Here is a 44,114-nt window from a genome sequence, read left to right as displayed (position 1 = left end):
AACGACACGTACACTCTTTTGTTAACGATCGCCTGCTTTTAGTCTAAACTCCAGTTATTAAGAAAAACACAAATTAATCCAAGATATTATCATCTAATCTAAAATATAAAATTTCAGATAATAAAGTATTATCAATTGAAAAATGTTAATTATAGATTCAAAAAGCAAAGTTTTTATTCTGACAGTAGCAGCCAATGACTAAGATTGCAGTCACTTTTCTAGCAAGGCTCTAGCTTAGAAGCCGACGACCCTGCGAGAAGGCAAGGAACTAGCTACAGCAGACTTATCTTTGTGCAAACTAAAAGCCTACCTGACTTGAGAGTGCTGTTAATGGATAGCTAGGGTTTAGCTCGTGCTGAGTTAGGAGTTATATCATGTCCGCCTAATTAGTTATAATTCGCGCATCTGTGCAAAAACCAGGAAATCCTCTTTCTCCCAGCAAGAACTGCGGTCTTAATGATAAGTCTTTAACCGGACACGATATTATTTTCCCCAGTCCCTCATGACTGCTACTTTGGATTTACTTGATAAATAATTTATTAAATCGGCACGAAAAAATAATTTTTCTTAAAATAGAGAAAGATTACCTAATTTTGGTTGTGACAATATCTACTCAAATATTACCACTGGTTAAAGAGCCAGAACGACTAGAAAACCGTCTAGCCGAAATTCCACCGGAACCGGGGGTTTATTTCATGCGGGACAGGAGCGATCGCATTATCTATATAGGTAAATCGCGTAAGTTGCGATCGCGTGTCCGTTCCTATTTCCGGGATGGCTACAACAAGACTGAACGTATCGCCACGATGGTCAAGTTGGTGACAGAAATTGAATTCATCGTCACTGATACTGAAGCCGAAGCTTTAGCGCTAGAAGCCAATTTGATCAAGCAGCACCAGCCATACTTTAACGTGTTGCTCAAAGATGATAAAAAATATCCCTATCTCTGCATTACTTGGTCAGAAGATTATCCGCGAATTTTTATTACCCGTAAACGCCAATTCGGTAAAGAAAAGGATAAATTTTACGGGCCTTATACTGATGCTGGTTTATTACGAGAAATTGTCCGCATCTGCAAGCGCATTTTTCCCCAGCGACAACGACCCCAACCACTTTTTAAAGACCGCCCTTGCTTGAATTTTGATTTAGGGCGTTGTCCTGGTGTGTGTCAACAGATGATTTCACCAGAAGAATATCGCAAAATTGTCCAAAAAATAGCGATGGTTTTTCAAGGTCGAACCCAGGAACTGATTGATATTTTGACCCAACAGATGAACGCAGCCGCTGAGAACTTGAATTTTGAGTCAGCGGCACGGATTCGCGATCAAATTTCTGGGTTAAAGTCGCTGACAGCTGACCAGAAAGTTTCCTTACCAGATGATACTGTTTCGCGGGATGCGATCGCACTGGCAGCCGACGAACAGCACGCCTGCATTCAACTATTCCAGATTCGCGCTGGGCAATTGGTAGGACGTTTAGCCTTTGTGGCGGATGCTCACGCGGAACCAGGAGCGATTTTACAACGAGCTTTGGAGGAACATTACCAAACTGCTGATTCCGTAGAAATCCCTTTAGAGATTTTGGTACAGCATGATTTACCAGATGCTGAGATATTGGCAGATGTCTTAACTCAACGTAAAGGCAAAAAAGTTACAATACTGACTCCTTTGCGCCAAACTAAAGCAGAATTAATTGAGATGGTAGAGCGAAATGCTCAGTATGAATTGCAAAGAATGCAAAAATTTGGCGATCGCAATCACCAAGCAATGCAAGATTTAGCCACCATTCTCGATTTACCAGATGTACCTCACCGCATCGAAGGTTATGACATTTCCCACATTCAAGGGTCAAATGCTGTAGCTTCGCAAGTCGTGTTTATCGACGGATTACCCGCAAAACAGCACTATCGCCACTACAAAATTAAAAATCCCACGGTGACAGCAGGACATTCAGATGATTTTGCTAGTCTTGCTGAAGTCATCCAGCGGCGGTTCCGTAAATATGCGGAAGATCAGCAATTAACACGTTTGGGTAATCCTGACTGGCCTGATTTAATCATGATCGATGGTGGTAAAGGTCAGTTATCATCAGTTGTCGCTGTCTTGCAAGAAATGAATTTATTAGAAGACTTGCGAGTGGTAAGTTTAGCAAAGCAGCGAGAAGAGATTTTTTTACCAGGAGAATCTAAACCCTTAACAACTGATGCAGAACAACCAGGGGTACAGCTGTTACGGCGGCTGCGGGATGAAGCGCATCGGTTTGCAGTCAGTTTCCATCGTCAACAGCGTAGTGAGAAATTGAAGCGATCGCGTTTAGATGAAATTCCTGGCTTAGGACATCATCGACAAAAGCAGCTACTAGGGCATTTTCGCTCAGTTGATTATATTCGCCAAGCGACAACCCCACAACTTGCCGAGGTTCCAGGAATCGGGCCGCGTTTGGCTCAAGAAATTTACGATTATTTTCATCCTGCTTGAGGAGATTAGTAGTCTGTCAAATTTCAATTTATGTATGAATAAACAAGTTTGTAGTAAGAGCTAAAGTCCTTACTACACACACTTAAAACTAGCTTGAAAAAGTATTAGTTCCACTCTCGCAGAGGATTCTGTTAAGTTTGTCTGCGAGAATTTAAGATGTGTATATACCGTAAATTTACGGGATCTCGTAACTATATCTCGTAACTATGGTAATTTTGATTAAATTTTCACACCAGAATTCCACCTCATAAATCTTGCCAGCAAAAATTAACTAATCCTTAAGATAACTATTTTGTTACTAAATATACAGTATTTTCTGTAGTTTAACTTTTGAATACAAGAACGGCTATTTTTTGTATCTGTCCAAGATGACTATAAATAAGCCTCTCTCAAAGCATTCGTCATAGGGATCAGTAAATATCTAAGCGTCATTTAATTAAAAAAGAATTTATGTACCTAAAGTAAGAGGGTAAAATCACTTAAATTATAGGATAGTATAGAGAGAAATCGAAGTTTTTTCAAATCTGAAATTTTGTTTAAAATAATTAGCCAATATTAAAGTCGTTTGTTAAGTTGGGTCAAACCAAAATCTTTTCTACTTTAACTGGCAGTTTTCTAAAATAAAAAATAAATTACAACCAGGGGTTTTAAAATGCAGACAGTACAAAAAATTTACTGCCCAAATTGCGGCAGCCAAGCAGAACGTTATTATATTTCTGATAGTCAATTAACTCGAACACAATGCTCTAGTTGTGACTACTTGATGATTAGTTGCACTCGCACTGGCAAAGTAATTGAGGCTTATGCACCAGGAATTTATGCACAGCGCTAAATAATAAAAATCAAAAAAAATTAGAGAATATATTCTCTAATTTCTAATAATAAATTTACTTGTCATAAATTTTCAAGACTTTACAGATTATTCTGTTGTCTGAGTTGTTGCTGTCGGATCTGTTCTTGTAACCTAAATTGTTGCTGTTGTCTAATTTGTTGATCTTGTCTAAGTTGTTGCTGTTGTATTCTCAGTTGTTGCTGTTGTGAAAAGTCCTGCTGTTGTAGTCTTGTTCCTTCCTGTTGTAGTCTCAATTGTTGCTGACGCAACATTTCTTGCCGTTGTCGTGTAAATTCTTGTTGTTGGATTATCTGTTGTTGTTGTAGTTGTTGTGGTTGTTGAAAATTTTGCTGTAGCCATGTTTCGTTCATTCGTTCTTGTGTTTGCTGATTTTGCTGTTCTTGTTGTTGTCTGATTCTTTCTTGAAGCGAATCTTGTGTCTGGGGATTCGTCCGAATTATTTGTTGGGGATTTGTCCGAATTATTTGTTGGGGATTCGTCTGAATTATTTGTGCAGATGCAGGAAAATTAATCGATAAAGCTTTGGCAAGCACAATCAATGGTAGCCATACTTTAACCAACGATAAGCGATTCAACATATAATTATTTCCTCAATTGTTATAGGTTGGGTTGAGCGATCGCTAAACCCTTAAAATGTCAACAGAATTTCCCTATATATCAATATAGGGGCTTGCAATAGTTAACTGAAGCTAATGTCTTATTTACCGTTATGGGCTTACGCGATACTTACGGCTGACTACGCCAACATTCTTCAGTCGACGACGTGTTCTAAATATTAGTGCGTTGGGAATAGCTTTCTAAATCAAGGTTATATCCAGTGCATTCTCTTGATTTTTCATAAAACTCTTGCTTCTTAGATATTCATCTTAATTAAATTATATATTTAAATTTTTTACATGATTTGCCGAATTCCCGTAAATCTACCTGCGGTAGGTAAGTTAACAAAGGGATCTCAAGCGGTTTTACGCCAGAGATAAACAGAGATGTATCTGAAGACATATCTCTGTTTATCTGCGGTTTGATATTCATTCATAGAATTGATTGCAACAAGTTTAATTTTTACTTGCTCTTAGTTGCCCGCAAGCAGCATCGGCTTCTAAACCACGGGAATAACGGACACTCACAGCAGTATTTTGTTGCTTAAGAACGTTGACAAATGCTTGAATGCGATCGCGATTAGGGCGTTTGTAGTCTACTTCTTGGATAGGATTATAAGGAATCAAATTCACATGACTTTGGAATCCTCGCAAGCATTTTGAAAGTTCTAATGCGTGTTCTGGTAAATCGTTAACACCAGCGAGGAGGATGTACTCAAAGGTAACTCGACGCCCAGTGATTTCTACATATTCTCGACATTCAGCCAGTAAATCTTCTAGAGGATAGGCGCGGGCGCTAGGGATGAGTTTTTCTCGTAGTGCTTGGTTGGGTGCGTGGAGACTTACAGCCAAAGTGATTTGCAAATTATTTTGCGCGAACTGACGGATGCGATCGCGAATCCCCACTGTAGAAACTGTAAGCGATCGCTGCCCAATACCGACATCTTGATTCAGGGATTTTAGGGCTGCTAAGACATTCTCAGTATTCAACAACGGTTCGCCTAGCCCCATAAACACCACATTGCTAACCCGTTGTTGAAAATCTTCTTGCACAGTCAACACCTGATCGACAATTTCATGCCGTGCTAGATTGCGTTTGTAGCCTCCCTTACCAGTAGCGCAGAAATCACACGCCATTGGGCAACCCACCTGAGTAGAGACGCAAACTGTCAAACGGGCTTTTGGGCCTTCTCCCCTTTCTGCAAAGGTGGGGATACCAACAGTTTCAATAATCTGTCCGTCTGTTAATCGTAAAAGATATTTCACTGTACCATCGGGAGCCTCAGAGCGGTAATGTAAAATTGAGCGCCCAATGGGAACTTCTGCTACTTCTTTGCGCCATTGCTTGGAGAAGACAGAAATATCAGCTAGCGATCGCACCCCTTTGTCATAGATCCATTCATGCAGTTGCTTTCCTCTGTAAGCAGGTTGTCCTTGTTGCTGCACCCAAGTGCTTAACTCCGCCAGAGAAGCGCCTAGAAGGGGAGGAATTAATTCTGATTTTTCTGAGTTGAAGTCAACCTGAGATACAAGAGGCGTAGCAGACATAAAAAAATCGCGAGTTGATGTTGGATCTCTATCCTACACCTGCTAGATCGAGTTAGTCTTGACCAAAGAAAACAAGAAATTAACCAAAAGTTGTGCTGTTCCAGCCCCACATTGCACCCTTTGCGTCTGCAAACTCTATATAAATTCGATTTTTCGGCACGCCTAGAGTTTGGTTAATCTGCTGGCAAAAGTCTTGACTCATTGCTGCGGTTTGCTCTGGCTTCATCGTGCCAACGCTCTTAATTTCAATGTAGCAAACTGGGTCTGTATTCCCTGCAAAAGTCATCGAAATTCCTGGTTCAAAAGCAGTCATTACATAAGATTCTGGTTTTCCCAAATGTTTCGCTAACTTGGCTGAGAGGTTTAAAAGCATTGACTCAATTTCAGCTTTTTGAGGAGCAGATGCAGAAGTTTGCACTTTAATTAAAGGCATAGTACCGAATTGGAATTTTGAATTTTATTACACTGTTAAGTTTACCGAAACGCAGAGTAAATGAGGGAATGGGGCTACAAGGGAGATGAGGAAAATAACCCATGCCCAATGCCCAATGCCCCACTATTTAGTAATGAGATGAGCGAAATAGGTGATTATGTTCAGGATGATATAAACGCGATCGCCCTTTTGCTGTCGAGGCTGTCGAGAGGGCTGGACTGATTATATAAAGTGTAGTGCGAATTAGTTTTTCTTGATGAGTGCAGTCTGCCATTTGATTTAGGGGGACAACCCTGATTTTTTCATCGGGCCATCCGATGCGAAAGCAAATCGCAATGAGAGTTTCGGCTGGATAGTGTTCGAGTAGTTTAGCTTGGGCATTTTCGACATGACGCGCACTTAAATACAGGCAGAGGCTAGCCTGATGTGCTGCGAGAGTAGCTAATTCTTCGGCGGCGGGGACTTCTGTACGTCCACTGATGCGTGTCAAGATAATGGTTTGAACTAAACCGGGTACAGTCAGTTCTACTTTGAGTTTGGCAGCAGCAGCTTGAAAGGCGCTGATCCCAGGTATGATTTCAAAAGGAATATTTGCCTCTGCCAAGAGGTGCATTTGCTCGTGGATAGCGCTGTAGAGACTAGGATCGCCAGAATGGAGACGGACTACAGATTTGTGCTGCGATCGCACTCTATCGATCATAATTGGCAAAATCTCTTCTAAAGTCTGATTCGCAGTTCTAATTATCTCGGCATCTTTTCGGCAAAGTTCTAAAATTTCTTCAGGTACTAAAGAATCAGCAAATAAAATTACATCAGCAACAGCCAGTAATTTCTGCGCCTTCACCGTTAATAAATCAGGATCTCCAGGGCCAGCTCCGACAATATACACAGATGGGTCTATGGCATACAGTGTTTTTTTATAGCTTAGGTCTTCTGTACATTCACTTTGAAAAGAACCCACGACAATCCCTCAAAAAATTTTTTTGATATTTTCTCAGTATCTTTCCGGATTCCCCCTCTTTCCCTAGTAGAGAGTAATGGTAGATGCACCCTGGTTAAGCCCTAGAGAATACTCTGGGGCATTTTTTATTTTTTAGTCATTGGGAATTGAGCATAGGGCATAGTTATTCTCCTTGTCCCCTTGTCCCCTTGTCCCCTTGTCCCCCATTTCCTTTAGCAGTAGGAACTACATCGGGTAAAGGGCGTTTGAGTAAGTAAAGCCAAGCTAATCCAACTAATCCCAATAAAATTCCTAGACTACTGACTACTTGCGCCATCCGTAATGGCCCCAGCATCAAGCTATCAGTGCGAAAGCCTTCAATCCATAAGCGTCCTAAGCTATAGGCTGGCCAGTAAATGAGAAACAGTGTGCCTACCTTCAGACGCGGCTTACCGGATAAAGACCGGAAAAATAACGTTATTAGTAGCGTAAACACCATTAAATCCCATAGAGATTCGTAGAGGAAGGTGGGATGAAAGTAATCGAAACTAACATACTCTAAAGGACGATGGTCTGGTGGAATATACAGCTTCCAGGGTAAATCAGTCGGATCGCCAAAAGCTTCAGAATTAAAGAAATTGCCCCAACGTCCGATCGCCTGCCCTAAAATCAGCGAAGGTGCTACTAAATCTGCCAGTTGCCAGAAAGAAACCTGCTTGATTTTGGCAAAGATTAACGCAGCCACAACGCCACCAAGAATCGCTCCATGAATGGCAATACCCCCTTCCCAAATCGCAAAAATTTTTTCTGGAGTTGGAGCATATTTTGACCACTCAAAAAAAACGTAATATAGCCGTGCGCCAGGAATTGCCCCAATCAACAACCAAAAGAACAAATCGCCTAGCAACTCAGGATTAACATTGCGCCGCTTTGCCAAATTCTGGGAAAGGATGACGCCAATTAAAACTGCTGTGGCAATCAACAAGCCGTACCAACGAATACTTAGTGGCCCTATTTTCACCAGAATCGGTCCTGGAGAAGTAAATTGAAACGCCAAGGGCAAAGTGGGAAAATCCAGTGCCATGAAAAATTACCTAGAAAAGTTCGTTAACTACCCGCGCACTTTGCTAAGTACGGAGTTTCTTGTGTCTCGAATACTGTAACTACACTTAAATCTTCCACAACATTGTGGGGACGTAGGTAAAAATCCAGTATTCATATTTAGGAGTCTAGTGGAGTGTGGTAGAAATAACTATGCAGTCAACAATAATGTAAAGGCTTATGCTATAAGCTTTCTTTCCTTCTGCCTCCTGCCTCCAGCAAGAACTGCCTTCTGCCTTCTTGCACTAGTTCCTAACGCTTAGTTGAGCATAACTTGTACCACTAAAACAATTGAGTTTACCATCATTACCGAGAGCGCAAGATGGTAGATTTGAGTAAGTTACACAAAATGATTTCAATATAATCACCTAAACAACTTTGATATATTTAAAATTGTGATTGCTATTTATCCTGGTAGCTTCGACCCCATTACTTTGGGACACCTCGATCTCATCGGGCGCGGTAGTCGGCTGTTTGAGCGGGTGATTGTCGCTGTACTACGGAACCCTAACAAGATGCCACTTTTTAGTGTGGAGCAACGGCTAGATCAAATCCGTCTTTCTACAGAACATTTACCTAATGTAAAAGTAGACAGCTTTGATGGTCTTACTGTCAATTATGCTCAAATGCAACAAGCACAAGTTTTGATCCGGGGTTTACGGGCTGTGTCAGATTTTGAAGTGGAACTGCAAATGGCTCACACCAACAAAACTCTTTCTACCCAAATAGAAACAGTTTTTCTCGCAACCTCAAATGAGTATAGTTTTTTAAGTAGTAGTGTGGTAAAAGAGATTGCAAGGTTTGGTGGCTCTATCGATCATCTCGTTCCCCCACACATTGCCCTAGATATATACCAATGCTACAATCAGAAATCTCCAATGTTGAACCCAATCTCAACGGAAGCAATCCCCCCCCTCAAGAATATCTCGGTGGAGAGGGAAGCATAGATATTCAGCAGGAACTCAACCGCCTAGAGGAAATGGTTCTCTCTAGTCTCAGGATTCCGCTAACGGGACGCACACTCATAGATGAGGAAAAGTTGCTAGATCAGCTTGATTACATCCGGCTGGCTTTACCATCACTTTTTCAAGAAGCAGCAGCAGTTCTTGACCAAAAGAACGAAATTCTGCTGGAAGCGGAAGAGTATGGACAGCAGGTTGTTGAGGCTGCACAAGCAAAAAGAGCGCAAATTTTAGCTGAAAGCGATATTATTCACCAGGCGGAACAAGAAGCTGAACGATTGCGGCGACAAGTGCAACAAGAGTGTGAGGGAATAATGCAAGAAACCCTCGCCGAGATTGACCGCAAGCGGTATGCTTGTCAGCAAGAGTTAGAGCTAATGCGACAAAATGCGATCGCTCAAGCTCAAGAAATTGAAGATGGTGCTGATGCTTATGCCGATGGCATTTTGGGAAATATCGAGCAGGATCTCAAAGATATGTTGCGAATTATCACCAATGGACGGCAACAATTGCAAATTGATAACCTCACCCAGCGTAATTCACCTCCTAGCAAAAAACGATAAAGGCTCTAATAAGAGATGATGAAAAATTATAAGTTGGGTTTTAAGCAATAGTGAAACCCAACTATTTTTATTAGGGAAGTTTTTTGGGAAATCTACCGAGAAATAGATTTAAATTTGTGGATTGTAATTAAACAGGACCTCTAATAAATGATTACTTTCGCTCAAGTTAATTTTGGATTAAATTTAGCTGGTTTAATTGGAATTATTTATTTTCTTTTGGCAGTTATTTACTTTATTTTAACAGTAGTTTGGCTTGTCCAACGTGGAACTAGGCTTACAGGTTGGGCTTTAGCCCTTTACATTATTCAAGTGATATTTACACCAATTATAATGTTAATATGCGGAGTAATCTTGTTTTTTCAAGGTTGGCGTTTAGATCCAATTCTTCAGTTTGAGCAATTTTTATCGTTGCTTTTAATTATTTATTTCGCTATTAAAGATATTGTAATTAATGCCGTTTACAGAGATAGATAATTTTATAATTTTTTGGTAGAGACGTGAACTGTGCGTCTCTACCAAAAATAAATATTTATACAGAAGAAAACTACAAAGTGTAAGTAAAATCTTCCACCAACATACCAGGAACTAAACTACCTCCAAGTTGGCGACTTTCATAAGTACCTACTTCGGGAATGAATTCTTGAAAAGTAGTCAAATCTATTAGATTTTCTCCCCAGAAGCGATAGAGACTTTCATCAAAACGTAAGTTTTCAATGGGTGCGATAATTTCTCCGTTTTCTACCCAAAAACAAGCATAACGAGTCATACCTGTGATTCTACCAGTGTGGCGATCGCTCCAATTCAAGTAATGCAAATTTGATAAATATAATCCTGTATCCAATCTCGGAAGAATCTGCTCAAATATTAAATTTCCGGGACTGATTTCTGGCGCGCGCAGAGTCTCTGAACCATTAGCGCCGTTGGCAATTTTTTGATATTCCTTAGCAGTGCGAGAATTCACCAGAGTATTTACCAAATATCCTTTTTCTATTACAGGTAACTCTGGTGCTGCCATTTCTCCCAATTCATTAAATCGCGGTACTAATCCGCGCTGAAAGTTTTCTTTCAAACTAAATGCCGTCGAAAGTTGTTTTTCTTGACGCGATAAAGCAGCTAAAGCACTGTTCCCTTGTTGAATATCAGCTTCGCTTACTGCTCCCCAAGAAAGCATTACTAATAAATCTGCAACAGCAGCAGGTGCAAAATAAGTTTTGTATTGTCCTCGTGGTAATTCTTTAATTGGACGAGCTAGCAATTCAAGTTGCTTTTTAGCTTCGCTGATTTTGGTTATATAAGCAGATTCATCCCAATCACTTCCGGCAAATGTGCCCTTAACTGCTTGCTCAGAGGTAGAAAATAAAGAATAATCTAAACTAAAAGAATCAGTAGCAAACCAGTGTTTTTGACCACTGGAATCACCATAACCTTTAATTACTATTCCTCCAGCATATATACCAGTAAAATCTAATTCAGTAACTTGTTCTAATACACTTGTTACTACTGCTTCCTCTGGTAATAAATTTCCAGAATGTATTTCCCGGCTGGTATTATTGCCTGATGGTAAAACTAGATATGGATCGATGGGTAATAAAATCAGTTCGTCGCGTAGTTCCTGCAAAGCAGGATATGCTAATTGCCAGTCTAACTCCCAATTTCCAGTAAAGGGAAACTGCCTAATACTGCTGCGTTGATCTGCCATCAGAGTCAGTTCTATCCAACCATCAGCAACACAACCAGTTTGTCGCACTTTCGCATGGTTGAAACGAGTAAATTGACTTCTTTCACTACTAAGTCTCACAGTGAATTGTTCATTTTCAGCTTTTTTAATCAGCAGACTTTCAATCAGTCGATTAAAACTGACTTCTAATGCAGATAATTCCTCAATTTTCATAGAAATTAAATATCAATAGGGAATAAAGAGGGGGAAAAAGTTAAACCAATTCGCAATTCGCAATGGGCTACGCCCCGCTGCGCTAACGCAATTACGTTTTGTGACGTGGATTTAGACCTCGACACAAAACCTGCTGCCTGTAGAGACAGGGGACTTGAACCCCCACCACTTGTTAAAAGTTATGAGTTGAAGAAATTGTTAACTTCTAACTCCTAACTTCTAACTGCTGTATTTGCACTTTTTCAACTTCCTCCACCAAAAACTTCGACATTAGCAAATACACAAACAGGTGAACCGTGTCCTACCGAAATGGCCTGATTTGGTTCTCCTTTACCACAATAAGGAGTACCATACATTTGCCAGTTTGTTGCATCTCCTACTTGGATTAAGCTATGCCAAAATTCTGGTGTTGTGGCGCGATAGTTAGGATTACGAAGGGTTTTGGTGAGTTTGCCGTTTTCAATTAATTTAGCGTACTCGCAACCAAATTGGAATTTGTAGCGGCGATCGTCAATTGACCAAGAACGGTTAGATTCCATGTAAACGCCGTGTTCTATCCCGCCAATAATGTCTTCAAAAGTGCCGTTTAAAGGCTCTAAATTCAAGTTTGCCATACGATCGATCGCTGGTCGATTCCATGAGCAAGCACGGGCACAAGCAACTCCTGATACACCTGCTCTTGCTTGACTTTCCAGACTGCCTAAACCCCGTTGAAGTACTCCTTCTTTAACCAAGTATTCCTTTGTTGCTACAGCACCCGTATCATCAAAGCCATAGCTAGAAAATTCACCAGGCACGGTAGGATCAAAGGTAATGTTCATCAACGGCGAACCATATACTAGGTTGCCAAAATCACTTTTATTAACAAAGCTGCCCCCAGCATAGTTACGCTCATCTCCCAAAATTCGGTCAATTTCTAGGGGATGCCCAACACTTTCATGGATTTGCAGCATCATTTGGTCTGAGGCTAAAACTAAATTGGTACGGGTGGTTGGGCATTCCTCTGCTGTCAAAAGTTCTACTGCTTGTTCGCCTATTTGCTGCACCCGAAGCCATAAGTTTTCTTGTTTTAATAGTTCGAGTCCGCCTTGGTAACAGTTTGCTTGCGAACCGTTATTGCTGCGCTGTTGTACAACCGCTCCATCTTGGGCAGTAGCTCCGTAATTTGTGCCTATAGATAGTATTTTTTGATAGACTTCTGAGCCATTGCTGCTAATAAACCAAGATTCTCGCTCAGTTGTGCTAGCACTGGCTATGGTTTGCACAATCTTGTCATCAACTTTGAGTGTTTGGCAAATACGAACCAGTAAATCGTTGATTTCTCCTGGACTCAGAGCATCCAATGGCTCAATAAATGGAGATTTATATTCACCAACGACTTTAGGACGCTCACTTTCACGGAAGGGATGTATCCACCATTCACTGGCTGCTAGTGCCTGTTTATAGGCTATTTGGGCAGCGGCTTCTAGAGAAGACAATTCTAGAGAGTTAGTAGCTGCATAACCCAGACAGCCATTGACTAAAACTTCCAGCATGGCTCCAACAGTGAAGGATTTGCCATTTAGTTGGGGTAAGGCGTCACGGACTAAACGGGTAGTAGAAGTTTCCTTTACGGCTCTAATACCGATCCAATCTGCGGGAATATCGAAACTAGCGATCGCTTTTTTGAGTTCAGACCACATAAAGAATGGGGAATAAAGAATGGGAAATGGGGAATGGGGAATTTTCTACCTACTCCCCATTCTCCTCTAATTCCGGTGCCAGCGTGTGCCATCACGGCTATCAATTAGCGTAATACCTTCTGCTTGGAGTTCATCACGAATGCGATCGCTTTCGGCAAAATTCTTGGCAATACGTGCTTCTTGCCTTTGCTGAATTTTCACTTCAATTTCTGCATCGCTAAAACCATTACTTGTTTGAGTTTCCGCTTCTATCTCGGCTTCTAAACCCAAAACTCCAGCTAAGGTAACGAGTGTTTGCCATTGACGCTGTAACTCATCTGCTGATGTTTCGGTTTTCCCTTCATGCACAAGAATATTTCCCTCACGGCGCAGTTCTTTGGCTAATTCAAACAGCACTGTTAACCCACCAGGAAAATTAAAGTCGTTATTTACGGTTTCTTGAAAGCGTTCAATATAGGGATTGGGTACTGGGTATTGGGTACTGGGTATTGATATATTCCCAGTCCCTAGTCCCCAGTCCCCAGTCCCTAAATCCCAGCCTAGTAATTTCCCGTATTGGTAGCCGAAGAGTAAACCTTCTTTAATGGTGTGCCAACCGTTAGTTGCTGCGGCGATCGCTTCGTCGGTAAAATCAATTGGTGTACGATATTGAGCGGTCAACACGAACAACCGTACTGCCATCGGGTCAACGCCTCGATCCAGTAAGTCTCTAATAGTGGTAAAGTTGCCCAAAGATTTGGACATTTTTTCACCATCTACTTTCACCATGCCGTTATGCAACCAATAACGCGCTAAAGGTTTTCCGGTTACAGCCTCAGATTGGGCAATTTCGTTTTCGTGATGGGGAAAAATTAAGTCAGCACCACCAGCATGAATATCTATGGTATCACCCAAGCGATCGCGCACCATTGCCGAGCATTCTATATGCCACCCCGGACGACCTGCGCCCCACGGTGATTCCCAAGCAGGTTCTCCTGGTCTTGCTGCTTTCCACAAAGCAAAATCAAAGGGGTCTTTCTTTTTTTGGTATTCTGGATCTTCTACGTTAACGCGATCGCTTTTGCCAGCTTGCATATCCTCTAACTTGCGTCCCGAAAGTTTGCCATATTCAGAAAACTGCCGCACTGGATAATACACATCACCATCAGCAGGGTAAGCAAAACCTTTATTTTCCAACTCATGAATTAACCGCAAAATGCCATTCATCGTGTGAGTAGCACGGGGATATTCATCGGCTTCTTTGATTCCCAATCGCGCCATATCCTCAAAATATGCTTTGATAAAGCGATCGGCTACAGCTTCCATTGAAGAATGTTCAGCACAGGCTCGATTGAGAATCTTGTCATCAATATCAGTAAAATTTTGGATATATCGCACTTCATAACCGATAAACTGGAGGTATCGGCGTACTACGTCCCAAACGATGCAAGCTCTAGCATGACCCAAATGGCAGTAATCGTACACCGTCACGCCGCAGTAATACATCTTAACCTTGCCTGTTTCGACTGTTTCAAACGGTTCTTGACGACGGGTGAGGGTATTGTAAAGGGTTAGGGTCATAACAGAGTAATGCTGAAATAGGGAGATACGTAATAATAGGGTAAGGCAGCTGGGATGACAGTCCAGCATCCCTATGCTAGTGTTTTCTGGACTATCTGCGCTACATTACTATTTTTTGACTATTTGATAACAGCGCTATGCAATCAGCAGTTACACCCGAATCTTCGGCAATGGATACGCCCAAACAAGGAATGCCAGTAACAATTATTACGGGTTTTCTCGGTAGTGGCAAGACGACTTTACTTAATCATATCCTCAACAACCAACAGGGGTTAAAAACCGCTGTTCTCGTAAATGAATTTGGCGAAATTGGCATCGATAACGAGCTAATTGTTTCCACTGGTGAGAACATGGTGGAGCTAAATAATGGTTGTATCTGCTGCACTATTAATAATGATTTAGTAGATGCAGTTTACAAAGTTTTAGAACGCCAAGAACATCTAGATTATCTAGTAGTGGAAACAACTGGATTGGCAGATCCGCTACCAGTAGCTTTAACATTTCTGGGTACAGAATTGCGGGATTTAACTCGCTTAGATTCGATTATTACCGTGGTAGACGCGGCTAATTACAGCCTAGATTTATTTAACTCTGAGGCAGCATACAGCCAAATTGCTTATGGCGATGTCATTGTGCTGAACAAGGCAGATTTGGTTGATGAAGCCACTTTGAACGAGTTAGAAAGAAAAATTAACGAAGTCAAGGAAGGAGCAAGGATTATCCGCGCTACGCGATCGCAAGTGCCACTTCCTTTAATTCTGAGTGTTGGTCTGTTTGAGTCAGATAAATATTTTGACACAGTGGTGGATGAACACGACCATCACGATCATCACGACCATGACCATGACCATGACCATGACCACTCAACATGCGGTCACGATCATCACGACCATGACCACGACCATCACGATCATCACCATCATTCTGACCATTTAGAAAATGATGGTTTTACTTCCATCTCTTTCCAAAGTGACAAGCCTTTTTCTATTAGGAAGTTTCAGTATTTCTTAGATAACCAGCTACCCTCAAATATCTTCCGAGCCAAGGGGATTATGTGGTTTGATGAAAGCCCGAAGCGTCATATTTTCCACCTTTGCGGTAAACGCTTCACCTTGGATGATGATGAATGGAAAGGCCAACTGAAAAACCAGTTAGTACTGATTGGTCAAAATTTGGATCGTGAGACTTTAATTAGTCAACTCGAAAAATGCATTTGTCTACCTTCAACCTCTCGCGGTAAAGGGTTTGGCAAATAAAAGTTAGAAGTTAGAAACTTACTACTCGTTCCCAGGTTCCACCTGGGAATGCATTCTCAATGGCTCCGCCATCAATTTTGAGCAATGGAAAATCGTTGTTTTTAGTTTTTATATATTGCTCTAAAATCAAAACGTTGATAAATGTTCTGATTAAAATGCGCGTTGTTATCCAGCGAGTTAAATCATCTCAAGTTACAGTGAATGATGAAATTGTCGGTAAAATTGGGCAGGGGCTAAATTTGCTCGTAGGTATTGCTAATACCGATACTGATGCTGAAATCGACTGGATGGTGCGTAAATGTTTAGAATTGCGGCTTTTTCCTGACGAAGGAGGAGACGACCGATGGCAAAAATCTATACAAGACATTGGTGGTGATTTGTTAGTAGTCAGTCAGTTTACCCTTTATGGTGACTGTCGTAAAGGTCGCCGTCCTTCTTTTGACCGTTCAGCGCCTCCCCAATCGGCAGAAGATTTGTATAATTGTTTTGTTAGTAAGTTAAGAGCTAGCGGGTTGCAGGTAGAAACAGGTAAATTTGGTGCAATGATGCAAGTTATCATCGAAAACGATGGCCCCGTAACTTTGTTACTTGAAAAAGAAGCAATTTAAGTATATACACTAAAAAGTGAATCACAGTAGCTTCTAGACTGTGGTGTTCTAATTGATGAGAGAATATTAAATTAACCATCAGCAAAGTTTAAATTCATTCATCATGGCGAAAATCCAGTTTTCTAGAGGTCTTGACGAAGAGGTAACTCCAGATGTGCGCTTGACGCGATCGCGTACTGGGGATAGTGGTACAGCGACGTTTACTTTTACGAATCCGAAAATTTTAGATCAAGGTACTACCGAAGATATTACCGGAATGTACTTAATTGACGAAGAAGGCGAGATAATTACCCGTGAAGTTAAAGCTAAATTTATTAACGGGAAACCGGAAGAATTAGAAGCATTTTATGTAATGAAATCTGCCCAAGAATGGGATCGCTTTATGCGCTTCATGGAGCGGTATGCTGAAGAAAACGATCTGGGACTGAGTAAAAATGAGTCATAGGGCTTAGGGCTTAGGGCATAGGGCATCGGTAATTGTCATGTTCAATGAATGCGCCATTTACCATGCCCAATTATCCATTATTAAAAGTTCATGAGTGACATATAATGCCACAACCCCATCCAGACTTGCCTGGAGTTTTAGTAACTTGTGCTGTGGTTACTGTCAGCGATACACGCACTTTGGAAACAGACAAAAGTGGCCAGCTAATTCAGCAGTTACTCCTTGGTGCAAACCATGCTGTAGGAGCCTACACGATTATCAAAGATGAACCAACACAAATTCAAGGGCAGATAGAAAATCTGGGCAAAAGCTCAAATTTGGATGCTGTAATTTTTAATGGTGGTACAGGTATTGCACCAAGAGATACCACCTATGATGCTATTGAGAAGTTACTAGAGAAAACTTTGCCGGGATTTGGTGAGTTATTTCGTTTTTTAAGTTATCAAGAAATTGGTTCACGGGCGATCGCTTCTCGTGCCGTTGCTGGTGTTTATCAAGATAAATTAATCTTCTCGCTTCCTGGTTCTAGTAATGCTGTGCGACTGGCGATGGAAAAACTGATTTTACCCGAACTCACTCACTTGGTAAGTCAGGTTGCTAAGGGGGTAACATGAGCAGCCGTTCAAAAAGTTACCATGATAACTTTTGTAAAACTAAGCCATGAGGCACTGAAATCATCCTTTATCTACTTACATATTGAGGCTACCCAGAATTATAGTCAAACGAATGAAATATTAATACCAGATCAGTAATGGAACCTATTTACTGGAATTGCATAATTGCTCATAGCATTACTGCATTTTCATACTTTGGTATACCCATAGTAATAGGGGTTTTCTTTGGCAAAACTAAGGCAACTATCCCTCCTAAGTTTTGGCTAGCCTTTTTCTTATCGGGTGGATTCGTACTATTTTGCGGATTTCATCACTTTCTGGCAATCTTTGAGCCATATATGGCAGTTTCCCTGCTGCATTTAGGCGTACTTGATGTAATGGCGTTTATTTCTTTATCTGCTTTACTCTACCTAATGCCAACCGCTTATCAAATTGTAGAGGCGATCGCTAGATATCAAGAAGATACCCGCGAACTGCAACGTAGCCAGCAGATGCAACGGCTATTCCTAGATCGGGGCCCCTTTGCAGCATATATCAAAGATGAGCAATCTAGACTGCTTTACTACAACCAGGAAATACAGTCTAGATTTTCTATAAATTCACAAGAATGGTTGGGAAAAACTGATAGTGAATTCTTGCCAGATCCAGAAGAGGGACGGCAGGTTATGGAGAACGATCGAGTTGTTTTGAAGACTCTACGTCCTTTGAAGCTAATTGAAGAGGTAAAAGTATCTGGTAACAATCAGCCGTGCTATTGGCTATCGTTTAAGTTTCCGTTTAGCGATTACGCAACGGGCGCTTACCGTATCGGTGGGATCAGTATTGATATTACAGAATCTATAGAAGCACAGCGATCGCTAACTGACTTAAATCGGCAGCTAAAAGAAAAAACACTGGAATTGGAAGCAAAAAAACGAGAACTTATATATCTCTCAGATATGGCGGATATGCTTTATTCCTGTGAGTCTGAAGATGAGGTCTATCAAGTAGTAGCTTTAACCTGTTCCAAGCTGTTTCCTACAATGAGTGGTTGTATCTGTATAATTGCTAATTCCAAGAATTATGTTCAAATTAATAGGATTTGGGGAGATGAAATAAGCAGTAAAGAAATATTTTCACTATCTGATTGTTGGGCATTGCGGAGAGGAAAATTCAACCTTTTATCGTCTCGGAATTCAGGATTAATTTGTAGTCACTTAATACAGCCAGTTAGCGGCGCACATTTGTGCGTTCCATTGTTTGGACAAGGCGAAATAGTTGGGATTTTACACCTCGACGCACTTGATGAAATCAGTCCAGAAGATCGACAAACTTCTGAGATTATTGCTAGAACATTAGGCATTGCACTGAATAATTTATCGATCAAACAACGTCTAACCCATGAAAACTTGCGGGATGGGATGACTCAACTATTCAATCAAAGCTATATGGAAAGCATAACGGAACAAAGGCTAGCTGAAGCTGAACGATTGGGACAACCTCTTAGTATTATTTTTCTTGATATCGATAACTTCAAATCTTACAATTCGCGCTATGGACACGTGACTGCCAACATTGTTCTCCAGGGATTAGCACAGTTACTGTTAAAATCTATTCGCTCCTTTGACATTGCTTGCAGATGGGGTGGTGAAGAATTTGTAATTGTCATGCCTAATATGACACTGGAAACGCTCAGAAAGCGAGTAGAACAATTAAGGCTAGATATTGAACAAATGCAATTGAAGGACGGCGATCGGCTCCTCGAAAGCATCACCGCTTCTTTTGGAATAGCTGTATCAGAACCAGGGATTACGGTTAAGGATTTTCTAAATCGGGCGAATCAAGCGATGCTTGAGGCAAAGCGAACAGGGAAGAATCGAGTTAGGGAATATGTAAATACTTATAATTGAAGAATAAAAAATTTAGAATACCTCAAGCAGTCAAACAATTTGAGATTTGAGATTTGAGATTTGAGATTTGAGATTTTACATTAGACTTCTTGCAGAAGTCGGGAAAAGGGGGAAAGGTTTGTTATTTTCCCTTTCCCACCTCTTGCAAAAGTTCTTTTTGCAAGAGGTCTATTGACTCTATGACTATCCTTTGCGCTTCAGTTGCCATAGAAATCAGAAACTTATAAATTTACTCTATAAAAAAACAACTCCCTGAAGATATGGGAGTTGTTTTTTATATTCAAGCAGTTTTTAAAACATTTAGAATGGAGCGATCGCTAAACAAATAGTAGCCAAAATAGCAGCGATTATATAAAATACTCCAACTACTTGTAATTCTGACCAGCCAGTAAGTTCTAAATGATGGTGTAAAGGTGCCATTTTGAAGAGACGTTTACCTTTGCCATCGGGGCCCTTCGTGGCTTTGTAATAACTTACCTGTGCCATCACCGAAAGGGTTTCTACAAAGAAGATACCACTGAGAATAAACAGACCTACTAAGGTGTTTGTTAATAGTGCTACAGCAGCTAAAGCTCCTCCCAGTGCCAGGGAACCAGTATCTCCCATGAAAACGCGGGCTGGGTTGCGATTATGGGCTAAGAAACCTAAACACCCGCCACTTAAAGCAGCACAGAAAACCATCAATCCTGGTGCTGTTGGGGCGACTAAAGCACCTAAAGCCAAAAGTGCGATCGCAACTGTTCCTGCTGCCAAGCCATCAATACCATCTGTTAAATTAGTCGCATTACTTTCTGCAACTAGTACAAAACCTGCTAAAGGCCAAAATAGGAATCCTAAGGGTAGTGTGAAGCTCACCCAAGGCAAAGCAATATTTGTAATATTAGAAGGTTGATTAAACATCAGCCATAGACAAAACATAGCCGCAAAACTCACCTGCAAAGCCAGTTTTGTTTGTGGAGATATACCTTTATTTGATTTCCGGCGCAGAATTTGCCAATCGTCGAGCCAGCCAATCAATCCATAGCTGATTGTCAAAGCCGAAACTGCAAGCACCTCTTTAGAAAAGTTAGACAATATGCAGGCAAGCAACACAGATACAGGTATAAAAAATATACCGCCCATTGTGGGAGTGCCTGCCTTTTTGAGATGAGCTTGAGGCCCATCTTCACGAATTATTTGTCCAGTTTTAAGTGCTTGAAGTAAAGGTATTACCCAATAGCCCACCAAACCTGAACCCAACGCACACAACAGTAATGGCAGGGTTAACGACATACTTTGCCAAGGTAGCCGATTGGCCATCGAATCCAAGAAAAATGCTGTTGTACCTAACCCTACGGCTAATAAAGAGGCTAGAGCGATTCCAGAAATGTTTAATCCTTGCTCAGGAGATAATTTAGCGTCCACAGAAGTTTCCCTTCACTCCACACTTATAAAATTGAATAACAGTAACTAGGGATACTACCAAGTCCCTAGCCTGAAAAGGCTAATTTTCAGCGATTCCTATATCATCATCGTCATCATCATCGAGGTCGTAGCCAATTCCATCATCTACACCCATTAGGGAGTCTATTCCTTCTTCGTCAGCTTGAAAATCCGGTTCGTGAACGTCACGGGCGATGATGCGACCGTTGTTTTGTAACCAGTCCAACAAAGAGGACTCTGGCTTTAGGGGGATGACATCGGCTCGTTGGTTACGGGCTGCTTCACGTAATGGAGAGTTCAACATATCGAGTCAGGACAAGAAAAGGTTTACGTAAGTTGACATTTAGAGTCTATCACTTGGCACGGATTAATTTAGTTATCTTTTCAACCCTTTAGTTGATAAATCCGCATTCAGATAGAAATTTTTTTATTTAATAAGCATAAGGCTTAAGTCAAGCGATTCTTAGTAATTTTTATGGCTCTACATATATGTCATTAATATCTTGTTTATGCTGATGGAAAGTGAGTGATTTTTGAGGTAACAGGCGATGATGGCAAAAGCGGCTCTTATGGATGCGATCGCACTTACTAATCGCGGTCTAGTGGCGACCGAAGAACAGAAACAGGCTATCTTAATCGCGATCGCCAATTTAGAAGACTTTAATCCTACACCGCGTCCGGTGGAAGCTAGTAATTTGCTAGATGGCAATTGGCGATTACTATACACCAATAGCAAGGCTCTTTTAAACTTAGATCGTCTACCCTTATGTAAACTGGGTCAAATATATCAGTATATCCGGGTAGAGACTACCAGTGTTTACAACATAGCTGAGATTTATGGCTTACCTTATTTAGAAGGATTAGTCAGCGTTGCTGCTAAATTTGAGCCAGTTTCAGGTCGGCGTGTCCAAGTGAAATTTGAACGTTCTATTATCGGCTTACAACGTTTAATAGAATACAATTCTCCGGTAACTTTTATCCAACAAATTGAAGCAGGTAGAAAATTTCCCGGAATTGATATTCCCATAAAGAGTGACAAACAGCAAGGCTGGTTAGATATCACTTATATAGATAATGACCTACGGATCGGCAGAGGTAATGAGGGAAGTGTGTTTGTCTTAACTAAAACATAAGCTTTTACAAAATAGCTATTTGCGAATGAAGGTACACTAAAACGTCTACCTTGTCAAGTGGGGTTTAATACCTTTTCCAATTTTGGATGTGGTATGTAACTGGGGAGCAGGGGGAGACAAGGGGACAAGGGGACAAGGGGACAAGTCTTTTCCTTTTTTCTTGTCTACCTTGTCTCTTCCCCATGCCCCATGCCCCATGCCCAATGCCCAATGCCCCATACCCCATGCCCAATTCAGACAAATAACTTAACAAAGACTCTTGCTGCGACCTTGAGGTTGTAGAGTGAAATCAATTAGCCCTCTAGATTGGCGATTGATAACTAAAAGGGAAAATAATCATGGTTCAACGTGGTTCTAAAGTACGTATTCTCCGCCCTGAATCCTACTGGTTTCAGGATCTAGGAACTGTGGCTTCCATCGACCAAAGCGGCATCAAATACCCTGTAATTGTCCGCTTTGAAAAGGTCAATTACTCTGGTATCAATACCAACAACTTTGCCCAGGATGAATTAGTCGAGGTTGAAGCACCAAAGGCTAAAGCACCGAAAAAATAGCTGCAAAGCTACAAGGGAGTTGTTTGATGCGATGATGAAGGGTAGTCTTAAAGTCTGAAGTATGAAGTCTGAAAATTTCAGTTCATTCATTCTTTGTCCTAGCCTACCCTAATCTATGAGAGCCGCCCTGCGGGTATTTACGGTTTCTTTTGGGTAGTAATACGAGCCATCTACGGCTATGTAAGTTACTACCCCATCTTTTCTTCCTCGATCCCTCAAATAAATCACAATTGCCTGCTTAACTCAGCTTGAATGCCCGAACTGCCTGAAGTTGAAACAGTCCGAAGGGGTCTAAATCAATTGACCCTCAACCAAGAAATCACGGGAGGAGATGTGTTGCTCGATCGCACCATCGCCTACCCGTTTTCTGTTGGTGAGTTTGTTAATGGAATTAAAAATAATGCGATTGCTACTTGGCATCGTCGCGGTAAATATCTCCTCGCCGAACTCTCCTCGTCTTCCGGCTGGCTAGGAGTTCATCTGCGAATGACTGGTCAACTATTATGGCTGGATAGAGATGAACCATTACACAAGCACACGCGAGTTAGATTATTCTTTGGGGATCGACAAGAATTACGCTTTGTTGACCAGCGAACCTTCGGTAAAATATGGTGGGTTCCGCCTGGTGTTGCTGTAGAAAGCATTATCACTGGTTTGGCAAAACTGGCAGCAGATCCATTTTCACCCGAATTTACTGTTGAATATCTAGCAAACAAACTCCAAAACCGCCGCCGTCCGATTAAGACTGCGCTACTAGATCAATCGGTGGTGGCGGGATTAGGTAACATCTATGCTGATGAAGCATTATTTAAGAGTGGGATTTTACCTGAAACCTTGTGTATAAATTTGCAGCTAAAGCAAATTGAACGTTTGCGAACCGCCATCATTCAAGTGTTAGAAACTAGCATTGAGGCTGGTGGTACGACATTTAGTAATTTCTTAAATGTTAAAGGTACTAACGGCAATTATGGTGGTGTAGCCTGGGTTTATAACCGCGCTGGAGAACCCTGTCGAGTTTGTGGTACAGCAATTCAACGGATCAGGTTAGCTGGGCGATCTAGTCATTTTTGCTCCGAGTGTCAAACGTTGCGGGGAGTCATGAGACGCGATTAATTGCGTCTGTACAAGAGTTAGGAATTTTAACTCGAAACTCTTTTAAAATGCAGGTGAAAGACGTTACAAATTTGAGAGAGGAACTCATGGCAGTCAAAAAAGGAGATATGGTTCGCGCTGTGCGCGAAAAACTAGAAAACAGCCTGGAGGCTAAAGCCAGTGATGCTCGCTTTCCTTCTTATTTGTTTGAAAGCAAGGGCGAAATTGTCGATATCAAAGGTGATTACGCCTTGATTAAGTTTGGGAAAGTGCCAACACCTAATATTTGGTTACGTGTGGATCAACTCGAAGAATTTAAATAAGTAACAAGAATTCAGGAGTCAGAAGTCAGAATTCGGCATTTATTCTGACTCCTGAATTTTTGCTGAGAAAAATCGCATCTTAATTTATGTCTTCTTTCCCTAACTCCTCAATTATCTGTAATTTACCCCGTGTTACCATCGTGGGTGCGGGTAGGGTTGGCAGTACTTTAGCTCAACGCGTTGCAGAAAAAAATCTGGCAGATATAGTTTTACTAGACATTATTGCGGGAATGCCTCAAGGTTTGGCGCTGGATTTGATGGAAGCTAGGGGAATTGACGCTGACTGATGAAGAAAGAAAGGGTTTGCATACTTCGGCTCGATCTGTGCGTCAAAATATTGAGCGATCGCAAGAAATCATTCGTAATTCGTAATTTGTATAAATATAGCAGGGGACAGAGAACAGGGAACTCTTAACAGGTGAACAGGGCCGAAAGCCGCTTGTTGTCTAGGTTTTATATTAGGTTTATGTCCTAAACTACTTGGCGACAGCTATAGCAGCCAAAATAAAAGACAGTAGGTTCTAATCCCACTGCCTTATTTGTTATTCCAAAATTCATCACCTTATGAAAACCAATATCACCAGATTGGTTTTGCGTTAACGGCGGTAATCTTGATCTGCGGGGTCGCCGTAGGGGTCTTCGCTGGCTGGGCGGACATCACCAAATTCCCCTGTGTCTGCGGGGTCGCCGTAGGGGTCTTCACTAGCTGGGCGAACATTGCCATAAGACGAGATATCTGCGGGGTCGCCGTAGGGGTCTTCACTAGCTGGGCGAACATTGCCGTAAGATGCTGGGTCTGCGGGATCGCCGTAGGGATCTTCGCTAGCTGGACGTACATTGCGATCGCGGAATTCGGCATCTTGATCGGCTTGATCGCTGTTCGATCCCAAAAGTAAGTCTTTCGCCTTTCGGAAAAATTCATTTACCATAATCTGTCTCCTGATTTAAGTTCGTGTTTCCGACGGGCGCGATCGGCGTTATCCTCCAGGAAACCCGCTTTGTACACACGCTTCGCCGATCTAGAGTGCTGGAGCTGCGGATGAAGTTATACCAGTTAGATCGCGACCTGTAGCACTCCGGTTATAGCCTTGGAATTCCCGATACTTTTGTGCTTCAGATTCCGGTACTCGAATTCCTTCTGCTGGTGGCGTTACCCAGTGAGCGCGATGTTCAGCATCACGGTAATATACACGTCCGTTCTTGGAAAGATAGTACTTACCTTGCGCTCCTTCTTGGGGAGCATTTTTATGTTGGTTGTAGAGGTAATAAAGTCCAGCAGCACCTGCCAAAATAGCAACTTTCTGCCCTGTAGACAAGCCCTTCTTCGCTTCGGTTTGGCGATCGCTCACTGTTCTACCGACGGTATCATCAACAGGTGGTGGTGCTGAAGCTTTTTGGGAACCGCCTCCACAGCTACTCAGCAAGGGTACCATTAGCAATGCCGAAAGCAGCACTGCAAATAGACGCGAAACTATTTTACGTTCTTTATATATTGTGTTCATTGGATTTCTTCATCACCTGTATTTGCTAAAAGCCTTGCTGTTGCAAAAACCAAGTTAGAAATCCTGTTATTTCACCTGGGATTGAAAAAACATATTTCACTTAATTTGTAACTGCACCAGCTACAGCGTTTCACTTTCATGATCATCGGTTTTTTCAAGTCTTCCATCCTGCCTTTGAGAGAAACTGCATTCATCCCAAAGAAATATATTGTTGATTTTTTATAAATCTATTTAGCTGAAATATTCAGCAATTTCTCGGTTATTTTTTCTATGTAAATATCTTAGAAAGATACAGTTACTATGATACTTTTTGTCAAAAAGTATACTCAATATGACATCAAAAAATACTAGCACTCGTCTTCTTTTGGCTTTGTGGGATTTGGGAGGAACGCAGCAGGAAGTTAAGAAGGGTCAACTCACTAAGCGAATTGTAGCCAAAAGCCAGAAGGTGGCAGATTATCAGGGCATATTCGAGGAATTACAGAAGCAGGGTGCGATCGCAATTTCCAAAAAGGGATATTCTCTGACATCTGGCAAGGGTTTAGAGGTGTTGGGTGAGGGTTTGAAAAGTGGCGATTTTAAGTTTGAAGAGACAACTGTTAGCACTTGGGTGGCGAATGCGTTGGTGAAGTGGATTAGTCAGATTGATGTTGCGGTAGTTGGTGCAGATGTACCAGTTAATGGGAAAGGTGCGTTAGCCGAGCTTTCTATTCGCGTAGCGTCTCGAAGAGAAGGAATCGCATCTTACGACGAGTTTAAATCTGTGGCGTTGGAAGTATACGACAAGCTGAACCAAAACTATAACCTAGATGATCTTGTGCCAATTTATCGTATCAGGAGAGAAATAGGCGATCGGGTTAGTCGTGAAGATTTCAACACATGGCTGCTAGAAATTCAGGAGAAGGACATTTTGCAACTTCAGGGTGGAAGCATAGAAGATAGTGCCCCCGACAAGATTGAAGATTCCATTACTACTAAAGTCAGTGGATTGCGCTGTTATGCTAAACGCCTCAATTTTTAAACTAAGTTACTCGGTTTTTTCCCCTTTTATTTTTTAGTAATTATTTTCAGAAGATGCACAATCATGATTAATTCTTTCTCTTCATACTCAGAGATCAACAAAGCTATTACAAGTCATAACCCATTTGATAGATCACTAGTAGTCAGAAATTATGATATCTGGAACCAAACTTTTCCTAATGTTCCTTCCATAAATGCTCATGCATCAGATGCTGTTTATCAGGCAATAGAGCAAATCAGCACAGGAAAACGTTCAGTTATTGGTATAACTATTAAAGCTGAAAAAGGACTGGGCAAAAGTCACTTAATGAGTCGGATTCGTCACCATATTCAGGATGAAGGTGATAGTTTTTTTGTCTATATGAGCGAAGTTGATTATGGTGACTTAAACAAAATACATTCTAAATTTCTAAACACATTGACATCTAGTCTAAAACAGACTGGTAATCAAAGTGTAATGCAATGGCAAGAGATCGCAACTACTTTAGTCAATGAGGTATATAAGTCAAGCTACACTCCTCAAGAGTTAATGAAGCGATTTCCTGGGGTTTTAGCTCAACATCCCAAAATAGTTGATGCCTTGACTGCTAAAGTACTGAAACTTAAGTCAAATATTGAAAATCCTTATTTGATTCAGGCTATCCTATGGACGCTTTCTTTAGATAAAGTTTCATTTGCAACTAATTGGCTTGCTGGCAGAGATTTAGCACAGTCACAAGCGGACTCTATGGGATTACCAAATACTAGCCAAGACGATAAAGAAGCTGAAGCATTCCAAACAGTATGCCAAATTTTAGACTTAATTGGTGATTACAGGACAATAGTCATCTGCTTTGATGAGTTAGAAAGCCTCAATTGTAATGAGCAGGGTTTTACAAGAGCACAGGTTATTGCTCTGTTTGCAAAAGATATATACAGCAGAATTAAACGTGGGGTATTAATTCTAGCTATGTTCGATGAAACTTGGACGCAACAAGTTAAAGTTGTACCACAAGCAGATTCAGTTATTGATAGAATTGGTGAAAAGAAATTTGATTTAAGGCATCTTAATAGTGATGATGTAGTAACTCTTGTTTCACACTGGCTGAAAGATTTTTATGATACGAATAACTTAACTCCGCCTCATCCTGTTTATCCTTTTGATGAAAATAATTTACGAGAGCTTGGTAAAGAAAAACCAATAATTAGAAAGGTTTTACAGTGGTGTACAAATAATTGGAGTTTACCCGGTATTTTAAGACCACCAGTAGATCCAGTTCCACTACATAAAATTGAACAAGCTTTTAATAAAGAACTTGCAGCACTTGATAACACAATAGAAAATTACTTTGAAGACAGTAATACCATAGCTGATGCTATAAGTTTTTGTTTATTAACTCTGAAAGGCACAACTGTAGAGAGAGTAAAAATTGATGAGGTTGAGGAAGTTATAGTCAAAAGTGTAGACAAAGGCTACCTCAACTTTAGAATTATTGGTAAGGAAGACGGAAGAGTTGTCAAAATAGTAGTAGCAGTTGTGCAAGAATCTAGCAATAAATTTGTAAGTGCTGCATTGAAAAGGTTAATAGATTATAAAAAATTTGATATGACTCGTGGCTGCTTAGTTCGTGCTAAAGATGTGAAACCTAATACGAAAGGAAAAGAACATTTAGATGAACTACTTTCTAAAAATTTAGGAGGAGAATTTGTAAAACTTAGTATTGAGGATATTAAGCCTCTTTTAGCTATTTTATTTGTTAAACAAGCTTGCAAAGATTATGAAATTAGTGAAGCCGAAATTTCTCACTTTATAGTTAAACACAAAATTGCAGTTGATAACTACTTAATACGTGAAATTCTAAGCGATCCATCTGGTCAAATTCCCAGTGGCTTAATAAATGAGGAATGTGTTGCTGAAACTCAGCCTATACAAAATCAAAATGGAACTAAAGAGCTAGATGCTATGCTTGATAATTTAATTATTAAACTTGGTTTATGAGTAATTTACTTTTGCTCAATACTGCCTTATGTCTACCTTCTCCCGACGTTGAAGGTTTGCTACAGGGTCGAATAATTATAGCTCTACCCCGGACATTTATCCAGCCGGGGCGTTCCTTTGCTCTTTATCCCTCTGCAACCTCAATCAACGTGCTACCCGATGAAAAATACTACAAATCCAATTTATTGACGATTACCCAAAAAGTTATTCCTCCAATAAGTTCTGAAACAGTCTGGATTCAATCTTGGGGTAAGTGTGAACTGTGCCAAATCGTAAATCACTCAGAATCGTTAAAAGCTTTGTCACAATTAAATATTTGGACAACAAAAGGATTACAAGAGATTTTGCTGCAAAGGAAGCATATCTTTCTTGCTTATTTGCGTGTCTATTTGTTATCTCAGCCAATTGAAATATCTGTGAATCCACAAAGCCAGTTTATAGGTTTACCTGATCCGTTGAAGGTATCTGTTGATTTACCAGTATTAAACGATCGCACCTTCACCCAACGCAAACGCCAATTAGAAAAGCTAGAACCCCCGCTAAATCCTGAATTGGAAGAATTGCAGAGTGCGATCGCATCCCTAGCCATTAGCCAACCAGCAGCGAAACAATTAGACGAGGAGATCAAAGTATTTTTGGGTTGGAGTAGTGAGAAGCTAATTAAGCAACCCGATCCAAATTTAGCTTGGATATATGATATTGCAAAATTGGGCGATCGCAGTATTGAGCTAGAGGAGAAAAAAACTAACTATCAAGCTGGTACAGATTTTGAAAATGTAGTGCGTGATAGCTTAGAACTTCTGGGATTTACGATTGACTATGCTCACAAAGGCGGTGCGGGTGGTTTAGACTTATTTTGTTCCAAACCATACCCATTATTTGGTGAATGCAAAGCAGGTAGAAAGATTCCCAATGATACCGCAGTACAACTATTGAATTTGGGAATGCTACGCCGACCAGACCTTTTTAATCAGGCTGCTAAATTAATTATTGGCCCTGGTGAACCAACACCCCAACTACAAGACGCCGCAAAAATACAAGGTATGTCTATCATTAAACCAGAAACGCTTCAGAAGTTAGTCAAGTTACAAAGCAATCATTGCAACTCAGTAGACTTATTTAAGCTAAAAGAATATTTAAAGGCAGGTCAATCTGATGAGGAAGTAGAAAAATATATTGACCAAGTTTATACAGATATTAGTCTGCGATCGCAGATAATCACAGCAGTCAAAGAACTTTCTGAACAAGACAATGAAACTGCAAAAACTATACGTCCAAGTTTCACAGTTACAGAAATTCGCGTTCATTACAATGCTACTCATAATCCCCGATTAAATGATGAAGTAGTTCATGATTTAATAATTGAACTTTCCTCACCTTTAACAGGCTACTTAGGACGAATTAAAGGTAGTGATTGGAAGAGCGATCGCTTTTACTTTCTCCGCAATTTATCTATTAACTAAATATAGTAAAATATATCTCTTTTCTTACCTTCGCGCTCTTGGCGTACTTTGCAGTTCGTTTAAAAATAACTGAAGTGCGATCGCATTTATCTTAAAGTTGAGATACAAACCTAATAATTCACTAACCCCATTTTTTAGTGCTGCCTTAACTTTAGTTAATAGGAAGATACAGGCGAGCGCTGGAACTTTCTATGTAATTTTACTATTTAGATGGCTATAAAAAAAACCTCAATTAAGCTCTGACCTTCTCTACAATACGCTATACTTAGCTTTCTTCTCCGTATAAATATGCAGTTTTTTTCAAAATAACTAAACTACAGATTGCTTTACAATTAATTACTTCATGAATAATTAATACTATTTATTGACTTAATTTTATTTTATGAGAAGCAATAAAAATCTTAGTTGCAACCCACCACAAGGCATCGCAATCTTTCATCTTTTTCTCAGTAACTATTATTTATAGTTACAAACTTTACAAAAATTTTATACTTAACTACTGTGTAACTTCATTTACATGAGATAAAAATTTAGTACTGTCGAAGAAATACATTATACTTACTACACTGGTGTTCATTAATCATAAACCTCTACCAAGTTTACAACTTAGGCAAGATGACCCATGTATTATCAAATTTGGAATTTCTTTCTTAAAGAAGATAAATACATTTATTGGAAAGAAAAAATAAAATTTAACAAAAACTTTGACAAAGTGACATGGCAAAAGATTATTGATTTCTTGTCACTAGTAGAGCAAACTTTCCAGTTGAAAAGTCAACTAGCAGAAACAGATAGCCTTGAGCCGTTTCTCAAGTTAGCAAGAGAAAACGGTTATAATTTGACCGCAGAAGAACTTGCCTGGTTTCTAGTTACGAGAAGACAGATTTGGGATCTTTTCGATATTGCCCAAAAAACGCCATCTCTCAAAGAAGAATTACTAATAGCTAAAGAGCCACAACAGTTCATCGACATCGCTGCCGAAAATGGCTATTACTTTTCTATAGATGAGTTAGCATGGCTATTAATTGACATCAAATCATCATCAGATTTAGTATCTATTAACAACAGCGTTGGAGAAATTCTCACAGTATCAAGCTACGGCAGAATTGAAACAGGATACTGGATTTGGCTAGCAGAACATTGGGGAATCGTGCCACCATTTTGTCATCGGGATAAACCCAGCACTTTCTTATGTCAAAATCTCAACAATCCTTTTTTACCCGATCGCTGTTTTTTACCCAAGAGTTACTTTAATCAACGCCTGATGGCAATTCATAATTAAAATAATTCGTAATTAGGCAAAGGAAGAGAAGAAAGCAACATTTAGACGAACGATATTGAGCGATCAAACTTAATTACGAATTACGAATTACGAATTACGAATTACGAATTACGAATTATACAGTGAAGCATCCTAGACAGAAGATATATCTTCTATTTAGGATGCTTCACAATAAAAAATTGTTGTTGAGACAACAATTTTGGACAAAATCTAAGATTTAGATTAGAGCTATCAGCTAGCAGAAACGGTCAAACTACCGGGTTTCTGAAGATTGCCTTGTAAAACTACACCCCGCTGATTGGCATGGATGTGACGCAAAATCTTGTAAATTGCCTCAACTTGGTCTGATGCGCCTGCCTTCTCGGCGAGTTCGTCAAGAGAAAGGGGAGTTTTTTCTTTTTGTAGCACCGCTACTACTCGTGTTTGTAAATCGAGAATGGAGGCGGCAGCTTTTTTGCCAGCTTCTACACCTGGTTGATGGTAGGCGTTAACGTTGACCAAACTAGCATATAAACCAACAGCACGTTCATACAAAGCAATTAATGCCCCTACAATTCGGGGATTAACTTGGGGAATCGTGACTGTAATGGAATCGCGGTGATTTTCATAAAGCGCTTGTCGGGTTCCTTGGAGAAAACCGGAAAGATAATCGCCTGATGTAACTCCTGGATCTATTTCAGTAGATGGGCCTTGACGATCTTCCAACACTTCGATGAAGGTAGCAAAGAAATTCGCTACACCCTCGCGTAACTGCTGGACATAAGCGTGTTGATCTGTTGAGCCTTTGTTGCCATAAACGGCGATACCTTGATGGACAACATTGCCGTCTAAGTCTTTTTCCTTACCCAAGGATTCCATCACCAGCTGTTGCAAATAGCGACTGAATAAAAATAAGCTGTCCTTGTAAGGTAGAACAACCATATCTTTTTCGCCCTTTCCATTACCTGCAAAGTACCAAGACAAAGCAAGCAAGGCTGCTGGGTTATTTTTTACATCTGGGACGCGGGTAGCGTCATCCATTTCTTTGGCGCCATCTAGCATAGCGCGAACATCAATGCCTTGTAATGCCGCTGGTACTAGCCCTACAGCAGACATTTCTGAGGTGCGTCCTCCTACCCAGTCATACATCGGAAATCTCGCCAGCCAACCTTCATCTTTGGCTAGCTTATCGAGGTTGCTATCAACACTGGTAATAGCTACCGCATATTGGGCAAACTCCAAATTGTGACCGGCATAAGCTTTTTTAACTTCAATCATGCCGTTGCGCGGTTCGGGTGTTCCCCCAGATTTGGAGATCACCAATACCAAAGTGCTGGCGAGGCTATTCCGTAGATGATTGAGAACGCGATCGATACCTGCGGGATCGTTGTTATCGATAAAGTGAATTTTCAGGGGCGGGAAATCAGGAGCAAGAGCTTCCGCGACAAATTGGGGGCCGAGAGCGGAACCACCAATGCCAATGGAGATAATATCCGTGAAGCGGCTTGCTCTAGGAGGATGAATAGCACCTGTTTGGACTTTTTCCGCAAAGGCTTCGATTTGTTCTAAAGTTTGAACTATTTCTTGTGTAAGTTCTGGAGCTGGTGCTAAATCAGGATTTCGCAGCCAGTAGTGTCCAACCATGCGGTTCTCGTCAGGATTTGCGATCGCACCCTTCTCTAGTTGAGCCATATCCGCAAACGCCTTGTCAAACTTCGGCCGCAACGAATCCACAAAGGCATCATCGAACCGTATCCGACTCACGTCTAAGTACAGTCCCAATCCCTCGTGGAAATATAACCAGTTTTGGTATCGTTGCCAAAGTGCCCTAGCATCCATAGGGAAATCTCAAATAAAGTGTTTTTCAAAAACCAGTTTAATGTAAGGTTATAGCGATCCCTGCCTAGCCTTATACAGTTTACAGTTTTCAGTGTTCCTTTGACCGTGCCAATTTTAGATTTTAAATTTTAGATACTTCGACTCCGCTCAGTACAAGTTTCAGATTAAAAATTATTTCGGTTGATGCCCCGCACTTCTTTACCAGACGCTACCGCGAACGTGCCAAGAAAGCGAACGTAGGTGGAACAAATCCAAAATCCGCAATTCCAAAATCCAAAATTGATTGACTCTTGACTTTAAACATCTGGCATAGGGATGACACGCAGAAATTTCACAATTTCACCCCTAATTTCTATACCAATTAGATAATTGTCTAGGGTGAAGCGGTGAAAAATGCCTTCACTATCAAGCTGTCGCAGTTCTTTTAGCTCGCTCAACTGCCACTTTTGGGCTAACTCAATAAAAACAAAATCATGTACCCGCTCGTAGGCGGCAGGTTCTAAATTCTTCAGGTCTAGCAAAAAAGACCTGGCATAGCGCATTTCCAGACTCACTGGGCGTTACCTTCACCAAAACTTGAGGGGCCACTGGCACTAGTACCGCTTTGCGTAATTCGTAATTCGTAATTCGTAAGTCGTAATTCGTAATTACTATTGCGTAAGGGTTTTAGACATTTCAAATGGGTGGCTTATTTACGCCAAACTTATGCTATCAAAAGCGCTGCTGAATCAGAAAAACATCAACAGTCTGACCGCTTCTTCATGGGTTAAGATATCCCACGGTTGCTGCGATCGCTTGACTTTTTGTATCGCTTTGAGCATATAAAAGTCATAATGTAAAGCTTCAAGAACATTCCAAATGTCTTGCAAATCGTCATCGCCTAATTGCTCGATTAAGTGATGCATTCTAAGTCGCAGCAAATTCATACGTCAATTATTCCCTACCACCAAACACCAACAATAAATAGTATTCCCATAAAATTAGCTACGCTCAAGCTACGCTAAAATTTATTCGCCCAGCGCGGGGGGCAGAGGGGCAGAGGGGCAGGGGAGCAGGGGAGATGAGGGGACAAGGAGATAAACAAAACTCTTAACTCCTAACTCAGCACTCAGCACTCCTAACGCCCAATGCCCAATGCCCAATTCCCAATTCCCAAATAATTTAATATGGTTGACTATCTCATTTTCTTAGCAATTTCTACAGCACTTTTTGCTTTATTCGCACTAGGACTGAATTTACAGTGGGGCTTTACGGGATTAATTAACTTTGGTCATATTGCTTTCATGACTCTGGGAGCGTATACAACGGTATTGTTAAGCTTAAAGGGCGTACCCCTACTTATATCAGCACTGGCTGGGGCAATTGTCGCAGCCTTATTGGGTTTGATAATTGGTTTTGTAACTCTCCGCTTACGAGAAGATTATCTAGGAATTGTCACCATTGGTACGGGTGAATTAATTCGTTTGGTGGTGAATAATCAGGAATTACCTGTGGGTGACACTTGGGTTTCTGGGGCGTTTGGTGTGCAAAGTTATCCCATACCCCTATCCACAGAACCAAGTTTGTTTGTCAGATTAATAATGATTGGGCTTTTAACGCTGCTGGCTGCTGTAACTTTCTTTACTTTGTGGCAATGGATTCGCACCACTCAAATATCTCGAACTACTGATTTGGGCAAAAGGACGACTAGCAAGCAAGAATTTGCATCACGCTTGGGTGTGGGAATTGTGTTAGCACTTTTGGCGGCAGCAATTTATATTTCTGGGGTAATCGGACTGTATAACTACAACCCAAAAGCGGGTTTAATGCTGGTGTTGCTGCTGGTTTTAGCATTTGTATACTGGCGCTTAGAAATTTTGGTGCGATCGCCTTGGGGTAGAATTCTCAAAGCTATCCGCGAAGATGAAGAAATTCCTAAAGCGCTGGGAAAAAACGTTTTTTGGTATAAATTACAATCTCTCATGTTAGGCGGTGCGATCGCGGGTATCGCTGGTGCTTTCTTTGCTTGGCAACTCAGCGCCATTTACCCTGATAATTTTCAACCGCAGATCACCTTTGACACTTGGATTATGGTGATTTTAGGCGGTTCTGGGAATAATGTCGGCACAATCGTAGGTGCGGTAATTTTCTTTGCTTACGATGCGTTAACGCGAGAAGTCTTACCCAGAATCGTTTCCCTTGATGAGGCACGTTTGGGCGCATTTCGCATCATGGTAATCGGACTAATTTTGATGGTGCTGATGATTTGGCGTCCTCAAGGTATCTTAGGGAAAAAAGAGGAACTCACCCTTGGTAAATAACTATTCATCTCCACTTCCCCTTTTGGCAGCCACTGGACTTTCTAAAAGCTTTGGTGGTGTCAAAGCAGTTAATGAGGCCAGAATCGAAGTTGCTAAAGGCAGCATTACGGGCTTGATTGGCCCCAATGGTGCTGGTAAAACTACTTTATTTAATTTACTCTCAAACTTCATCCGCCCAGATAAGGGACGAGTGATTTTTGACGGCGAACCGATTCACAATTTGCAACCATATCAAATCGCCCAGCAGGGAGTAATCCGCACTTTTCAGGTTGCACGGACTCTCTCGCGGTTATCGGTGTTAGAAAATATGCTGCTGGCGGCGCAAAAACAAACGGGCGAAAATTTTTGGCAGGTGCAGTTGCAACCGCACATTGTTGCTAAGGAAGAAAAGCAACTGCAAGAGCGGGCAATGTTCCTGTTAGAATCAGTAGGCTTGGCCAAAAAAGCACACGATTACGCAGGTGGCTTGTCTGGTGGACAACGCAAGCTGCTAGAAATGGGGCGAGCGCTGATGACTAATCCCAAGTTGATTTTGTTGGATGAACCTGCTGCTGGGGTGAATCCGAAACTGATTGATGATATTTGCGATCGCATTATCACTTGGAACCGTCAAGATGGCATGACCTTTTTGATTATCGAACACAATATGGATGTGGTTATGTCCTTGTGCGATCGTGTTTGGGTACTTGCTGAAGGGCAAAATTTAGCTGATGGTACACCCGCAGAAATTCAAACTAATCCCAAAGTTCTAGAAGCTTATTTGGGAAAATAAAGTGCGATTAGCTTTGTGTTTATGCAATGTATTGAGTGATTTGACTTAGAACAAATAAAAGTAAATGAATACTGTTACTTGTTCTAAGTCAAAGGGAACACTATTAATGGCGTTTAGGTTCGAGTAAATATTATGGGTATTACAGCTAGCTATCAACGCATTAGTCCACAAAAGTTTGCAGAAATTCAGAAAGATACTGACGCGGCAGCATCTTTATTTAAGTTTGATTTAGATAATTCTGATTAATCTTTATTCTTTAGGCAAATCACAAATTACAAATTATTTTAGCCTTCGTTATTTTCTGCAAAATTGACCTTATCGTAAAGATCGCGCAATTCAATTTTAAAATCAACCGTTTGCAGTGATAAAATTGCAGATTCATGTTCAAGTTCAGTGAATGACCATTGACTTTCCGCAGTTTTTACATATTGCATCACATGATACTGATATTGGTCAATTAAAATATATTCCTTGAATTCGGGAATAGAGCGATAATAAAGAAACTTATCGCCTTGGTCATAATTTTTAGTCGATTTAGATAAAACTTCAGCAATTAACATCGGGTTCATAACCGTTGTTGTGCTGGTTCCCGTATAAATAGGTTGTCCCTCAATCACCATCACATCAGGATAAGTATGCTGCCGATAACGGGGTATCCACAAACGCACATCACCAATATAAACATCATAATTCTTGCCTCTCAAACCAAACTTCAAATAAGCATAAAAGTTGCCAGCAATTTTATTATGATTTGTAGTGCCACCTGTCATCGGTACAATTTCTCCATCACGGTATTCGCTTTTATATTCTGCCTTTTCCTCAATTTCTAAATACTCTTCAGGGGTGTAATATGCTTTTTGTGTTTCTAACTGCATAAATATACGATCTATGATTGTGCGGCTGCTTATTCATCTTTCATATCTATGTTATACGCCAATAAACCCCATTCTCTCGCTGCATTAACTTGCAAGCAATGAACTCCCGTCGCAGGGTGGCGCAGTCGGGATGGTAGCGTTTAAGAATGTCATTTACCATGCGTTCAGGGTAGTTGACTCCTATATCAAACTGGTTTGCTAACCACTTGAGAATTACTAGACGCTTTTTGCGACTAGCGGGGATTTCCTTAAGGTATCCACCGTCGAAATAGTTTTTCAACACTTTGCTTTCCCAAGCTTCAGTATCCACATCCTCTATCAAGGATGCTATTTTTTCAGGTGTGAAAATTTCCTTGCTAATGCTTTGCAAAGCCTCACTATCCAATTGATATAGACGGCTATTACCTTCAGGACGCATTGTCACCAAATTTAGCTCTTTAAGTTTCGCTAAATGATGAGATACCGTCGGTTCCTTCAGTTGTAGTAGCGCCGCTAATTCTTCGACGCTGCACTCCTGATTCGCCAAAATACCTACAATCTTCAATCGGCTATCATCCGCTAATGCCTTGAAAAAGCGGAGTAAGATGTTAAATTGCTCTGGTTGCATAACTTACTTTTAATTAGACATCTATCTAATTAGAAGTATATCTAATTGAAAGCTCAGATCCCCAACTTCTCACAGAAGCCGGGGATTTTGTTGTTAAATTTAACTAAATTGTTCCTCTGCATCCAGGTTGAACAGCATTTGCAGAGTTTGCATACAGCGCCTTCTGGCTTCCACATCTTGCTGCGATCGCAATTGCACCATCGGGTCATGTAAAATTTTATTGACAATTCCCCGTGTTAATGCCTCTATTATTTCTTGATGTTTGTCAGCGAATTCCGAACCCAATCTCGACAAAGCTTTTTCTAACTCTTGTTCGCGGATGGTTTCGACTTTATTTCGCAGACAGCTAATAGTAGTAACAGTTTCCAGACTGCGCCACCATATATCAAAGGCTTCCACTTCTTCCTCTAAAAGTCGTTCGGCTTCCTGTGCAATCTTCCGACGGCTTTCGTAGTTTTGCGCTACTACTGCCTTCAAATCATCCACATTAAAAGCCTGCACATTTTCCAGTTCATTTACATCCGCATCGACATTACGCGGCACAGAAATATCAAATAACATTAAAGAGCGCTGAACTTCTAAAACCATTTCCAATTTGGCACGGTCAAGTATTGGCTCTGTTGCCGAAGTACTTGTAAATACTAAATCACTATCGGAAATTACGCTCATCATTTCCGATAGCGGATGAATTTTGATCGGTTGTTGAGGGAAGAGCTTTGCTAATTCTTGGGCGCGATCGCGAGAGCGATTTACAATACTAATTTCCACAGCACCTTTAGAAATTAGGTGTTGCACCAGTAGCCGTGACATTTTACCAGCACCCAGAATTACCACTCGGCAAGCTGCTAAATTTGCCACTTTTAGCTGTGCTAACTCTACAGCAGCCGAACTGATAGAGACAGCGCCAGTACCAATACTAGTTTCAGTGCGAACCCGCTTACCTGCTGTCAGCGCTTGTTTAAATAATCGATTCAAAATGGTTTTTATACCGCTATATTGCTGTCCCAGTTTGTGAGTAGTCTTCACCTGAGCCAGAATTTGACCTTCTCCGAGTACCAGACTATCTAAACCACCTGCTACCCGCATAACGTGCATCACTGCATCATCATGCAGCAGCATAAATAAGTGTTGTCGCAGAGAAAGCACAGGTAATTTACTATATTCCGCAAGAAACTGCGTTACTTCCCGAATACCTTGGTCTGCTTCACTGGCAACAATATAAATTTCTAGGCGGTTACAAGTGCTGAGAATTGCAACTTCGTCAATATGGGGATAGCTGGCCAGTTGAGCGATCGCACTTTCAATTTGTGGTTCTGGAATGCTCAGTTTTTCCCGGACTTCTACTGGGGCTGTTTTATGGCTTAACCCCACCACTGCTATATTCATTTGCTAAATCGTAGTTACTAGTTGGTAGTTGAGAATAGGGCATTGAGTGAGAATAGGGAATGGGGAATTTTTGTTTATTGGTTGATAATTTTTCCAACTAATAAACAATAACTAATCACTAAATACTAACTACTAACTAGTGTAACGATGAAGCATTTGGTTGACTATTTTTCCATTTTACAGAAAGATTTATTTCCTAATGCTTCACCTCTACTTTTACCATTCCCCATTCCCTAAAAATTAGTTCAGTTGAAGAGTCTTGGGTTCACCAAACATGTGAATTGTATCAACAAATCGAGCAGTTTTCGACTGGTTAGAAATTACCAAGCTTTGAGTTCTTGCTCCGCCGTTGAAGAAACGTACACCATTCATCAGATTACCACTGGTAATGCCGCTAGCAGCGAACAAAACAGTTTCACCAGATGCCAATTCATGAGCATCATAGACCTTATCGGGGTCATTGATATTCATAGACTTTAAGCGATCGATATTGGCTTCTCTGCTTTCTCCAATCAAACCTGTTTTTACAATTGCTGGATCGTAAATCAGTTGACCTTGGAAGTGTCCGCCCAAAGCACGCATTGCTGCTGCTGAGATTACACCTTCAGGAGCCGCACCGATACCCATCAGCGCGTGGATATTAGTTCCAGCAAAACCGCAGCTTATTGCTGCACCCACATCACCGTCTGAAATTAGGGCGACTCTCGCTCCAGCCTCACGGATTTCTTTAATTAAATCGTTGTGGCGTTCGCGCTTCATGACCACGATCACGAGTTCTTCAATCGAGCGCTCTAGACACTCAGCGAGAATCTTGAGGTTTTCTGTTGCTGACTTGTTGATGTCTACCTTGCCTTTAGCTGCGGGGGGTGCTGCTAACTTCTTCATGTAAAAGTCAGGAGCAGCAAATAAGCCACCCTTTTCTGAAATTGCCAAGACAGCCATTGAACCAGGTTGTCCATAAGCTACCAAGTTTGTACCTTCACAGGGGTCAACGGCGATGTCAATTTCGATTAATTCATCAGGGTTACAGAGAGCTTCGGCATTTGGTTGAGTACAGATACCAACTTCTTCCCCGATGTATAACATAGGCGCGTCGTCGCGTTCGCCTTCCCCAATCACAATGCGACCCCGCATATAGATTTTATTCATCCGCTCCCGCATAGCTTCCACAGCTACTTGGTCAGCAATGTTTTTTTCGCCTTTACCCATCCACTTTGCGGATGCGATCGCCGCTTGCTCTACTACTTCAATAATCTCTAACCCAAGTGTATTTTCCACAGAGTCTGCCCTCTCAACTGCTTGAATTTCCGCCGCTTTATCTGGCCATTTCAGTTTTCAAGTCTACCAAAGGGCGGATACACGTGGAAGAAAGTTAAGTTTTACTGCTAACTCGTTAAAAAAGTGCCAGTTAACACATCCTAATTTTTCACTCCTAACTACTCCAGTATAAAGCGTGTTCAAAAGCAACTAAGTTAAGAACTAGGACAAATGGGTAGCAATGTATATCTAGAACATTGCTGTTATTCAGTGTTTATCTTTAGGTATAAAATAATAAATAAGAAAAAGATGGTAAATTAACTAAAAACTAAAAAACAAGGCGCAGAGTAGATAGCTTGTCAAATTCAGAGGTTAATCGTGTTTATCGACTACATCACACTCATGTTGATCAATATGGTAGCTGGGCTATTTCTACTGGCTGACTATGTGTATCGTGGTATAGATAGTTCTAATCAAAGACAGTGGATTCCTGGTTTTGGGATTACGGGTGCGATCGCACTCACGACTGGTTTACACATGAGCTTCACCTGGCCAGTAATGGGTAGCTTTAACATTGCCTTCGGTGAGACGAGTATCCTATTTGGAATCTTGTTTATTGCAGCTGCGATCGCCCTTGCTCAAGGTTGGGATTTATTGACAATCGCCATTTACGGCTTCTTTGCTGGTGCAGTTGCGATCGTAGTCGGTATCCGTATCATCAACTTGAATTTGACAAAGCAACCGCTTTTATCGGGAATAGGCTTTATTTTAACTGGATTAGGCGGTATTTTTGCAGCACCAACTCTTTATTGGAAAACCAACCGAACTTGGCGGCTAATTGGCGTAGCAGTGCTGATAGTAGCCGCTCTAATTTGGGCATTGACTGGATATTTAGCTTACTGGAATCATTTAGAGGGTTTCCAAAAGTGGGTTCCAGCGCCGATGCGGTAAGCAATGATCTAGGCTAAAGACATAGTTAAAACCTTGCTTAAGATCAATATGCTGGACTTTCTTAATCCCCTTTTAAATCGCCATCCAGAGCGAGTCAAAGCCAACGTCGAACTTTACACATGGCAAACTTGTCCTTACTGCATTCGAGCCAAAATGCTGCTGTGGTGGAAAGGTGTAAATTTCACTGAATACAAAATCGACGGCGACGAAGCAGCCAGAGCGAAAATGGCAGAACGCGCTAACGGCCGCCGCACAGTACCACAAATTTTTATCAATAACCAGCACATTGGCGGCTGCGATGACCTCTATCAGTTAGACACACAAAGTAAACTCGATCCCCTTTTAGCTCAAGCCGCTATTTAGAAATCAAATTAGCCCCAACAATTTTCTTGGTGATGCTATGTTGGGCAATTTTTGATTTTAAATTGCTCAGTAAGCAAGTTTGTAGTAAGGACTTTAGTCCTTAATTTTCTAAGCACTAAAGTGCTTACTACAAACCCTAAACTTTCAAAACTAGCTTGACAAAGTGCCAGAAAACTGTGGCACAAGTTTGCCCACCTTTAGGGCAAGGAATATTGAATTGATAAGAATATGTTAACCATGTATACGGAATATCTTATACATCAACAATGGATGAATTATGCCTTAGAATTAGCAAAAACAGCAGGTGATGCAGGTGAAATCCCTGTAGGTGCTGTTATCATTGATTCAACAGGCAAATTGCTAGCAGAAGGAGAAAACAGAAAAGAGCGCGATAAAGACCCTACTGCTCATGCGGAAATTCTATCTATCAAGACAGCTGCAACAACTTTACAAAATTGGCATCTTAATGAATGCACACTCTATGTCACTCTCGAACCTTGCCCGATGTGTGCAGGTGCGATCGTCCAATCACGACTAGGACTACTGGTATATGGAGTAGACGATACAAAAACTGGCGCAATTCGTACAGTTATTAACATCCCCGATAGTGCTGCTTCTAATCACCGTCTCCAAGTAATCGGAGGCATTCTAGAGTCAGCTTGTCGTCAGCAATTACAGACTTGGTTTGCTATTAGGCGGCGTAAAGTAAACTAACGGACAGAGGTAAAACTGTCCATCTACTACGACACAAGTCACACAAGAGAATCTACGGTGTAACTAATCACGCCTTTCGTTAAATTTTTACCCGTCAATCAGCTGCATCCGTCATGATGGAATTTTACTCTTCATCCGATACCAGCCAGCACACCTCAGTAAGTCCTCAGGTAGATAGCACTACCTCAAAGGTTTCTCCTTGGTTAAGTCCCCTGGCATATTTATTAGGGCGTCACTGCCTATTACCATTATTCTTTGGACAAATTAGAATAACCGGACAAAAAAATATCCCCACAACTGGGCCTGTGATCCTTGCGCCTACCCATCGGGCGCGTTGGGATGCGTTGCTTGTACCCTACGCTACCGCTTGCCTGAGAAAGCAAGACTTGCGATTTATGGTGACTATTGACGAATGCCAAGGTTTGCAAGGCTGGTTTGTTCGACGTTTAGGGGGATTTCCTGTAAATTCTAAGCATCCATCAATTCGCACGCTGCGACATGGAGTAGAGCTACTTCAGCAGCACAAAACCCTGGTCATCTTTCCAGAAGGTAACATTTTTCGTGATGGCCAAGTTCACCAGTTGAAGCCAGGAATTGCTCGTCTTGCTTTGAGTGCTGAATCTAGCCATTCCGGGCTGGGAGTGAAAATTATACCCGTAGGCATTAACTACAGCCAACCTTATCCCAATTGGGGTACAGATGTGAGTATTGACATTGGCTCCCCAATAAAAGTCGCAGATTACATGAATGGCTGTATAAAACAAGATGCAAAAAACATCACAACTGATTTAGCAAAGGCACTGCAACAATTGAGCCATCAAGAAACAAAAGTTACTAATCACGCATTTGCAGAAATTACTAATTCTTGATAAAGTCAAACCTCATAATCATTGACCGTGCATAATTCAGAAACTGCAAAATTCAATATTTGAGACTAATTGCTAACTGCACTGCTATATTCATCCTAAGTAAGTCAAAAAAGATTAGTGGTATTTTGCAACCTTTGAGGATGTATAGCAATCGAAGTATAGGTTAGGACGTTAAACGAATAGCTGTATCAACTCTGTCCCGAAAATGTTCGATAGTACCAACTGATTTCCTAACTCGGTTTTTTATCGGAAACCAATAATGTTCAATATCGTTTAAATCAGGAGAGTATGGTGGTAAATACTCTCTTTTCACACCCGACAGATTCAATTAATTCACGAATTTTCTGAGATTTGTGAAAAGTGGCATTATCTAAAATAACTGTCTGTCCTAACTTGAGTTCAGGTAAAAGTTTTTCTTCAAGCCATTTCTCAAAGACTAATCGATTGCACGAGCCTTCAAATGTCAATGGAGCAACTAACTTTCCCTGGCATAAAGCACTCATAATACTTACTCTCAGGTTTCTTCTTCCTGATTTTAAATCGTAAAATCTTTTTCCCTTGGGATTCCATCCATAACCATAATCTTCTCGATTATCTATTCCTGATTCATCAACGTAAACTAGCTGTGAGCGTTCTTTTTGACTGATTTTGGCAAGAAATTCCCGCCTTTTTTCTTCATCTCTTTCTCTGTACCCGTAGGTTTTTTTTCGGGTATAACCAATTTTTCTCAAGGCTTTTCCTATACTGCGATCGCTAATCTTTTCTGGCCAAGCCTCTGCCATTTCTGCTTGAGTTTTACTGCCATTTGCTTGCACAAACTGCTGAAATTGCTCTAAATCAGTAATTTTGGGATTATATCCTTGCTGATATCTTACTTTCGCCTGATAATCTCCTGTCTCTTCTCTCTTCTTTAACCAAGTGTCTATTGTATTACGGCTAATTTGAAATATGCGACTAGCTTGAACCTATCCCACTAATAATATTTTGTTAATCCAGATGTGGATTGTAGCAAGGT

43 protein-coding genes and 3 pseudogenes are annotated in these 44,114 nt (G+C 41.0%); 25 read left to right on the top strand and 21 right to left on the bottom strand.

All coding sequences use genetic code 11. The features are described from left to right. The first annotated feature begins 599 nt into the window (after nt 1-599). On the top strand, nt 600-2,477 hold the full coding sequence (gene uvrC / locus RM049_RS32965) for an excinuclease ABC subunit UvrC (RefSeq protein WP_322707176.1): 1,878 nt from the start codon (nt 600-602) through the stop codon (nt 2,475-2,477). 267 nt (nt 2,478-2,744) lie between these two features. Here uvrC and RM049_RS39450 read toward each other — a convergent pair. Then, a pseudogene (locus RM049_RS39450) lies at nt 2,745-2,834 on the bottom strand (hypothetical protein); the annotation flags it as partial. 295 nt (nt 2,835-3,129) lie between these two features. Between RM049_RS39450 and RM049_RS32960 the strand changes: the two are divergent. Continuing rightward, nucleotides 3,130-3,309, top strand: a complete 180-nt coding sequence (locus RM049_RS32960; protein WP_118168842.1) for a replication restart DNA helicase PriA — start codon at nt 3,130-3,132, stop codon at nt 3,307-3,309. A gap of 80 nt (nt 3,310-3,389) precedes the next feature. Here RM049_RS32960 and RM049_RS32955 read toward each other — a convergent pair whose 3' ends face one another. The 5 genes from RM049_RS32955 to lgt all read right to left on the bottom strand — a co-directional run bounded on the left by RM049_RS32955 (nt 3,390) and on the right by lgt (nt 7,931). Beyond that, the gene (locus tag RM049_RS32955) at nt 3,390-3,908 is read right to left on the bottom strand and encodes a hypothetical protein (RefSeq protein ID WP_322707175.1); all 519 of its coding nucleotides are present in this window, start codon (nt 3,906-3,908) and stop codon (nt 3,390-3,392) included. Between the two features lie 474 nt (nt 3,909-4,382). Then, nucleotides 4,383-5,474 carry a 23S rRNA (adenine(2503)-C(2))-methyltransferase RlmN gene (rlmN, locus tag RM049_RS32950; protein ID WP_322707174.1) on the bottom strand — a complete coding sequence of 364 codons (1,092 nt, stop codon included), beginning with the start codon at nt 5,472-5,474 and terminating at the stop codon, nt 4,383-4,385. Nucleotides 5,475-5,553: 79 nt separating this feature from the next. Continuing rightward, nucleotides 5,554-5,907, bottom strand: a complete 354-nt coding sequence (locus RM049_RS32945) for a phenylpyruvate tautomerase MIF-related protein (protein ID WP_322707173.1) — start codon at nt 5,905-5,907, stop codon at nt 5,554-5,556. A 127-nt stretch (nt 5,908-6,034) separates the two neighbouring features. Further along, nucleotides 6,035-6,817, bottom strand: coding sequence for a precorrin-4 C(11)-methyltransferase (gene cobM / locus RM049_RS32940; RefSeq protein WP_416212677.1), 783 nt, complete (start codon nt 6,815-6,817; stop codon nt 6,035-6,037). A 214-nt stretch (nt 6,818-7,031) separates the two neighbouring features. Beyond that, the gene (lgt, locus tag RM049_RS32935; RefSeq protein ID WP_322707171.1) at nt 7,032-7,931 is read right to left on the bottom strand and encodes a prolipoprotein diacylglyceryl transferase; all 900 of its coding nucleotides are present in this window, start codon (nt 7,929-7,931) and stop codon (nt 7,032-7,034) included. A 412-nt stretch (nt 7,932-8,343) separates the two neighbouring features. Between lgt and coaD the strand changes: the two genes are divergently transcribed. From coaD to RM049_RS32920, 3 genes are all read left to right on the top strand, one after another. Continuing rightward, complete coding sequence (coaD, locus tag RM049_RS32930) at nt 8,344-8,895, top strand: pantetheine-phosphate adenylyltransferase (RefSeq protein ID WP_322674913.1); 552 nt, start codon at nt 8,344-8,346, stop codon at nt 8,893-8,895. Beyond that, nucleotides 8,805-9,473 (top strand): DivIVA domain-containing protein, encoded by a 669-nt coding sequence (locus RM049_RS32925; protein ID WP_322674912.1) that lies wholly within the window; start codon nt 8,805-8,807, stop codon nt 9,471-9,473. The genes coaD and RM049_RS32925 overlap by 91 nt, the downstream gene beginning before the upstream one ends. 147 nt (nt 9,474-9,620) lie before the next feature. Continuing rightward, a complete protein-coding gene (locus RM049_RS32920) occupies nt 9,621-9,947 on the top strand; it encodes a Ycf66 family protein (protein WP_322707170.1) in 327 nt (108 codons plus the stop codon). A gap of 70 nt (nt 9,948-10,017) precedes the next feature. Here RM049_RS32920 and RM049_RS32915 read toward each other — a convergent pair whose 3' ends face one another. The 3 genes from RM049_RS32915 to cysS all read right to left on the bottom strand — a co-directional run bounded on the left by RM049_RS32915 (nt 10,018) and on the right by cysS (nt 14,606). After that, a complete protein-coding gene (locus RM049_RS32915; RefSeq protein WP_322707169.1) occupies nt 10,018-11,364 on the bottom strand; it encodes a TldD/PmbA family protein in 1,347 nt (448 codons plus the stop codon). Nucleotides 11,365-11,606: 242 nt separating this feature from the next. Beyond that, complete coding sequence (locus RM049_RS32910) at nt 11,607-13,046, bottom strand: TldD/PmbA family protein (protein WP_322707168.1); 1,440 nt, start codon at nt 13,044-13,046, stop codon at nt 11,607-11,609. A 66-nt stretch (nt 13,047-13,112) separates the two neighbouring features. Continuing rightward, entirely contained in the window at nt 13,113-14,606 is a 1,494-nt protein-coding gene (gene cysS / locus RM049_RS32905) for a cysteine--tRNA ligase (RefSeq protein WP_322700963.1), read from the bottom strand. Between the two features lie 137 nt (nt 14,607-14,743). Here cysS and RM049_RS32900 point away from each other — a divergent pair, with 137 nt between their 5' ends. From RM049_RS32900 to RM049_RS32880, 5 genes are all read left to right on the top strand, one after another. Further along, a complete protein-coding gene (locus RM049_RS32900; protein WP_322683602.1) occupies nt 14,744-15,862 on the top strand; it encodes a GTP-binding protein in 1,119 nt (372 codons plus the stop codon). 155 nt (nt 15,863-16,017) lie between these two features. Continuing rightward, entirely contained in the window at nt 16,018-16,470 is a 453-nt protein-coding gene (gene dtd, locus RM049_RS32895) for a D-aminoacyl-tRNA deacylase (protein ID WP_322674941.1), read from the top strand. A 103-nt stretch (nt 16,471-16,573) separates the two neighbouring features. Then, on the top strand, nt 16,574-16,915 hold the full coding sequence (psb28, locus tag RM049_RS32890) for a photosystem II reaction center protein Psb28 (protein WP_322674906.1): 342 nt from the start codon (nt 16,574-16,576) through the stop codon (nt 16,913-16,915). A 101-nt stretch (nt 16,916-17,016) separates the two neighbouring features. Continuing rightward, nucleotides 17,017-17,529 (top strand): MogA/MoaB family molybdenum cofactor biosynthesis protein, encoded by a 513-nt coding sequence (locus RM049_RS32885; protein WP_322683632.1) that lies wholly within the window; start codon nt 17,017-17,019, stop codon nt 17,527-17,529. A gap of 137 nt (nt 17,530-17,666) precedes the next feature. After that, nucleotides 17,667-19,418 carry a diguanylate cyclase gene (locus RM049_RS32880; RefSeq protein ID WP_322690230.1) on the top strand — a complete coding sequence of 584 codons (1,752 nt, stop codon included), beginning with the start codon at nt 17,667-17,669 and terminating at the stop codon, nt 19,416-19,418. A gap of 300 nt (nt 19,419-19,718) precedes the next feature. On the opposite strand, the gene mraY is transcribed toward RM049_RS32880, so the two are convergent. Both mraY and RM049_RS32870 read right to left on the bottom strand, forming a co-directional pair. Further along, entirely contained in the window at nt 19,719-20,822 is a 1,104-nt protein-coding gene (gene mraY / locus RM049_RS32875) for a phospho-N-acetylmuramoyl-pentapeptide-transferase (protein ID WP_322707167.1), read from the bottom strand. A gap of 79 nt (nt 20,823-20,901) precedes the next feature. Continuing rightward, nucleotides 20,902-21,144, bottom strand: coding sequence for a DUF3134 domain-containing protein (locus tag RM049_RS32870; RefSeq protein ID WP_094349539.1), 243 nt, complete (start codon nt 21,142-21,144; stop codon nt 20,902-20,904). Nucleotides 21,145-21,388: 244 nt separating this feature from the next. On the opposite strand from RM049_RS32870, the gene RM049_RS32865 reads away from it, so the two are divergent. From RM049_RS32865 to RM049_RS32845, 5 genes and pseudogenes are all read left to right on the top strand, one after another. Then, complete coding sequence (locus tag RM049_RS32865) at nt 21,389-21,973, top strand: PAP/fibrillin family protein (RefSeq protein WP_322707166.1); 585 nt, start codon at nt 21,389-21,391, stop codon at nt 21,971-21,973. 338 nt (nt 21,974-22,311) lie between these two features. Further along, nucleotides 22,312-22,527 carry a photosystem I reaction center subunit IV gene (locus RM049_RS32860; protein WP_094349537.1) on the top strand — a complete coding sequence of 72 codons (216 nt, stop codon included), beginning with the start codon at nt 22,312-22,314 and terminating at the stop codon, nt 22,525-22,527. Between the two features lie 252 nt (nt 22,528-22,779). After that, nucleotides 22,780-23,640 (top strand): DNA-formamidopyrimidine glycosylase, encoded by an 861-nt coding sequence (locus RM049_RS32855; protein WP_322707165.1) that lies wholly within the window; start codon nt 22,780-22,782, stop codon nt 23,638-23,640. A gap of 86 nt (nt 23,641-23,726) precedes the next feature. Then, nucleotides 23,727-23,942, top strand: a complete 216-nt coding sequence (locus RM049_RS32850) for an NAD(P)H-quinone oxidoreductase subunit O (protein ID WP_322663474.1) — start codon at nt 23,727-23,729, stop codon at nt 23,940-23,942. Nucleotides 23,943-24,028: 86 nt separating this feature from the next. Continuing rightward, a pseudogene (locus RM049_RS32845) lies at nt 24,029-24,220 on the top strand (lactate/malate family dehydrogenase); the annotation flags it as partial. A 318-nt stretch (nt 24,221-24,538) separates the two neighbouring features. Here RM049_RS32845 and RM049_RS32840 read toward each other — a convergent pair. Both RM049_RS32840 and RM049_RS32835 read right to left on the bottom strand, forming a co-directional pair. Further along, on the bottom strand, nt 24,539-24,871 hold the full coding sequence (locus RM049_RS32840; RefSeq protein ID WP_322700967.1) for a translation initiation factor: 333 nt from the start codon (nt 24,869-24,871) through the stop codon (nt 24,539-24,541). A 90-nt stretch (nt 24,872-24,961) separates the two neighbouring features. Then, nucleotides 24,962-25,444: a hypothetical protein gene (locus RM049_RS32835; RefSeq protein ID WP_322674976.1), complete on the bottom strand. Its 483-nt coding sequence runs from the start codon at nt 25,442-25,444 to the stop codon at nt 24,962-24,964. Between the two features lie 331 nt (nt 25,445-25,775). Here RM049_RS32835 and RM049_RS32830 point away from each other — a divergent pair, with 331 nt between their 5' ends. The 4 genes from RM049_RS32830 to RM049_RS32815 all read left to right on the top strand — a co-directional run bounded on the left by RM049_RS32830 (nt 25,776) and on the right by RM049_RS32815 (nt 31,187). Then, a complete protein-coding gene (locus tag RM049_RS32830) occupies nt 25,776-26,465 on the top strand; it encodes a hypothetical protein (RefSeq protein WP_322707164.1) in 690 nt (229 codons plus the stop codon). Between the two features lie 63 nt (nt 26,466-26,528). Further along, complete coding sequence (locus tag RM049_RS32825) at nt 26,529-28,442, top strand: P-loop NTPase fold protein (RefSeq protein WP_322707163.1); 1,914 nt, start codon at nt 26,529-26,531, stop codon at nt 28,440-28,442. Next, nucleotides 28,439-29,905 carry a DUF1802 family protein gene (locus RM049_RS32820; RefSeq protein WP_322707162.1) on the top strand — a complete coding sequence of 489 codons (1,467 nt, stop codon included), beginning with the start codon at nt 28,439-28,441 and terminating at the stop codon, nt 29,903-29,905. The genes RM049_RS32825 and RM049_RS32820 overlap by 4 nt, the downstream gene beginning before the upstream one ends. A gap of 622 nt (nt 29,906-30,527) precedes the next feature. Beyond that, entirely contained in the window at nt 30,528-31,187 is a 660-nt protein-coding gene (locus RM049_RS32815; protein ID WP_322674982.1) for a Nif11-like leader peptide family natural product precursor, read from the top strand. Between the two features lie 231 nt (nt 31,188-31,418). On the opposite strand, the gene RM049_RS32810 is transcribed toward RM049_RS32815, so the two are convergent. The 3 genes from RM049_RS32810 to RM049_RS32800 form a co-directional block, all read right to left on the bottom strand. Further along, nucleotides 31,419-33,005, bottom strand: coding sequence for a glucose-6-phosphate isomerase (locus tag RM049_RS32810; protein ID WP_322707161.1), 1,587 nt, complete (start codon nt 33,003-33,005; stop codon nt 31,419-31,421). Nucleotides 33,006-33,301: 296 nt separating this feature from the next. Next, the gene (locus RM049_RS32805) at nt 33,302-33,559 is read right to left on the bottom strand and encodes a cytotoxic translational repressor of toxin-antitoxin stability system (protein WP_322707160.1); all 258 of its coding nucleotides are present in this window, start codon (nt 33,557-33,559) and stop codon (nt 33,302-33,304) included. 174 nt (nt 33,560-33,733) lie between these two features. Next, a complete protein-coding gene (locus RM049_RS32800) occupies nt 33,734-33,931 on the bottom strand; it encodes a hypothetical protein (protein ID WP_104907481.1) in 198 nt (65 codons plus the stop codon). A 240-nt stretch (nt 33,932-34,171) separates the two neighbouring features. Here RM049_RS32800 and RM049_RS32795 point away from each other — a divergent pair, with 240 nt between their 5' ends. Beyond that, on the top strand, nt 34,172-35,305 hold the full coding sequence (locus RM049_RS32795) for a branched-chain amino acid ABC transporter permease (protein ID WP_322707159.1): 1,134 nt from the start codon (nt 34,172-34,174) through the stop codon (nt 35,303-35,305). Further along, complete coding sequence (locus RM049_RS32790) at nt 35,295-36,077, top strand: ABC transporter ATP-binding protein (RefSeq protein ID WP_322663497.1); 783 nt, start codon at nt 35,295-35,297, stop codon at nt 36,075-36,077. The genes RM049_RS32795 and RM049_RS32790 overlap by 11 nt, the downstream gene beginning before the upstream one ends. A 284-nt stretch (nt 36,078-36,361) precedes the next feature. Here RM049_RS32790 and RM049_RS32785 read toward each other — a convergent pair whose 3' ends face one another. The 4 genes from RM049_RS32785 to glpX form a co-directional block, all read right to left on the bottom strand. Continuing rightward, the gene (locus RM049_RS32785) at nt 36,362-36,952 is read right to left on the bottom strand and encodes a Uma2 family endonuclease (protein WP_322707158.1); all 591 of its coding nucleotides are present in this window, start codon (nt 36,950-36,952) and stop codon (nt 36,362-36,364) included. Nucleotides 36,953-36,998: 46 nt separating this feature from the next. After that, nucleotides 36,999-37,559, bottom strand: coding sequence for a metalloregulator ArsR/SmtB family transcription factor (locus RM049_RS32780; protein ID WP_322707157.1), 561 nt, complete (start codon nt 37,557-37,559; stop codon nt 36,999-37,001). 99 nt (nt 37,560-37,658) lie between these two features. Continuing rightward, entirely contained in the window at nt 37,659-38,945 is a 1,287-nt protein-coding gene (locus RM049_RS32775) for a glutamyl-tRNA reductase (RefSeq protein WP_322707156.1), read from the bottom strand. Between the two features lie 240 nt (nt 38,946-39,185). Further along, nucleotides 39,186-40,223, bottom strand: a complete 1,038-nt coding sequence (glpX, locus tag RM049_RS32770; RefSeq protein WP_174712494.1) for a class II fructose-bisphosphatase — start codon at nt 40,221-40,223, stop codon at nt 39,186-39,188. A gap of 357 nt (nt 40,224-40,580) precedes the next feature. Here glpX and RM049_RS32765 point away from each other — a divergent pair, with 357 nt between their 5' ends. The 4 genes from RM049_RS32765 (at nt 40,581) to RM049_RS32750 (ending at nt 43,099) form a co-directional block, all read left to right on the top strand. After that, complete coding sequence (locus RM049_RS32765; protein WP_322707155.1) at nt 40,581-41,153, top strand: DUF981 domain-containing protein; 573 nt, start codon at nt 40,581-40,583, stop codon at nt 41,151-41,153. Nucleotides 41,154-41,201: 48 nt separating this feature from the next. Then, complete coding sequence (gene grxC / locus RM049_RS32760) at nt 41,202-41,516, top strand: glutaredoxin 3 (protein ID WP_322663510.1); 315 nt, start codon at nt 41,202-41,204, stop codon at nt 41,514-41,516. A gap of 228 nt (nt 41,517-41,744) precedes the next feature. Continuing rightward, nucleotides 41,745-42,230 (top strand): tRNA adenosine(34) deaminase TadA, encoded by a 486-nt coding sequence (gene tadA / locus RM049_RS32755; protein ID WP_322707154.1) that lies wholly within the window; start codon nt 41,745-41,747, stop codon nt 42,228-42,230. Between the two features lie 113 nt (nt 42,231-42,343). Then, nucleotides 42,344-43,099, top strand: a complete 756-nt coding sequence (locus tag RM049_RS32750; RefSeq protein ID WP_322707153.1) for a 1-acyl-sn-glycerol-3-phosphate acyltransferase — start codon at nt 42,344-42,346, stop codon at nt 43,097-43,099. Between the two features lie 163 nt (nt 43,100-43,262). On the opposite strand, the pseudogene RM049_RS32745 reads toward RM049_RS32750, so the two are convergent. Next, nucleotides 43,263-44,061, bottom strand: a pseudogene (locus RM049_RS32745) (IS630 family transposase); the annotation flags it as partial. Nucleotides 44,062-44,114: the final 53 nt, after the last annotated feature.

It is taken from the genome of Nostoc sp. DedQUE04 (assembly GCF_034530995.1).
In the GTDB taxonomy this organism is placed as follows: Bacteria; Cyanobacteriota; Cyanobacteriia; order Cyanobacteriales; family Nostocaceae; genus Nostoc.
Note: the sequence above shows the minus strand (reverse complement) of the source record. Positions and strands in the feature narration are given on the sequence as shown.

What these genes read in the sequence shown, in the direction of transcription:
- RM049_RS32855 (WP_322707165.1), top strand. Translation starts at nt 22,780, where the DNA reads ATGCCCGAACTGCCTGAAGTTGAAACAGTCCGAAGGGGTCTAAATCAA.
- RM049_RS32945 (WP_322707173.1), bottom strand. Translation starts at nt 5,907, where the DNA reads ATGCCTTTAATTAAAGTGCAAACTTCTGCATCTGCTCCTCAAAAAGCT.
- rlmN (WP_322707174.1), bottom strand. Translation starts at nt 5,474, where the DNA reads ATGTCTGCTACGCCTCTTGTATCTCAGGTTGACTTCAACTCAGAAAAA.
- psb28 (WP_322674906.1), top strand. Translation starts at nt 16,574, where the DNA reads ATGGCGAAAATCCAGTTTTCTAGAGGTCTTGACGAAGAGGTAACTCCA.
- RM049_RS32780 (WP_322707157.1), bottom strand. Translation starts at nt 37,559, where the DNA reads ATGCAACCAGAGCAATTTAACATCTTACTCCGCTTTTTCAAGGCATTA.
- RM049_RS32920 (WP_322707170.1), top strand. Translation starts at nt 9,621, where the DNA reads ATGATTACTTTCGCTCAAGTTAATTTTGGATTAAATTTAGCTGGTTTA.
- RM049_RS32750 (WP_322707153.1), top strand. Translation starts at nt 42,344, where the DNA reads ATGATGGAATTTTACTCTTCATCCGATACCAGCCAGCACACCTCAGTA.
- RM049_RS32800 (WP_104907481.1), bottom strand. Translation starts at nt 33,931, where the DNA reads ATGAATTTGCTGCGACTTAGAATGCATCACTTAATCGAGCAATTAGGC.
- RM049_RS32785 (WP_322707158.1), bottom strand. Translation starts at nt 36,952, where the DNA reads ATGCAGTTAGAAACACAAAAAGCATATTACACCCCTGAAGAGTATTTA.
- RM049_RS32795 (WP_322707159.1), top strand. Translation starts at nt 34,172, where the DNA reads ATGGTTGACTATCTCATTTTCTTAGCAATTTCTACAGCACTTTTTGCT.
- RM049_RS32880 (WP_322690230.1), top strand. Translation starts at nt 17,667, where the DNA reads ATGGAACCTATTTACTGGAATTGCATAATTGCTCATAGCATTACTGCA.
- RM049_RS32925 (WP_322674912.1), top strand. Translation starts at nt 8,805, where the DNA reads ATGCTACAATCAGAAATCTCCAATGTTGAACCCAATCTCAACGGAAGC.
- RM049_RS32960 (WP_118168842.1), top strand. Translation starts at nt 3,130, where the DNA reads ATGCAGACAGTACAAAAAATTTACTGCCCAAATTGCGGCAGCCAAGCA.
- cysS (WP_322700963.1), bottom strand. Translation starts at nt 14,606, where the DNA reads ATGACCCTAACCCTTTACAATACCCTCACCCGTCGTCAAGAACCGTTT.
- grxC (WP_322663510.1), top strand. Translation starts at nt 41,202, where the DNA reads ATGCTGGACTTTCTTAATCCCCTTTTAAATCGCCATCCAGAGCGAGTC.
- RM049_RS32870 (WP_094349539.1), bottom strand. Translation starts at nt 21,144, where the DNA reads ATGTTGAACTCTCCATTACGTGAAGCAGCCCGTAACCAACGAGCCGAT.
- dtd (WP_322674941.1), top strand. Translation starts at nt 16,018, where the DNA reads ATGCGCGTTGTTATCCAGCGAGTTAAATCATCTCAAGTTACAGTGAAT.
- RM049_RS32825 (WP_322707163.1), top strand. Translation starts at nt 26,529, where the DNA reads ATGATTAATTCTTTCTCTTCATACTCAGAGATCAACAAAGCTATTACA.
- RM049_RS32850 (WP_322663474.1), top strand. Translation starts at nt 23,727, where the DNA reads ATGGCAGTCAAAAAAGGAGATATGGTTCGCGCTGTGCGCGAAAAACTA.
- lgt (WP_322707171.1), bottom strand. Translation starts at nt 7,931, where the DNA reads ATGGCACTGGATTTTCCCACTTTGCCCTTGGCGTTTCAATTTACTTCT.
- RM049_RS32910 (WP_322707168.1), bottom strand. Translation starts at nt 13,046, where the DNA reads ATGTGGTCTGAACTCAAAAAAGCGATCGCTAGTTTCGATATTCCCGCA.
- RM049_RS32835 (WP_322674976.1), bottom strand. Translation starts at nt 25,444, where the DNA reads ATGAACACAATATATAAAGAACGTAAAATAGTTTCGCGTCTATTTGCA.
- RM049_RS32820 (WP_322707162.1), top strand. Translation starts at nt 28,439, where the DNA reads ATGAGTAATTTACTTTTGCTCAATACTGCCTTATGTCTACCTTCTCCC.
- RM049_RS32810 (WP_322707161.1), bottom strand. Translation starts at nt 33,005, where the DNA reads ATGGATGCTAGGGCACTTTGGCAACGATACCAAAACTGGTTATATTTC.
- RM049_RS32775 (WP_322707156.1), bottom strand. Translation starts at nt 38,945, where the DNA reads ATGAATATAGCAGTGGTGGGGTTAAGCCATAAAACAGCCCCAGTAGAA.
- RM049_RS32860 (WP_094349537.1), top strand. Translation starts at nt 22,312, where the DNA reads ATGGTTCAACGTGGTTCTAAAGTACGTATTCTCCGCCCTGAATCCTAC.
- RM049_RS32900 (WP_322683602.1), top strand. Translation starts at nt 14,744, where the DNA reads ATGCAATCAGCAGTTACACCCGAATCTTCGGCAATGGATACGCCCAAA.
- RM049_RS32815 (WP_322674982.1), top strand. Translation starts at nt 30,528, where the DNA reads ATGTATTATCAAATTTGGAATTTCTTTCTTAAAGAAGATAAATACATT.
- RM049_RS32830 (WP_322707164.1), top strand. Translation starts at nt 25,776, where the DNA reads ATGACATCAAAAAATACTAGCACTCGTCTTCTTTTGGCTTTGTGGGAT.
- tadA (WP_322707154.1), top strand. Translation starts at nt 41,745, where the DNA reads ATGTTAACCATGTATACGGAATATCTTATACATCAACAATGGATGAAT.
- RM049_RS32865 (WP_322707166.1), top strand. Translation starts at nt 21,389, where the DNA reads ATGATGGCAAAAGCGGCTCTTATGGATGCGATCGCACTTACTAATCGC.
- RM049_RS32915 (WP_322707169.1), bottom strand. Translation starts at nt 11,364, where the DNA reads ATGAAAATTGAGGAATTATCTGCATTAGAAGTCAGTTTTAATCGACTG.
- RM049_RS32955 (WP_322707175.1), bottom strand. Translation starts at nt 3,908, where the DNA reads ATGTTGAATCGCTTATCGTTGGTTAAAGTATGGCTACCATTGATTGTG.
- RM049_RS32840 (WP_322700967.1), bottom strand. Translation starts at nt 24,871, where the DNA reads ATGGTAAATGAATTTTTCCGAAAGGCGAAAGACTTACTTTTGGGATCG.